This window comes from Novosphingobium sp. UBA1939, from assembly GCF_002336885.1.
In the GTDB taxonomy this organism is placed as follows: Bacteria; Pseudomonadota; Alphaproteobacteria; order Sphingomonadales; family Sphingomonadaceae; genus Novosphingobium.
This window is the reverse complement of record NZ_DDFB01000156.1, coordinates 1-43,725: the sequence shown is the minus strand read 5'-3', so window position 1 is coordinate 43,725 and position 43,725 is coordinate 1. Positions and strand designations below refer to the sequence as shown.

Annotated in this window: 40 protein-coding genes, 1 tRNA gene and 2 rRNA genes; 28 read left to right on the top strand and 15 right to left on the bottom strand. The window is 66.2% G+C overall.

Going from position 1 to position 43,725, the window contains the following annotated elements; genetic code table 11:
- Positions 1-413 (bottom strand): P-loop NTPase (locus tag B3547_RS21100; protein WP_292966779.1); only part of this gene is annotated, 413 nt, incomplete at its 3' end.
- A 303-nt stretch (positions 414-716) separates the two neighbouring features.
- Here B3547_RS21100 and hflK point away from each other — a divergent pair.
- From hflK to B3547_RS21085, 3 genes are all read left to right on the top strand, one after another.
- Positions 717-1,907 (top strand): protease modulator HflK, encoded by a 1,191-nt coding sequence (gene hflK, locus B3547_RS21095; RefSeq protein ID WP_292966777.1) that lies wholly within the window; start codon positions 717-719, stop codon positions 1,905-1,907.
- Position 1,908: 1 nt separating this feature from the next.
- Positions 1,909-2,763: a protease modulator HflC gene (gene hflC / locus B3547_RS21090; protein WP_292966775.1), complete on the top strand. Its 855-nt coding sequence runs from the start codon at positions 1,909-1,911 to the stop codon at positions 2,761-2,763.
- Between the two features lie 108 nt (positions 2,764-2,871).
- Positions 2,872-4,413, top strand: coding sequence for a Do family serine endopeptidase (locus B3547_RS21085; protein WP_190287280.1), 1,542 nt, complete (start codon positions 2,872-2,874; stop codon positions 4,411-4,413).
- A 262-nt stretch (positions 4,414-4,675) separates the two neighbouring features.
- Here the strand turns inward: B3547_RS21085 and B3547_RS21080 are convergent, their stop codons facing one another.
- From B3547_RS21080 to B3547_RS21055, 6 genes are all read right to left on the bottom strand, one after another.
- Positions 4,676-6,901 carry a transglycosylase domain-containing protein gene (locus B3547_RS21080; protein WP_292966770.1) on the bottom strand — a complete coding sequence of 742 codons (2,226 nt, stop codon included), beginning with the start codon at positions 6,899-6,901 and terminating at the stop codon, positions 4,676-4,678.
- 205 nt (positions 6,902-7,106) lie between these two features.
- Positions 7,107-7,505 (bottom strand): peptide-methionine (R)-S-oxide reductase MsrB, encoded by a 399-nt coding sequence (msrB, locus tag B3547_RS21075; RefSeq protein ID WP_124810016.1) that lies wholly within the window; start codon positions 7,503-7,505, stop codon positions 7,107-7,109.
- Positions 7,506-7,533: 28 nt separating this feature from the next.
- Complete coding sequence (locus B3547_RS21070; protein ID WP_292966767.1) at positions 7,534-7,974, bottom strand: NfeD family protein; 441 nt, start codon at positions 7,972-7,974, stop codon at positions 7,534-7,536.
- Positions 7,967-8,932 carry an SPFH domain-containing protein gene (locus B3547_RS21065; RefSeq protein WP_292966765.1) on the bottom strand — a complete coding sequence of 322 codons (966 nt, stop codon included), beginning with the start codon at positions 8,930-8,932 and terminating at the stop codon, positions 7,967-7,969. Before B3547_RS21065 ends, B3547_RS21070 begins: the two co-directional genes overlap by 8 nt.
- A 94-nt stretch (positions 8,933-9,026) precedes the next feature.
- The gene (locus B3547_RS21060) at positions 9,027-9,746 is read right to left on the bottom strand and encodes a hypothetical protein (RefSeq protein WP_292966763.1); all 720 of its coding nucleotides are present in this window, start codon (positions 9,744-9,746) and stop codon (positions 9,027-9,029) included.
- 166 nt (positions 9,747-9,912) lie between these two features.
- Positions 9,913-10,257 (bottom strand): CC_3452 family protein, encoded by a 345-nt coding sequence (locus tag B3547_RS21055; RefSeq protein ID WP_233497360.1) that lies wholly within the window; start codon positions 10,255-10,257, stop codon positions 9,913-9,915.
- Between the two features lie 146 nt (positions 10,258-10,403).
- Between B3547_RS21055 and B3547_RS21050 the strand changes: the two genes are divergently transcribed.
- The gene (locus B3547_RS21050; protein ID WP_292966760.1) at positions 10,404-10,916 is read left to right on the top strand and encodes a winged helix-turn-helix transcriptional regulator; all 513 of its coding nucleotides are present in this window, start codon (positions 10,404-10,406) and stop codon (positions 10,914-10,916) included.
- A 69-nt stretch (positions 10,917-10,985) separates the two neighbouring features.
- On the opposite strand, the gene B3547_RS21045 is transcribed toward B3547_RS21050, so the two are convergent.
- Positions 10,986-11,288 carry a UrcA family protein gene (locus tag B3547_RS21045; protein WP_158453910.1) on the bottom strand — a complete coding sequence of 101 codons (303 nt, stop codon included), beginning with the start codon at positions 11,286-11,288 and terminating at the stop codon, positions 10,986-10,988.
- A gap of 267 nt (positions 11,289-11,555) precedes the next feature.
- Here B3547_RS21045 and B3547_RS21040 point away from each other — a divergent pair, with 267 nt between their 5' ends.
- From B3547_RS21040 to gltX, 4 genes are read left to right on the top strand one after another with little or no spacing between them, the layout of a single operon-like run.
- Positions 11,556-11,822: a hypothetical protein gene (locus B3547_RS21040; protein ID WP_125953906.1), complete on the top strand. Its 267-nt coding sequence runs from the start codon at positions 11,556-11,558 to the stop codon at positions 11,820-11,822.
- A gap of 43 nt (positions 11,823-11,865) precedes the next feature.
- Positions 11,866-12,720, top strand: coding sequence for a diacylglycerol kinase family protein (locus B3547_RS21035; RefSeq protein ID WP_292966756.1), 855 nt, complete (start codon positions 11,866-11,868; stop codon positions 12,718-12,720).
- Positions 12,713-13,576, top strand: coding sequence for a metallophosphoesterase family protein (locus tag B3547_RS21030; RefSeq protein ID WP_292966754.1), 864 nt, complete (start codon positions 12,713-12,715; stop codon positions 13,574-13,576). Before B3547_RS21035 ends, B3547_RS21030 begins: the two co-directional genes overlap by 8 nt.
- A gap of 30 nt (positions 13,577-13,606) precedes the next feature.
- Positions 13,607-14,959 carry a glutamate--tRNA ligase gene (gltX, locus tag B3547_RS21025; protein ID WP_292966752.1) on the top strand — a complete coding sequence of 451 codons (1,353 nt, stop codon included), beginning with the start codon at positions 13,607-13,609 and terminating at the stop codon, positions 14,957-14,959.
- A 12-nt stretch (positions 14,960-14,971) separates the two neighbouring features.
- Here gltX and B3547_RS21020 read toward each other — a convergent pair whose 3' ends face one another.
- On the bottom strand, positions 14,972-15,532 hold the full coding sequence (locus tag B3547_RS21020) for a YqgE/AlgH family protein (protein WP_124810007.1): 561 nt from the start codon (positions 15,530-15,532) through the stop codon (positions 14,972-14,974).
- Between the two features lie 207 nt (positions 15,533-15,739).
- Here B3547_RS21020 and B3547_RS21015 point away from each other — a divergent pair, with 207 nt between their 5' ends.
- Entirely contained in the window at positions 15,740-15,928 is a 189-nt protein-coding gene (locus tag B3547_RS21015) for a hypothetical protein (protein ID WP_124810006.1), read from the top strand.
- A gap of 17 nt (positions 15,929-15,945) precedes the next feature.
- Here the strand turns inward: B3547_RS21015 and B3547_RS21010 are convergent, their stop codons facing one another.
- Together B3547_RS21010 and B3547_RS21005 are read right to left on the bottom strand one after the other, a co-directional pair.
- Positions 15,946-18,690 carry a [protein-PII] uridylyltransferase gene (locus B3547_RS21010; protein ID WP_124810005.1) on the bottom strand — a complete coding sequence of 915 codons (2,745 nt, stop codon included), beginning with the start codon at positions 18,688-18,690 and terminating at the stop codon, positions 15,946-15,948.
- Between the two features lie 87 nt (positions 18,691-18,777).
- The gene (locus B3547_RS21005; RefSeq protein WP_292966746.1) at positions 18,778-20,487 is read right to left on the bottom strand and encodes a class I adenylate-forming enzyme family protein; all 1,710 of its coding nucleotides are present in this window, start codon (positions 20,485-20,487) and stop codon (positions 18,778-18,780) included.
- A gap of 203 nt (positions 20,488-20,690) precedes the next feature.
- Here B3547_RS21005 and lgt point away from each other — a divergent pair, with 203 nt between their 5' ends.
- The 6 genes from lgt (at position 20,691) to B3547_RS20975 (ending at position 26,335) form a co-directional block, all read left to right on the top strand.
- Positions 20,691-21,554 carry a prolipoprotein diacylglyceryl transferase gene (gene lgt, locus B3547_RS21000; protein WP_124810057.1) on the top strand — a complete coding sequence of 288 codons (864 nt, stop codon included), beginning with the start codon at positions 20,691-20,693 and terminating at the stop codon, positions 21,552-21,554.
- Positions 21,551-22,657 (top strand): class I SAM-dependent methyltransferase, encoded by a 1,107-nt coding sequence (locus B3547_RS20995; RefSeq protein ID WP_292966743.1) that lies wholly within the window; start codon positions 21,551-21,553, stop codon positions 22,655-22,657. Before lgt ends, B3547_RS20995 begins: the two co-directional genes overlap by 4 nt.
- 284 nt (positions 22,658-22,941) lie before the next feature.
- Entirely contained in the window at positions 22,942-23,508 is a 567-nt protein-coding gene (gene petA / locus B3547_RS20990) for a ubiquinol-cytochrome c reductase iron-sulfur subunit (protein WP_124810003.1), read from the top strand.
- Positions 23,509-23,520: 12 nt separating this feature from the next.
- Positions 23,521-24,807 carry a cytochrome b gene (locus B3547_RS20985; protein WP_292966740.1) on the top strand — a complete coding sequence of 429 codons (1,287 nt, stop codon included), beginning with the start codon at positions 23,521-23,523 and terminating at the stop codon, positions 24,805-24,807.
- A 33-nt stretch (positions 24,808-24,840) separates the two neighbouring features.
- Complete coding sequence (locus B3547_RS20980; protein ID WP_125953911.1) at positions 24,841-25,662, top strand: cytochrome c1; 822 nt, start codon at positions 24,841-24,843, stop codon at positions 25,660-25,662.
- A gap of 136 nt (positions 25,663-25,798) precedes the next feature.
- Positions 25,799-26,335 carry an adenine phosphoribosyltransferase gene (locus B3547_RS20975; RefSeq protein ID WP_292966735.1) on the top strand — a complete coding sequence of 179 codons (537 nt, stop codon included), beginning with the start codon at positions 25,799-25,801 and terminating at the stop codon, positions 26,333-26,335.
- 63 nt (positions 26,336-26,398) lie between these two features.
- Here the strand turns inward: B3547_RS20975 and B3547_RS20970 are convergent, their stop codons facing one another.
- Both B3547_RS20970 and B3547_RS20965 read right to left on the bottom strand, forming a co-directional pair.
- Positions 26,399-28,516, bottom strand: coding sequence for an acetate--CoA ligase family protein (locus tag B3547_RS20970; RefSeq protein ID WP_292966732.1), 2,118 nt, complete (start codon positions 28,514-28,516; stop codon positions 26,399-26,401).
- A 60-nt stretch (positions 28,517-28,576) separates the two neighbouring features.
- Complete coding sequence (locus B3547_RS20965) at positions 28,577-28,864, bottom strand: DUF2218 domain-containing protein (RefSeq protein ID WP_125953913.1); 288 nt, start codon at positions 28,862-28,864, stop codon at positions 28,577-28,579.
- 184 nt (positions 28,865-29,048) lie between these two features.
- On the opposite strand from B3547_RS20965, the gene B3547_RS20960 reads away from it, so the two are divergent.
- The 13 genes from B3547_RS20960 (at position 29,049) to B3547_RS20900 (ending at position 42,524) form a co-directional block, all read left to right on the top strand.
- Positions 29,049-29,122: transfer RNA gene (locus tag B3547_RS20960), tRNA-Gly, on the top strand.
- 189 nt (positions 29,123-29,311) lie between these two features.
- Positions 29,312-30,550, top strand: coding sequence for a tyrosine-type recombinase/integrase (locus B3547_RS20955; protein WP_292966727.1), 1,239 nt, complete (start codon positions 29,312-29,314; stop codon positions 30,548-30,550).
- Entirely contained in the window at positions 30,547-30,870 is a 324-nt protein-coding gene (locus tag B3547_RS20950) for a hypothetical protein (RefSeq protein ID WP_292966724.1), read from the top strand. Before B3547_RS20955 ends, B3547_RS20950 begins: the two co-directional genes overlap by 4 nt.
- Before the next feature lie 9 nt (positions 30,871-30,879).
- A complete protein-coding gene (locus B3547_RS20945) occupies positions 30,880-31,209 on the top strand; it encodes a hypothetical protein (protein WP_292966721.1) in 330 nt (109 codons plus the stop codon).
- 612 nt (positions 31,210-31,821) lie between these two features.
- On the top strand, positions 31,822-32,403 hold the full coding sequence (locus B3547_RS20940; protein WP_292966718.1) for a hypothetical protein: 582 nt from the start codon (positions 31,822-31,824) through the stop codon (positions 32,401-32,403).
- A 75-nt stretch (positions 32,404-32,478) separates the two neighbouring features.
- Positions 32,479-32,664 carry a helix-turn-helix domain-containing protein gene (locus tag B3547_RS20935; protein ID WP_292966715.1) on the top strand — a complete coding sequence of 62 codons (186 nt, stop codon included), beginning with the start codon at positions 32,479-32,481 and terminating at the stop codon, positions 32,662-32,664.
- Positions 32,661-32,990, top strand: a complete 330-nt coding sequence (locus B3547_RS20930; RefSeq protein ID WP_292966712.1) for a hypothetical protein — start codon at positions 32,661-32,663, stop codon at positions 32,988-32,990. The genes B3547_RS20935 and B3547_RS20930 overlap by 4 nt, the downstream gene beginning before the upstream one ends.
- On the top strand, positions 32,987-35,632 hold the full coding sequence (locus B3547_RS20925; RefSeq protein ID WP_292966709.1) for a DUF927 domain-containing protein: 2,646 nt from the start codon (positions 32,987-32,989) through the stop codon (positions 35,630-35,632). The genes B3547_RS20930 and B3547_RS20925 overlap by 4 nt, the downstream gene beginning before the upstream one ends.
- A complete protein-coding gene (locus tag B3547_RS20920) occupies positions 35,632-36,012 on the top strand; it encodes a hypothetical protein (protein ID WP_292966706.1) in 381 nt (126 codons plus the stop codon). The genes B3547_RS20925 and B3547_RS20920 overlap by 1 nt, the downstream gene beginning before the upstream one ends.
- A gap of 120 nt (positions 36,013-36,132) precedes the next feature.
- The gene (locus B3547_RS20915; RefSeq protein WP_292966703.1) at positions 36,133-38,496 is read left to right on the top strand and encodes an AAA family ATPase; all 2,364 of its coding nucleotides are present in this window, start codon (positions 36,133-36,135) and stop codon (positions 38,494-38,496) included.
- Between the two features lie 881 nt (positions 38,497-39,377).
- Positions 39,378-39,866, top strand: coding sequence for a hypothetical protein (locus B3547_RS20910; protein WP_292966701.1), 489 nt, complete (start codon positions 39,378-39,380; stop codon positions 39,864-39,866).
- Between the two features lie 55 nt (positions 39,867-39,921).
- A complete protein-coding gene (locus B3547_RS20905; protein ID WP_292966699.1) occupies positions 39,922-40,833 on the top strand; it encodes an NAD(P)-dependent oxidoreductase in 912 nt (303 codons plus the stop codon).
- The gene (locus B3547_RS20900; protein WP_292966697.1) at positions 40,830-42,524 is read left to right on the top strand and encodes an amidohydrolase; all 1,695 of its coding nucleotides are present in this window, start codon (positions 40,830-40,832) and stop codon (positions 42,522-42,524) included. Before B3547_RS20905 ends, B3547_RS20900 begins: the two co-directional genes overlap by 4 nt.
- Before the next feature lie 299 nt (positions 42,525-42,823).
- Here B3547_RS20900 and rrf read toward each other — a convergent pair.
- Positions 42,824-42,938 (bottom strand): 5S ribosomal RNA (gene rrf, locus B3547_RS20895).
- Positions 42,939-43,078: 140 nt separating this feature from the next.
- A 23S ribosomal RNA gene (locus B3547_RS20890) occupies positions 43,079-43,725 on the bottom strand; the annotation flags it as partial.

The following is a 43,725-nucleotide window of genomic DNA, read 5'->3' as shown; positions in this document are numbered from 1 at the left end:
TGCTTCTGGATCATGGTGAGCTGCACGTCGCCGGTGCCGGGCGGCAGATCGACCACGATGATCTCGGCATCGCCCCAGTGCGCGTCGATCAGCTGGCCCAGCGCGTTGCCCGCCATCGGCCCACGCCAGGCGATCGCCTGCCCGGGCTGGACAAGGTGCCCCATGGAGAGCATCGGCACGCCGAACGGACTAGGCACCGGGATCATCTTGTTGCCTTCGGCCTCCGGGCGGCGGCCCTCGGTCGCCAGCAGGCGCGGCTGCGAAGGGCCGTAGATATCGGCATCGACCAGCCCCACCTTGCGCCCCAGCCGCGCCATGGCGACCGCGAGATTGGCCGAGAGCGTCGACTTGCCCACGCCGCCCTTGCCCGAACCAACCGCGATGATGCGGCGCTGGCGCTTCTCCGCCGTCATCGCCAGCCGCACGTCCTGCGCGCCCGCCTTGCGCGCGGCGTCGCGCACCGCCATTTCCAGCCGGTCCCGCTCCATGCGGTCCATCCCGCCGACGTCCAGCACGATCGTGGCGATGCCATCCGCGCCGCGCAGCGATTGCAGCCGCGCGCCGGCCAGTTCCTCAAGGGCGCTTCGCAGCGCGTCTTCGTTCAGACTCACGTGATTTCCTGTTCTTCCGGGCCTTCCAACTCGCGCGCGTCCTAGCAGATGAATTTTGGGGAGGAGACACTGTTTTTCCGCGAAACCCGTTCCTATAACGACCTCATGAGCAGTTTTGGCGAGCGGATGACGCGCATCGGCCTGGCGATGGCCGGCAAGAAAAGCCCATGGGGCGATCCTGACAGCGCCGACGGCAGCGAGCCGGGCGGCGCCGCGCCTTCGGCCACGGGTGGCAAGGACGCCGATGCGCCGGACGGACCGGCGGGCGAAAAGCCGCAGGAGCCGAAGCAACCGAACGGCCCTCGCAATCCCTGGCTGCCGCCTTCGTCGGGCGAAGGTCGGCGCTCCGCCAGCATCGAGGACATCTTCCGCGCGCGCACCGGGCGCGGCCGTCCCGGTGGAGGCGATGGCGGCGGCGGCAAGGGGCCGACGCTGCCGCGCCTGCCGCAGCGGCCGGACGGCAAGTCGTGGCTGCCGATCGGCATCGCGCTGGTCGCGGCCGTTTGGCTGGGCGCTTCCATGGTCCATCGCATCTCGCCGCAGGAAAAGGGCGTGGTCACCACGTTCGGCAAGTATTCGCGGATGCTGGACCCCGGCATGGCGCTGACGCTGCCCTGGCCGATCCAGTCGGTCGCGACGCAGGACGTCACCTCGATCCGCCGGGAATCGATTCCGGAAGGCGATGGCGAGAAGCTGATGCTCACGGGCGATCAGAACCTTGTCGACCTGTCGTACCTCGTGCGCTGGAACATCAAGAACCTGAAGCTCTATTCGTTCCAGCTGGCCGATCCGGACCAGACGGTGCGCGAGGTGGCCGAAGCGGCGATGCGCCAGTCGATCGCCGAAGTCACGCTGAACGACGCCATGGGCGCAGGCCGCGCCTCGATCGAACAAAGCGCGCGCGACCGGATGCAGAAGGTGCTCGACGCCTACCGTTCGGGCATCCTGATCCAGGGCGTGGACATCAAGAAGGTGGACCCGCCCGCCAAGGTGGTGGACGCTTTCAAGGAAGTGCTGGCCGCACAGCAGGACGCGCAGAGCGACGTCAACCGCGCGCAGGCCTGGGCGCAGCAAACCACCGCGCGCGCGCAGGGCGATGCAACCGCGTTCGACAAGGTCTATGAACAATACAAGCTGGCCCCGGAAGTGACGCGGCGCCGGATGTACTATGAAACGATGGAACGCGTGCTGAGCCAGACCGACAAGGTGATCGTCGAAACGCCGGGCGTCACGCCCTATCTGCCGTTGCCGCAACTCATGCAGCAACCCAAGCCCGCACCGACGGAGGGCCGCTGACATGGGCGGCTTCTTCGAGAACCTGTGGCGCGAACAGAAGGTGCTGCTCGGCGTGCTGGCCGCGGCGCTGTTGCTTGCGATCAGTTCGCTGATCGTCGTCGATGAAAAGGAACAGGTGCTGATCGTCCGGCTGGGCGATCCCGTGCGCGTGATCAACCGTTTCCGGCCCAACACCGACTACGGCCAGACCGGAGCGGGCCTGAGCTGGCGGATTCCGTTCTTCGAACAGGCCGTGCGCATCGACAAGCGCGTGCTGGACGTCGACCTGGAACGCCAGCAGGTGACCTCGGCCGACCAGCGCCGGCTGGAGGTGGACGCCTATGCCCGGTACCGCGTGATCGATCCGGTCAAGATGTACCAGACCGCCGGCACGGTGGACCGCGTTTCCGAACAGCTCCAGCCAATCCTCAATTCGGCGCTGCGCCAGGAACTGGGCAACCGCACCTTCGCCTCGCTGCTGACCGCCGAACGGGGGCAGGCCATGGCCAACATCCGCGCCGGGCTGGACAGCGAAGCGCGCGAATACGGCGCGCAAGTGATCGACGTGCGGATCAAGCGGGCGGATCTGCCCGACGGCACCCCGCTGGACAGCGCCTTCACCCGGATGAGCACCGCGCGCCAGCAGGAGGCGGCAACGATCCGCGCGCAGGGCTCGAAGAACGCGCAGATCATCCGCGCCGAAGCGTCCGCTTCCGCCGCGAAGACCTATGCCGACAGCTTCGGCAAGGACCCGGCGTTCTACGACTTCTACCGCGCGATGCAGAGCTATGACGCGACCTTCGCGCAGAAGGGCAGCAGCACCTCGATCGTGCTGTCGCCGGACAACGAATATCTGAAGCAGTTCAGGGGAAAGTAGGAACCGCGTCATTCAAATCCCGTTCATGCAACAAAGCGTGAAAAACGGGGCGGGATCTCACGCGGCGGCACTCCGCCCCAATCGAACAGACAAGAAGGAAATGGCCACGTGCGATATGCTTATGGTGTGACTACGGCCCTGCTCCTCGCCGGCAGCGCTCTGACGCTGGTCACCGGATTTCCCGCCGGGGCGCAGGTCGCGCAGAACGACAGCGCACAGATGCAGGCGGTCGTCCCCCGCGCCGGCGCGCCGGCCAGCTTCGCCGACCTGACCCAGCAGCTTCAGCCGGCAGTGGTGAACATCTCCACCCGCCAGCGGGTGAAGGTGCAGAACAACAATCCGTTCGCCGGCACGCCCTTCGGCGATCTGTTCGGCGGCGGCCAGGGCGGCGGCGGCACCACCACGCGCGAGGCGCAGTCGCTGGGATCGGGCTTCGTCATTTCCGCCGACGGCTATGTGGTGACCAACAACCACGTCATCACCGCCGACGGCCAGGGTGAGGTCGAATCGATCACCGTGACGATGACCGACGGCACCGATTATCCCGCCAAGCTGATCGGCCGCGATGCCGCATCCGACCTCGCGGTGCTGAAGATCAGCAGTTCCAAGCCCTTCCCGTTCGTGAAGTTCGGGGATTCGCGCAAGGCGCGCGTGGGCGACTGGGTGATCGCGATCGGCAACCCGTTCGGCCTGGGCGGCACCGTCACGCAGGGCATCATCTCGGCGGTCTATCGCAACACCGGTTCGGGTTCGGCCTATGACCGCTATCTGCAGACCGACGCATCGATCAACCGGGGCAACTCCGGCGGCCCGATGTTCGACATGCAGGGCAACGTGATCGGCATCAACAACGCGATCTTTTCGCCCACCGGCGGCAGCGTGGGGATCGGGTTCGCCATTCCCGCCGAAACCGCCGCGCCGATCGTGGACAAGCTGATCAAGGGCCAGGCGATCGAACGCGGCTATCTGGGCGTGCGCATCCAGCCGCTGTCGGACGATCTGGCCGCTTCGCTGGGTCTGGCCAAGAAGCGCGGCGAATTCATCCAGTCGGTGGAGCCGGGCCATGGCGCGGCCAAGGCCGGCATCCAGGCGGGCGACGTGGTCGTCTCCGTGGCGGGCAAGGAAGTGACGCCGGAACAGACGCTGTCGTTCATCGTCGCCAACACCGCGCCTGGCACGCGCATCCCGATCGAACTGGTCCGCAACGGCCAGCGCCTGACCGTGAACGCGGTGGTGGACAAGCGCCCGACCGAAGAGGAACTGGCCAAGCAGAGCTTCGATCCCGACGCGCAGGATCAGGACGACAGCTTCGGTGGCAAGAGCCAGAGCCAGAAGCAGAACGGCACCGTGATCCAGCAGTCGCTGGGCCTGGCCGCCATTCCGCTGACCACCCAGATCGCCCGCCAGCTTGGCGCCAGCGACGATACGCGCGGCGTGGTGGTCACGGCGGTCGACGATTCGTCGGACGCCGGCTCGAAGGGGCTGCAGCGCGGCGACATCATCCTGTCGGCCAATTACCGCGCGCTGACCAGCATCGCCGATCTCGAAGCCGTGGTGCGCGCCGCCAAGGCGGAAAACCGCGAAGCCGTGCTGCTGCGCGTCCAGCGCCGCGGCCAGCCGGCGATCTACGTGCCGGTGCGCCTGCGCTGACCGCACGGGCGCGATAGCGGAACACGAAGAAGGAGGGCCTTACCGCCCTCCTTTTTTGTTGGCGGTTGGAAGGTGGGTGGCTGCCCACCCCCGGCCCCTCCCGCAAGCGGGAGGGGAGAAGAAGGGGCGGCCCCTCCCGCCAGCGGGAGGGGAGCGAGACTTGCGTCGCCGCAGGCGGCGCTAGTCGCAGCGGGGTGGGCTTTCCGCGCTCCGCGTTTGCATCTGATGGAACCGGCCTTCCCGACCGAACGCAAGCAAACGATCAAGGGTTGCCCTGCCCTCCGCCAACGGTGGCGCGGGTGCCGCCGGTCGGTCGGGCGCGCGGTGCGGCCTGGCCGTTGGCGTCGTTCCGGCCCCGCCCGATCGCGCGGTCGAGGAAATCGTCGTTCGCGGCCGCCGGGCCGCTGCCATCGGCGCCGTTGCCATCGCGGTAGGTCGGCTGGCGTTCGCGCTGCGCCCCGGAGGGCGTGTTGCTGCCGATACCCGGCGCGCCGCCTGCTGGACCGTTCCCCGGCCCACCCGGTGCGCCGCCTGCCGGAGCCTGCCCGCCCTGGTCGACCAGATTGCCGTTCTCATCCACGTAGAAGTAGTTGTCGGAATTGTTGAGCAGGGCCTCGTCGTCGGGCTCGAGCTGCCATTGCGGCAGCTTGAGTTCGGTATCGAACTTCTCCGCCGGGCGCTTGGCGGTGGCGACTTTCATGTAGGCCGCGAACGCGCGCGCCGGCGCGGTGCCGCCCTGCAATCCCGGCACCGCGTGGGCATCGTCGCGCCCCATCCATACGCCGGTGGTGATGCCGCTGGAAAAGCCGAGGAACCAGCCATCCTTGTTCGAGCTGGTCGTTCCGGTCTTGCCTGCCACCGGCCGGCCGATCTGCGCGGCGCGGCCCGTGCCGATGCTGACTGCCGTCTGCAGCAGATCGGTGATACCGGCCGCGACATACGTGGGCACAAGCTGCTGCGACGCATCAGGGCGGTGGCTATAGACCACCTCGCCGTCCGTGGTGGTGATCTTGCGAATGCCATAGGGCGTGACCGACGCGCCCTTGTTCTGCACCGCGGCGAAGGCGCGCACCATGTCGATCACGCGCACGTCGGACGTGCCCAGCACCATCGAGGGCAACGTGTTGATCGGCGTGGTGATGCCGAAGCGGCGGGCCATGTTGGCCACCGCGCCGAAGCCTACCTCGTTGCCGAGCTGCGCGGCCACGGTGTTCTTGGAATAGGCGAAGGCGGTGCGCACGTCGATTTCGCCGGCGTAAGTGCCGCCCGAATTGCGCGGCGACCACCCGTCGATCGTGACCGGCGCATCGACCACGCGCGAATCCGGCGTGTAGCCAGCCTCGAGCGCGGCGAGATAGACGAACAGCTTCCATGCCGAGCCGGGCTGGCGCACGGCGTTGGTGGCGCGGTTGTAGTTGGACGTCACGTAATCCGTGCCGCCCACCATCGCCAGCACCGCGCCATCGCGGTCCACGCTGACCATCGCGCCTTGTGCGCCCTTGGGAGCATAGCCCTGGATCGCGCTGGTCGCGGCGCGCTGCATGACGGGGTCAAGCGTGGTCCAGACCTCGATCGGCTGGTCGTTTTCCGGCAGGATCAGGTCCAGCTGCGGCAGAACCCAGTCCGTGAAGTAGCGCGCCGAGTTCTGGCCCTCCTCGCCCGCCAGCTTCACGTCCTTGAAATTGACCGCCGCGGCTTCGGCAGGTGTGATCGTGCCGTTGCGCTGCATCACGTCGAGCACGACCTTGGCGCGCCCGACGGCGGCCTCGGCATCGGCGGTCGGCGAATAGTGCGAAGGCGCTTTCACCAGCCCGGCGATGATCGATGCCTCGGCCAGCGACAGGCGCTCGCCCGAATGGCCGAAGAACTTGCGCGCGGCGGAATCGACGCCATAGGCACCGCCACCGAAATAGACCTTGTTGAGATAGAGTTCGAGGATCTGGTCCTTGGAGAACTTCTGCTCCAGCGCCAGCGCCAGCACCGCCTCGCGCAGCTTGCGGTCGAAGGTGCGGCTGTTGTTGAGGAAGATGTTGCGGGCAAGCTGCTGCGTGATCGTGGAGCCGCCCTGCCGCCAGCGCCCGCTTTCGACGCGGACCATCAGCGAACGGGCAATGCCCAGCGGGTCCACGCCCCAGTGTTCGCGATAACGCCGGTCTTCCACCGAAACCATCGCATCGCGCATCACGCGCGGGATGCGATCGTAGGGAATCCACCGGCCGTAGCTTGGCCCCAGGGTGACGATTTCCGACCCGTCGTTGGCGCGTACCACGATCATCTGGCCGGCCTGGCTGGACTTCAGCTTCTCGTAGCTCGGCAGCGAACGCGCGGTGACGAACACCGCCACCGCCGCACCGATCACCGCGAGGAGCGCAAGGCCGCCGCCCCAGACGAAAATGCGCCGTATCCAACGGCGGAAGGCCGATGGCTTCTTCGGCGCGCGGGAAGAGCCGCCCGAATCCGGGCTGCGTGGAATATCCCGTCTGGCCATCAGTCTTCTACCGGACCTTTCCGTCTACTGCGAACCATGCTGGCGGGAGCAACACGGCATCCGGCATGGATGGCCCCCAACGCGAACCGCCCTTTGCATAGGCTATTTGTAACGCAGGGTTAATCGGAAGTTTTCCCGCGCGGGGAAAAGGCCACGTCCGGCCGGCCCGAAGGCGGACCAGGCGTGCGATCAGACGTCAGGGCGATCAGTCCTCGGGCGAAAAATCCAGCGAGGCGCTGTTGATGCAATAGCGCAGGCCGGTGGGCGCGGGGCCATCGGGGAACACGTGGCCCAAGTGCCCGTCGCAGCGCGCGCAGCGCACTTCGGTGCGGACCATGCCGTGCGTGACATCGCGGTGTTCGTCCACCGCCTCGGCCTCCATCGGCGCATAGAAGCTCGGCCAGCCGGAGCCGCTGTCATACTTGGTGGCGGCATCGAACAGCGGCGCGCCGCAGCCGGCGCAGACATAGTCGCCCGCCGCCTTGTTCTTTTCGTACTTGCCCGTGAAGGCGCGCTCGGTGCCCGCCTGCCGCAGGATCGCGTACTGTTCCGGCGTCAGCCTTTCGCGCCATTCGGCTTCGGTGAGGTTCAGCTTGTCGGCCATGGGGATCTCCTTTGCCGCGCATATGGGGTCAGTCGGGAAACTCTACAATGAGCACCGCGCCATCGTGCCCGGCCACGCGCATCCGCGTGCCGACCGGGGCATCCGGACCGCGCACCAGCCATTCGGTATCACCCTGGCGCACGCGTCCGCCGCCGCCGTCGATCGCCTGCACGACGGTGACGCTCTGGCCGATCAGCCGCCCGCCGCGATCGTTGAGCAAGGGGTCGGCCGAAACCACCGGATTACGGGCCAGCCAGCGCCGCGCCGCAAACAGCACGCAGCCCGCCAGCACGGCGAACAGCACCACCTGCGCGGCCAGCGCCACCGGCAGCGCCGCCGCCACGAAGCCCGTGAGCAGGGCCGCCGCTGCCAGCCAGATCAGGAAATACCCCGGGGCGACGAGTTCCGCGATGGCCAGCGCGACTCCCAGCGCCAGCCAGCCCCAGTGCGGCGCCAGCGCGTCAAGCACGGCCCATCCCCGATTTGTCCGCCCCCGCCTTGTCCGCCGGTGCGGGGTTGGCCGGAGGCTTGATCGCGTCACCGATCAGTTCCCCGATCCCGCCCAGCGAGCCAATCAGTTGCGTCGCCTCCACGGGGAACAGGATGGTCTTGGCGTTGGGCGAAACCGCGAACTGCTGCACCGCCTCCACATATTTCTGCGCCACGAAATAGTTGAGCGCCTGCGTGCCCGAAGACGCGATCGCCTCGGACACGACCTGCGTGGCCCGTGCCTCGGCCTCGGCCGCGCGTTCGCGCGCCTCGGCATCGCGATAGGCCGCTTCGCGCCGCCCTTCGGCTTCGAGGATCTGCGCCTGCTTCTGCCCTTCGGCGCGCAGGATTTCCGCGCTTTTCAGCCCCTCGGCCTCGAGAATCTGCGCGCGCTTCTCGCGCTCGGCCTTCATCTGGCGCGCCATGGCGTTGGAAATGTCCGCCGGCGGGCGGATGTCCTTGATCTCCACGCGGGTGATCTTGAGGCCCCAGGGCGAGGTGGCGTGATCGACCACGGCCAGCAGGCGGGCGTTGATCTCGTCCCGCTTGGACAGCGTCTCGTCCAGGTCCATCGACCCCATCACCGTGCGCAAGTTGGTGGTGGTGAGTTGCATGATCGCGACGAAGAGGTCCGATACCTCGTAGGCCGCCTTGCCCGCGTCCAGCACCTGGAAGAACACGATGGCGTCCACGCCGACCATGGCGTTGTCGCGGGTGATGATCTCCTGGCCGGGGATGTCCAGCACCTGTTCCATCATGTTGACCTTGCGCCCGACGCGATCGACGAACGGCATGATGAAATGCAGGCCGGGCGTAGCCGCCAGCGTGAACTTGCCCAGCCGCTCGATGGTGTAGACGTACCCTTGGCGCACCACGCGGACGCCGGTGATGAAATAGACGGCGACCAGCACCGCCAGCAGAATAACCACGCCTTCCATCGCCACCCCCATCAATCGGATACCGGAGTCTAGCGCACGGCGCATTCCAGCCAAGCACAAACCGCTCCGGCCACCCAAGCGCGATGGAAGCTGGTCAATAGTGCGATTTCTGATCCGGCTTCGCGAGGTCGTAACAATGGGCGATGTCGTACTTTTCGACGCCCCCGCCCTCGTCGAACGCTTCCTTGAGCATGGCGTCGTGCGCCTCGGCGATCGCCTGGTCGGCCTGGTCGCCGCTCCTGCCCGCGGCGATCAGCGCCTCACGCTCGCGCGCGGTCAGCACCGAGGTCAGCGTCTTCATGTCCTGCGCCGCCGGCGTCATGCCCTCGCGCCCGTGAATTTCCTCGAAGGCGAGCGAGAGGATCGCGGTGCATTGCAGAAGGTCAGGCGCCCGCAGCGGCGGAACGGTCTTGTCCAGCAGCGGAAGACAGGCGCGCATCTGCGCAGCCAACGCGGCATCCGCGGGATCGGCACTGGCGCCCTTCTGCAAGGTGCCGACATCGGCCACGATCAGATCGCGCACCTGTTCGCGCGTCAGGCCGGCTTCGGCGACGACCCGCGTGCTCACCTCGACGAAATAGCGCTTTCCCCGCACGGCCAGCGGCGGGAACGCGAGCGCGGCAGGTGCCCCGTTGGCCTGCTCGGACGCAACGATCGCGAAGACGGCGGCGCATTGCAGCGCGGCGCGGTGTTCCGGGGTCAGGCTGTAGGCTGTAATCGCATCGGCGGCCGCATCCGCCGCCACGGCCGGGGATGCCGGCAGGGCAGATGGAACAAGCAACGAAAGCGCGCCAAGCGCGGCGGGAATGCGCATGGTCAGGCTATAGGCGCGGCGTGCGCAAAAAAGAAGCCGCGAGCATGACGCTCGCGGCCCTGGCAGGTTTGGCGTGTCCGGCAGGGTAGCGGGAGGACACGCGCTGGAGAAAAGATCGGATCGGCCGGGCGCTTGTTAAGGCCCGGATCGATCCTTCAGGCCAGAATCAGGCCTTCCCGCCGTTGCAACGGGCAAGTTCCTCGGCGGAAAGCTCGCCGTCCGGCGTGGCGAAGCGGGCGATCGTGCCAACCTTCTGGGAAATGCGCGCGCAGACCATTGCGGGGCGCGAGGTGTCGCGCGCGCCCGAGCATTCCGATCCGGTGCAGGACCAGGCAACGCCGTGTTCGATCAGGCGCTTGGGCGCATCGAGAGCGGTTGCCAGGGTAACGGAATAGTAGCCGCCCGCTGCGTGCGAAGGCGTGGCGGTTGCAGTGAAACCGGCGACCGTTCCGACCAGCGCGAGAACGGCAGGCGCAAGCTGGCGCAACGCGCCATGGCGAAGTGCAGTCATGATTCTTCCCCTTTTTCATGGCAAGGAAATCATGGGGTCCTTGGAGAGGGTCGATTTCCGTTGCGAATCGTTTCCTATATCGATAGGTTTTAAGTTGCAACTAAAAACTTAAATAGGCCGACGATATGGGGTACAAGCGCGACGACATGCACAAACTTCACGAACCCCTTGCCGAGATCGGACAGTGTGGCCTTCCCGTGGCGCTGGAAGCCATGGGCGAGCGCTGGTCGTTCATGATCCTGCGCGCCGCCCTGAACGGCGTCCGGCACTTCGAGGATTTCCTCGACGAGCTTGGGATCGCCCGGAACATCCTTTCGAACCGCCTGTCAAGGCTGGTCGAAGCGGGCATTCTCAAGCGCGAGCATTGCGCCGACGATCGCCGCCGCATCGAATACCGGTTGACGGAAAAGGGATTCGATCTGTTGCCGGCCATGCTGGCATTGCGCCAGTGGGGCGAGAAATGGCAACTCGGCGTCGCCGCCAATCCGGTGCTGTGCGACGCGCGCGATGGCAGGCCCATCGCGCCGATCACAATCCGCGCGCACGACGATCGACAGCTGAAGCACAGCGACCTCACCTGGCGTGATCTGGCGGATGTGGAAGCGGAAGAAGCGGGCGGCGCTGCTGCCGGAATATCTCCGGTCCGCATCGTCGGGTAGCAAGCCCCGCAGACTATCTGCAAAAAGAACCCGGGAGCGGGGGGCTGAGGTCCGCCCCCGGGGTGCAGATTACCGGCTGTGGACCGGTCCGCGCTTGATCGAGGCGAATTTCGCCCGCGCATTGTTCAGCGCGCTGTTATAGCAAGTCCGTTCGGACACCTGCTCGTTCAGAGAAGCGCGATCGGTGCCGATGCCGCAGACGCCGCGGGCCGCGCTGCGCAGACGGGCGTCGAACGCGGACTGTCCGTGCGGCGTGGAAAGGTCGAGATCGGCATAGTCCACCGCGCGGGTTTCCTGGGCAAAGGCGGGCTGCGCGGCGATGGTCAGGCCGAAAAGGGCAGTGGCGAAAGCGGTCTTGGTGAGAGCGGTCATGGTCTGGTCCTCAATCTGGTGTCCGGAACCGTTTGGCGGTCGATCCCGGAAGGGGGGCTGCGACGGCAGATCGGGGTATGGGGGGCAACGCCGTCGCTGAAGTTGTCCTACGCCGCCCCGCCCCGTCGCGCCCGCCGTCATCGACAAGGCAGGAAGTCCCGCCGACGAGAAGCGACCGCGTCCGACGAACGACCGTCCTGATCCGGTGAACCGCATGGGCCGCATGTTGCTGACAACCGGGAAGAAGAGTTCTATCGTTACGCAACAATGGCCATTCTCGTCACATTCCTGCTCGGCATCGGCAATTTCGCTCTGCACCGGGCAGTCCTGGACAGCGGCCATCCGCTGCTGGGCAAAATGCCTTGGTTCTATCACGGCCTCCACCGGCGCTTCAGCTTCGCGGTGGAATTCCTGATGCTGTTTGCCGGGCTGCTGCTGACCGCGCAGGGCATTGCGTGGGGGCCGGTCGCCTACCTCGGCTATACCGCGCTCAACGGCCTATCCGCGTGGCTGATCCTGAGCGACCGTATCTGAACCGGCCCGGGAACCACGCGCGCCCAGCCGCATTGCCCGAACGATGGACCGAACCCCGCCAATCTGGCTGGTCGCCAACGCGGCCAGCGGCAGCAACAGCGACGACGCGCTCGACGACCTGATGGCCAGACTGGCCGCCACCGGGAGAGAACCGGCGCGCGTCGTGCGCTTTCCTGACGATGCCCTGCCGGCGCGCGCCGATCTCGACCGCGAAGGCATCGGCATGCTTGCGGTGTTCACCGGGGACGGCACCGTCAACGCGCAGTGCACGCGGCTTTATGGATGGGACGGCGCCGTGCTCGTCTTGCCGGGCGGCACGCAGAACCTCATGGCCAAGGCGCTGCATGGCGAAGACGTGTCTGTCGAAGGCGTGGTTGCGGCGCTGGAACAGGGCAGCCTCTCATCCACACGCCGCCGCCTGATCCGCTGCGCGCAAGGTGACGCCCTGTGCGAGATCGTGGCCGGCCCCGGCGCGGTATGGGCCGACGTGCGCGAGGAAATCCGCGACGGCGATCTGGGCGGCGTCGCGACATCGCTGGGCGAAGCGATTCGCCGCAGCGCCTCGGACCCCGGCGTGACGATCGTCGAGCCGGCAACGGGGCGCGAGGAAGGCTACCCCGCCATACGCCTTCACCCCGGCGCTGCGGGCATGGCTGTCGATGCCTATGGCCCGCAGGACATCGCCGGCATCGCACAGCAAGCGGGCGCGATCCTGCGGCGGGATTTCCGCACTGGCCCGCACGACAAGCTGGGCGAACACGATCGCGTGCGCTGCCGCTCCGAGGAACCGATCGAACTGATGATCGACGGCGAACGCCGCACCGGAGCGCGCGAAGAGACGTTCGAAATCATGGACTGCGACGTGAATTTCCTGTCTAGCATCCGGCAGCATGAGTAGCTCTGCCCCGATCCGGATCTTCCATCTCAGCGACATCCATTTCGGGCTGGAGGACCGCGAGGCGCTGGCCTGGGCGCGCGAAAGCATCGCGCGCGAACGGCCCGACGCGGTGGCCATCACCGGCGACCTGACGATGCGCGCGCGCCACCGCGAATTCGCCGCCGCGTGCGACTGGATTCTTTCGCTCGATGCCGCCGTGACGGTGGAGGTGGGCAATCACGACCTGCCCTATTTCAACCTCTTCGAACGCTTCACCGATCCCTATCGCCGTTTCCGCCGGATCGAGGCGCTGGTCGAGCGCGCGATTCCGGTCAACGGCATCGCGATCATCCCGCTCAAGACCACGGCACGCGCGCAGCCGCGCCTCAACTGGTCGAAAGGCTGTGTGACCCGGCGCGCGCTGGCGCAGACGCTGGCGGCGATCGACGCGCTTCCCGTGGGCGTCCGCGCCATCGTTACCGCACATCACCCGCTGGTGGAGGCCGGCACGCGCGGCAAGGCGCTGACGCGGGGAGGATCGCGCGCGCTGGCGGAACTGGCGAAGCGCGATGTGCTGGCCGTGCTTTCCGGCCACGTCCACGATCCGTTCGACCTGATCCACCCCACCCCAAACGGCCCGGTCCGCATGATCGGCGCGGGCACGCTTTCGCAGCGGATCCGCTCGACTCCGGTCAGCTTCAACGAACTGACGATCGCGGACGGCCGGATCGACGTGCGCGTGCGAAATATGGAGCGTGTGCCAACGCGCGCCATGCAGATCGACGACATCCCCGAAGACGCCCTGCCCCCGCGGGAGACCGGCGCGCCGGTGGCCCTGATCGGCGCCGTGCCCGACGTCGATCCGCCGGTGCATTGAGCGCGGCGCGACACGCGCTATAGGGCACCCATGTCCGCAAACCTTTCCACGCCCGTCGTCACGCGCTTCGCGCCATCGCCCACCGGGCGGCTCCATGTCGGCAATATTCGCACGGCGCTGCACAACTGGCTGCTCGCCAAGCGCCACGGCGGTCGCTTCCTGCTGCGCATCGACGATACCGATGCCGAGCGCAGCCGCGAGGAGCATGTCGAAGCGATCCGCGCCGATCTGGCGTGGCTGGGCCTCCATCCCGAAGGCGAGGAGCGCCAATCGGCGCGCTTCGCGATCTACGAGGCGGCGTTCGACCGGCTGGTCGCGGCGGGGCGTCTCTATCGCTGCTACGAAACCGCGCAGGAACTCGATCTCAAGCGCAAGGTCCTGCTCGGGCGCGGTCTGCCGCCGATCTACGATCGCGCCGCGCTGCGCCTGACCGAGGCCGATCACGCGGCCAGGGCGGCGGCGGGCGAAAAGCCGCACTGGCGCTTCCTGCTGGACCACGACACGCCGATCGCATGGCACGACGGCATCCGCGGCCCGCAACACTTCGATCCGCGCCAGATGTCCGACCCGGTGGTACGCCGCGCCGACGGATCGTGGCTCTACATGCTGCCCAGCGCGATCGACGATGCCGCCATGGGGATCAGCGACGTGTTGCGCGGCGAGGACCACGTTTCCAACACCGCCACGCAGATCCAGATGTTCGGCGCGCTGGGGGCGGAGCCGCCGCGCTTCGCCCACGCCGCGCTGCTGACCGGCACCGAAGGCAAGCTCTCCAAGCGGCTGGGCTCGCTGGGGGTCGCCGATCTGCGCGAAGCAGGCATCGAGCCGGAAGCCCTGATCGCCATGCTGGCGCGCCTGGGAACGTCGGACCCGATCGATCCCGCGCTGGATGCGGATGCCCTGGCCGCCGCGTTCGACCTTTCCCGGTTCGGCCGCGCGCCGGCGCGGTTCGACGATGCCGAGCTGCACCGCATCAACGCCGCCGTGGTCCATCGCCTGCCCTTCGCGCGCGTGGCCCATCTCCTGCCCGAAGGCATGACCGAGGTCGCCTGGGAAGCGATCCGCCCCAACCTGGCCCATATCGGCGAAGCGGCCGACTGGTGGCTCGTGGTGACCGGGCCGATCACTGCCCCCGAGGCCGACCCCGAGACGCGGGCCTTCCTCGATCAGGCCGCGACGGTCGCCGCCGGGATCGACTGGGCGTCCGACCCCTGGAGCGCATTGACGGCGACGCTCAAGGACGCGACCGGGCGCAAGGGCAAGGCCCTGTTTCTGCCGCTGCGGCAGGCACTCACGGGCATGGACCACGGGCCGGACATGAAGGCGCTGCTGCCGCTGATCGGCAAGGCCGAAGCAATCGGACGGCTCAGCCCCGCGCCCTGACGCCGAAGCGGGTCAGGCGCTGCCCGTTTCGCTCGCCAGCAAGGCGGGATCGATGCCGTGGATACGCCAGGTCGCGGCCCAGCGCGCGCCGACCGGCGTATCGAACAGGATGTCCGAACTGCCGTCCGCCGCGAACCAGCCGTGCCGCCGCATCTCGCCTTCGAGTTGGCCAGGCGCCCAGCCGGCATAGCCCAGCGCGATCAGCCAGTGCCGTGGCCCGCGCCCCTCCGCGATGGCCCGAAGGATGTCGAGCGAAGCGGAAAGCCCGCACAGCGGATGCACGTCGATCGTGCCCGCCCCGCCCCAGTCCCGCGAATGGAGGACGAACCCGCGCGATGGTTCTACCGGACCGCCATGGAGCACCGGCCCATCGGGCGCGACACCGGGATCGATGCCCACGTCTTCCAGAAGGCCGTGCAGGGTCACGCCATCACGGGGCTGGCCGATGCCGATGCCCATTGCACCGTTTTCGTCGTGCACGCACATCGCGATCACCGCGTGGTCGAAACGCGGATCGCCCATGCCCGGCATGGCCAGCAGGATCCGGCCGGCGAGGTACTGCGCTTCAGGCATGTGAAACCGTATCCTTTCGAGCCTCCCGCACCCCATCATGACGCAGCTGGACGACCGGCACAACGGGACGAATCGTCGGGCATTTGATACCGGTCAACCCATATTAGGCAAAACTGATTAATCCGAGTCGCGATCCCTTTTGAACGCAATGGCCCGGTTCGGCGGAATGCCGGCCAAGGGGCCGTTCGGACCAGGAAGGAACGCGCCGTGCTGCGCCTGATGCTTGTGCTTCACGCTGTCATCGCCACCACCCTGATGGGGGCTGGAATCACCGCCGCGCTGGCGGCAGGTTATGTTGCCAAGGGGCCGATCCTAGCCGCCGCGCTGGGCGGCTTCGTTCTGGCGTTCCCGGCAAGCTGGCTGATCGCCCGCCAGATCGTGGCGCGCGCGGGCTGAAACCCGCCCGCATCCCGTCAGGCTGCGACCGCCTTCATCTCGTGTTCGCCGGCCGCTTCCAGCAGGCGCTTCTCCACCGTTTTCAGCCTGTTTTCGGCGGCCACCTTCTCACCCAGCACATCGGTGACGTAGAACGTATCGACCGCGCGCTCGCCATAGGTAGCGATATGCGCGGAATGGACGACCAGCCGCGCCTCGAATAGCGCGCGCGCCAGGCGGTTAAGCAGGGCGGGCCGATCGCGCGCGCCCACCTCGATCACGGTGAAGCGGTTGGACGCCTTGTTGTCGAAGATCACGATCGGCTGGACCTCGAACGCGTCGGCGCGCGGGCGGGCCAGCGGGCGCGCCGCCAGTTGCGGCACCAGCTTGACCCGGTTCGCCAGAGCATCGCCGATCATGGCCTTGAGCCGCCCGATCTGCGCCTCTTCGCTGAACGGACGCCCAAGCGGGTCCTGCACCAGGAAGTTGTCGACCGCCGTACCGTTGCGCGCGGTGTGGATGCGCGCGTCGATGATGTTGCCGCCGGCCAGATGGATTCCGCCGGCTATGCGGTAGAACAGCCCCGGATGGTCCGCCGCCATCACCGTGACCAGCGTCGCCCCGCGCGCCGGGTAGTATTGCGCCTCGACCGATAGCGGCTGCCCGTGCGCGCGGTCGAGCTGCTGGAGGTTGAGCGCGATGATGTCCTCCGGCTCGGCGATCCAGTAGGCTTCGCCCAGCTGGCGGCCGGCGGTGCCGATCAGGTTGTCCCGCTCGCGCAGGATCTCGCCCACCGCCTTCTTCTTCGCCGCGATCCGTTCGGCGCGCCCGTGCTGCTTGTGGCCCAGCCGCAGCATTTCCTCCGTCGCCAGGAACAAGTCGCCCAGCAGCTGCCGCTTCCAGCCGTTCCAGATGCCAGGGCCGACGGCGCGAATGTCCACGATCGTCAGGACCAGCAACAGGCGCAGCCGCTCGACGCTTTGAACCGTGCCGGCGAAATCGGCGATGGTCTTGTAGTCCGCCAGATCGCGCTTGAACGCGGTGGCGCTCATCAGAAGGTGCTGGCGAACCAGCCAGGCGACCAGTTCGGTTTCCGCCGCCGACAGCCCGAGCCGCGGGCACAGCTTCATCGCCACTTCCGCGCCAAGGATCGAATGGTCCCCGCGCCGCCCCTTGGCGATATCGTGGAGCAGCGTGGCGACATACAGCACGCGGCGCGACGCGACCTTGGCGATCACGTCGCTGGCCAGCGGATGATCGTCGCGCGCCTCACCCTTCTCGATCCGCGCCAGCAGGCCGATCGCGCGGATCGTATGCTCGTCCACCGTGTAGTGGTGGTACATGTCGAACTGCATCTGCGCCACGACACGGCCGAAATCGGGCACGAAGCGGCCGAACACACCCGCCTCGTTCATCCAGCGCAGCACGGTTTCGGGATCGTTGCGACTGGTCAGGATGTCGAGGAACAGCGCATTGGCGCGCGGGTCCTTGCGCACGCGGGCATCGATCAACCCGGCATCGCGCTGGGCCAGCCGCATCGCTTCCGGATGGATTTCCATCGCCTCGCGATCGGCGAGCGCGAACATCTCCAGCAGCCGCACCGGCTCCTTGCGGAAGAAATCGTCGCCAGTCACGGTGATGCGCCCGGCGTCGATGGTGAACACGCCCACCTTTTTCTTCCGCCGCCGGAATGCCGCGAAGAACCCGCGCTTCTGGCGGGCAAACTGTTCGTCAAGCTGCGCCAGGAACACGCCAGTCAGCGACCCCACTTGCTTGGCCTGCAGGAAGAAGAACTGCATGAACCGTTCGACCGCGCTCTTGCCCGGCCGGTCGGCGAAGTTCATGTGCATGGCGACCTCACGCTGGAGATCGAAGGTCAGCCGGTCCTCGGCCCGGTTCGTCAGCGCGTGGAGATGGCAGCGCACCGCCCAGAAGAAGTTCTCGGCGCGCCGGAACTGGCGGTATTCGTCGGCGGTCAGCAGCCCCACGTCGACCAGTTCGCTGGGATCGCGCACCTTGTGGATGTATTTGCCGATCCAGTAGAGCGTGTGAAGATCGCGCAGCCCGCCCTTGCCTTCCTTCACGTTCGGCTCGACCACGTAGCGGCTGTCACCCAGCCGCTTGTGCCGCTCGTTGCGCTCGGCCAGCTTTTCGGAAACGAACTGCCGTTCGGTGCCAGTAACGACCTCGGCCCAGAAGCGGCGCGAACCTTCCTCGAACAGTTCGCGATCGCCCCACACGTAGCGCCCTTCGAGCAGCGCGGTGCGGATGGTCAGATCGCTGCGCGCCATGCGCACAAGTTCGTCCAGCGAACGGCTGGAATGGCCAACCTTCAGCCCCAGATCCCACAGGAAATAGAGCATCGCCTCGATCACCTGTTCGCACCACGCCGTCGGCTTGATCGGCGTGAGAAAGGCGATGTCGACATCGGAATGCGGCGCCATTTCGCCCCGGCCGTATCCGCCCACCGCCAGCACGGCGATCCGTTCGCCCGTGCTGCGGTTGCTGGCGCGATAGACGTCGCCGACGACGTGATCGTAAATCACGCGGACCAGCTGGTCGATCAGGAAGGCGTGCCCCTGCGCGCATTCATAACCGGCGGACGGCTTTTCCGACAGCCGCCGCATCAGCTCCGACCGCCCGCGCGACAGCGCATCGCGCAGCAGTTCGACCACGACGGGCCGTGCCTTGTCGCGATGCTCGGCCACGGCGGCGGCCACCGCGTCGGTCAGGGTACGCCGATCAACGATCGCGCGCTGGTGCGGAAGGCGGGGAAGCGTCATGGCGGCTCTATAGAAGGAGCGGGGTTGACGGGAAACCACGAAGTCCTCCGTGGTTCCCGCAATGCCGCGCTACGTTATTCCAGCCGGTCAACCAGCCTTGACCGTCCACAGCTTCGCATAAGTCTCGCGCAGCGACCGCTTGTCGACCTTTTCCGTGCCCAGGCGCGGAAGCGGCTCGTGAACCTGCCAGAAACGCACTGGAATCTTGAACGGCGCGATGTGTTCGGCCAGGAAAACGCGCAGTTCCTCCTCGCTGGCCGAGCAACCGTCCTTGGCCAGATAGACCGCCACCGGCACTTCGCCATAGAGTTCGTCGGGCAGGCCAAACACGCTGGCCTCGGCGACGCAGGGATGCGCGTAAATCGCCCCTTCCACCTCGATGCACGAGATGTTCTCGCCACCGCGAATGATGATGTCCTTCTTGCGATCGACGATGAACAGATAGCCTTCGGGATCGAGATAGCCGAGGTCGCCGGTGCGGAAATAGCCGTCGGGCATGATCGCCTCGGCGGTCGCCTTGGGATTGTCCCAGTACCCCAGGAAATTGCAGACGCTGCGAATCGAGACTTCGCCGATTTCGCCCTGCGGCCGCGGCTTGCCCGCGTCATCGAGGATGGCCAGATCAACCAGCGGGCGCGAGGCCGTGCCGGTGCTGTCGGGCTTGGCGAGATAGTTCTCGTTGAGATTGCCGCAGCCGACGCCATTGGTTTCGGTCAGGCCATAGCCGATGATCGGAAAGCCCTGCGGCAGCGCCTTGCGGATGCGTTCGACGTGCTCCACCGGGCGCGGCGCGCCGCCGGCGGCGAAGGTCACGCAGCTCGACAGGTCGTACTTGTCGCGATCGGGATGCGTGGCGATCTCGAAGCTCATCAGCGGCACGCCGACGAAATAGGTCACCTTCTCGCGCTCGATCAGGCGCATCGCCTCGGTCGCGTCCCACTTGGGCATCAGCACCAGCTTGCGGCCGAGCGCGAAGCTCTGGAGGAACACCGGAACCTCGCCCGTGACATGGAACAGCGGCACGTTGACCAGCGTTACCGGCTGCGCGCCCAGCGGAGGTGCCTCGCCCCGTTCGGTCATCCGGCCCAGCGCCATCACGCTCTGCGCCAGATAGTTCATCGTGCCCTGCACCACCCCGCGATGATCGGAATAGGCGCCCTTGGCATTGCCGGTGGAGCCGGAGGTGAACAGCACCGTCGCCAGATCGTCACCGCCCAGATCCGGCAAAGGCGTTTCGGCGCCGCCGCCCTGCGCCGTCAGCGCGGCCAGCCCTTGCAGCGGCGGGCAGTCGTGCTCCATCGGCAGCAGCGTCGCTCCGTGGTCCAGCCCCTCGAGCCGCGCCGCGCGGCCAGCGTCGGCGATGACCAGACGGCACCCCACCAGCCGGATGCCGTGCGCCAGTTCCTCACCGCTCCACCAGCCGTTGAGCAGCGTGACGCAGCCCCCCGCCATCACCACCGCCATGTAGGCCACGACCCAGCTTGCCGAATTGCGCGCGACGATGCCGATCCGCTCGCCTTTCTGCACGCCATGGCCTTCCACCAACCCGCCGGCCACCACGCGCGCGGCAGCATATATCTGCGCGAATGTCAGCCGCTGTCCGCCATCGATGATGAATTCGCGATCGCCCTGCTGCGCGCAGAACAGCGCGAAATAGGCCGCGAGGCTGGGCGGGGCGGCGGCGATCATCGGCACCGTCCAGCCCGCGCGCTGGAAGGGAACCGTGGCAAACATGCCGCCTTCGGCGGTCAGGGCATCCATGATCCGGGACAGATCCCGATCGAGCTGGCTCAGCATTGCTTTCGTTACTCTCCCAAGTGCGCGTGCCGCACGGCGCGGCCTTTTCATGTTTGTCAGGCATTCGCTGCCGTGCCAAAAGCCGGCGGCGAACCTGCCGGCGAAGACACAGACAGGTCCCTTTCTGCAACTTGTACGGAGTTCACTCCTTGCTGTCACTATCGGCGCTGTTACAGTCGGTTCCGCTGCTTGCGTCGGGTGCGATGGCCCTGCCCCACCAGCCGCTGCACTGGGAAGACCTGGGCCTTTCCCCGATCGCCGTCGACCTCGGCTTCTTCACGATCAAGTGGTATTCGCTGGCCTATCTGGCGGGCATCCTGCTCGCCTACTGGCACCTTCTGCGCATGATCCGTTCGCCCGGCGCGCCGCTGGCGCAGCGCCATGCAGACGATCTGTTCTTCTACGCCACGCTGGGCGTGATCCTGGGCGGGCGTCTGGGCTATGCCACGTTCTACGCGCCGCGCATGTTCGCAGATCCGGGCGAACTGGTGAAGCTGTGGGAAGGCGGCATGAGCTTCCACGGCGGCATGATCGGCACGGTGCTGGCGATCGCGTGGGTTTCGTGGCGCAACAAGCTCAATTTCGTGCGGGTGTGCGATTACATCGCCGTCTGCGTGCCTTTCGGTCTGCTGTTCGGCCGCCTGGCCAACTTCGTGAACGGCGAGTTGTGGGGCCGCGTGACCACCTCCACGGTGCCCTGGGTCATGATCTTTCCCGGCGCCGGCCCCCAGCCGCGCCATCCCAGCCAGCTCTACGAGGCGCTGCTCGAAGGCCTGGTGCTGGCCGTGCTGCTGATCACGCTGTTCTGGAAGACCCGCGCGCGCTGGCGGCCGGGCCTGCTGGTCGGGCTGTTCACGCTGGGCTACGGCCTGTCGCGCTTCACCGTGGAATACTTCCGCGAACCGGACGCGCAGCTTGAGGAATTCGCCCGCAGCACCGGCTTCTCGATGGGCCAGTGGCTGACCATGCCGATGATGGCGGTGGGCCTGTTCTTCTTCATTCGCGCGCTGGTTCGCCCTCCGCTTTCGGCCCCGAAGCCGGCAACCGCGCCGGCCGCCACCGCGTGACCGGGGGGGCCACGACGGCCCGGGACGATCGTTCGCTCACCGCGACGTTCGCCCGCCTGATCGCCGCCACCGGGCCACTGAGCATCGCGCATTTCATGGCCGAATCGAACGCGCGCTATTACGATTCGCGCGACCCGCTGGGCCTGACGGGAGACTTCATCACCGCCCCGGAAGTCAGCCAGATGTTCGGCGAACTGATCGGGTTGTGGCTGACGGACATCTGGACGCGCGCCGGCGCGCCATATCCCGTCCACTACGTCGAACTCGGCCCGGGCCGCGGCACGCTGGCGCGCGACGCGCTGCGCGTGATGCGACGACAGGGCATGGCACCCGCCGTGCATTTCGTGGAAGGCAGCACGGCGCTGCGCGCGATCCAGCGCGAACACCATCCCGATGCCAACTGGCACGACGATCTCTCCACCTTGCCCGCGGACGCGCCGCTGCTGATCGTCGCCAACGAGTTCCTCGACGCGCTGCCGGTGCATCAACTGGTGAAGACCGCCGCCGGCTGGCGCGAACGCCTGGTGGGAATGCACGAAGGCAGGCTGGCCCCGGTCGTGGGCGCGCGCCCCATGGATGCGGCGGTGGCGATGGGTGGCACCGTCTCCGCCGCGCTTGCCGCGCTGATCGCGGACGCGCCCGACGGCGCGATCCTCGAAAGCAGTCCCGCGTCTGCGGCGGCTGTGCGCGCGGTCGCGGAACGGCTGGCCGCGCAGGGCGGCGCGGCGCTGTTCATCGACTATGGCCACACCGCGCCGCGCCTTGGCAGCACGCTGCAGGCGGTGCGCGCGCACCGCAAGGTCGATGCTTTCGCCATGCCCGGCGAGGCTGACCTCACCGCGCACGTCGATTTCGCGGCGATGGCGGAAACCGCCGAAGCCGGCGGCGCGCGGTGGATGGGCACGGCGGAACAGGGCCCCTGGCTCCACGCGCTCGGCATCGGCGCACGCGCGCAGGCGTTGGCGCACTCGGCGCCGGCACAGGTCGCGACCCTCAACGCGGCGCTCGACCGACTGACCGGGGAATCGCAGATGGGCGCGCTTTTCAAGGTTATGGGGCTGGCGAACCCCGGCTGGCCTGCGGGCGCCGGTTTCCCGCGTTAGGCCGCGAATCCCCCTTCCGGGGTTCTTCCGGCGAAACCCTGCTCACCCCCCTGCCCAAACCCTTGTGAATCCGCGCTTCCCGCAGGACCAAAATGCCTGTTGGCAAACTATCGCCTTTGCGTCTATCAGGCCCCCCAAGTGGGGGTTTGGTGCGCGCTGTTCGCGTGCGCCCGGCCCCTGTGCAAGGGGGATAAACCGGACGGTCCTTTCCCCGGGCACGTTCAAAGGGGCAAGTTGGACCGCGCCCGGTCCGCGGGCGCGGCGGCAGCAGGCAGGGAATTTCAATGGCTGATGAGGCGAGCATCGACACTCCGGCTGATGGTACCGGAGAAGGTGTGCGGCGGCGCGATTTCATCAATATCGCGGCCGTAAGTTTTGCGGGAGTGGGCGGCCTTGCCGCCGTCTGGCCGCTGGTGCGGCAGATGAGTCCGTCGGCGGACGTCCTGGCGGAAAGCTCCACGGAGATCGACATCTCGGCGATCCAGCCGGGACAGGCGATCAAGGCCGTGTTCCGCAAGCAGCCGGTGTTCCTCCGCAACCTGACCCCGAAGGAAATCTCGGAAGCGGACGCGGTCGACGCCTCGACGCTGCGCGATCCGCAAACGCTCGAGCAGCGCACCAAGGAAGGCCACAAGAACTGGCTGATCACCATGGGTGTCTGCACCCACCTGGGCTGCGTGCCGCTGGGCGCCGGCGAAGGCGAGGTGAAGGGCGAGTTCGGCGGTTACTTCTGCCCCTGCCACGGTTCGGTCTACGATACCGCGGCGCGCATCCGCAAAGGCCCGGCACCGAAGAATCTCGAAGTGCCTCCCTACGAATTCACTTCCGACACTGTCGTGAAGATCGGCTGAGGATAAGACCCGATGAGCTTTCCCTGGGCGAACCATTACAAGCCTAGCCACCCCTTCATGCAGTGGCTGGACGAGAAGCTGCCTTTGCCGCGCTTCGTCTACAACGCCGTCGGCGCCGGTTATCCGGTGCCGCGCAACCTGAACTATTTCTGGAACTTCGGCATCCTGGCAGGCGTCTGCCTGATGCTCCAGATCGTCACCGGCGTGATCCTGGCGATGCACTATGCCGCCAACACGGGCGTGGCGTTCGATTCCACCGAACACATCATGCGTGACGTGAACTGGGGCTGGATGCTGCGCTACGCGCACGCCAACGGTGCCTCGGCGTTCTTCGTCGTGGTCTATGTCCACATCTTCCGCGGGTTCTTCTTCAGCTCGTACAAGGCCCCGCGCGAGATGATCTGGCTGCTGGGCGTGGTGATCTTCCTGCTGATGATGGCCACCGCCTTCATGGGCTACGTGCTTCCCTGGGGCCAGATGAGCTTCTGGGGCGCCAAGGTCATCACCGGCCTGTTCGGCGCGATCCCGCTGGTGGGCGAACCGCTGCAGCAGTGGCTGCTCGGCGGCTTCTCGCCCGATCAGGCGGCGCTGAACCGCTTCTTCTCGCTGCACTTCCTGCTGCCCTTCGTGATCCTGGGCGTGGTGATCCTGCACGTGTGGGCGCTGCACATCCCCGGTTCGTCGAACCCGACGGGCGTGGAAGTGAAGAGCGAGAGCGATACCGTTCCCTTCCACCCGTACTACACGGCGAAGGACGGCTTCGGCCTGGGCGTGTTCCTGCTGCTCTACTGCGCGGTGCTGTTCTTCGCGCCGAACGCGCTGGGCCACCCGGACAACTACATTCCGGCCAACCCGATGAGCACCCCGGCGCACATCGTGCCCGAATGGTACTTCTGGCCGTTCTACGCGATCCTGCGCGCCTTCACGTCGGACTTCTTCTTCATGCCGGCCAAGCTGATGGGCGTGCTCGCCATGTTCAGCGCGATCCTGGTGTGGTTCTTCCTGCCCTGGCTGGATACCTCGCCGGTCCGTTCGGGCTTGTACCGTCCGCTGTTCCGCAAGTTCTTCTACGTCCTGCTCGTGGACGTGCTGATCCTGGGATACTGCGGCGGCGCGCCGGCTGCGGAACCCTACGTGATGATCTCGCAGATCGCCGCGACGTACTACTTCCTGCACTTCCTCGTCATTCTCCCGCTCGTTTCGTCGATCGAGAAGCCCGAACCGCTTCCCTATTCGATTACCGAAGCCGTGCTGGGCAAGGATGACGGCGCCGTGCTGTCCGCCAACCCCGCTGCCTGAGCCAGCCGAACCGGAAAGAACGAGAGAACCCCTATGGTCCGTCTTTTTGGCCCCTTCGTCGGCCTTTTCTTCGCCGTCGCGCTGCTCTGGTCGTTCGGTAATGGCGCCTATGTCGCCATTACCGAGCCGGCGGCCCCGACAGCCGAGCACGAGTTCCACAAGCACCCCAAGGAAGTGCACTTCGCTTCCGACGGCGCGTTCGGCCGCTTCGACAAGGAACAGCTGCAGCGCGGCTTCCTGGTTTACAAGGAAGTGTGCTCGGCCTGCCACTCGCTCAAGCACGTCGCGTTCCGCGATCTCCAGCAGCTCGGCTATTCGGAAGCCGAAGTGAAGGCGATCGCCAAGCAGTGGGGCACCAAGCAGCCCACCTTCGACCCGAAGACCGGTGACCGTGGCGAGCGTGACAACCTGCCCGCCGATCACTTCCCGATGGTCTACTACGCCGGCCAGGGCAGCCCGCCCGACCTGTCGCTGATCACCAAGGCGCGTCACGAAGGCCCGGCCTATGTGTACTCGCTGCTGACCGGCTATCAGGACCAGCCCGCGGAACTCCTCAAGAAGTTCCCGGACGCCAAGACGCCGGAAGGGCTGCACTACAACCCGTACTTCGCCAACCTGAACCTGGCGATGCCCGCGCCGCTGACCGGCGATGGCCAGGTGACCTACAGCGATGGCACGCCGGCGACGGTCGACCAGATGTCCAAGGACGTAGCGGCGTTCCTGATCTGGACGGCCGAACCCAAGCTGGACAAGCGCAAGCAGACCGGCTGGGCCGTGCTGGGCTTCCTGCTGGCGGCCACCGTGCTGGCCTATCTGTCCAAGAAGCAGGTTTGGAGCAACGTGGGCGGACATTGATCGCCCGCCGATTGCCAGACACGAGAAGGCCACCGGGAACGGTGGCCTTTTTCGTTGGCGCACGGCCGCCGCAACGCCATGGTGCGCCGCACCCATCGCGCCGAAATCCCCGCAACCTCTCCTCGAAAGTTTCCCGATGACGCCCGACGATCTCAAGATGCTTGTCCGGTCGGTTCCCGATTTCCCCTCCCCCGGCATCCTGTTTCGCGACATCACCACGCTGATTGCCCATGGCGAAGGGCTTAGCGCCTGCGTGGATCACCTGGCCGAACGCGCCCGCGCGGCAGACGCGGAACTGATTGCCGGCATGGAAGCGCGCGGCTTCATCTTCGGCGCGGCGGTGGCGGCGCGCATGGGCGTGGGCTTCCTGCCGGTACGCAAGCCGGGCAAGCTGCCGGTCAAGACGATCGGCATCGACTATGCGCTGGAATACGGGCGCGACCGGCTGGAAATCGATCCCACGGTCATCCGCGAAGGCCAGCGCGTGGTCATCGTGGACGATCTGATCGCCACCGGCGGCACGGCGCTGGCAGCCGCCGAACTGCTGCGCCAGGCAGGCGCGGCGGTGCGGCACGCGCTGTTCGTGATCGACCTGCCCGATCTCCACGGCGCTGAACGGCTGCGCGGTGCCGGCGTGACCGTGGATGCCCTGATGGATTTTCCCGGGCACTGAAACGCGAAAGCCCCGCTCTCCGGCGAGAGCGGGGCCTTTGTGCCTTACCGCCTATTCCGGCGGTCAGTCGACCAGCATCAGCGCGTCGAGCGCCACGACGCCTTCGCCCACCGGGTGCAGGATCACCGGATTGAGGTCGATCTCGCGGATCGCGGGCTCGGCGCGCAGCACCTGCCCCACGGTAACGATCAGGCGCGCGAGCGCCGCCACGTCCAGCGCGGGCGATCCGCGATAGCCCTGGAGCAGCGCCGCGCTCTTCAGCTTCAGCAACTCTGCCACGACCGCTTCCTCGGTCAGATCGGCGGTCAGCAGGCGCACGTCCTGCAGGATCTCCGCCGTCACGCCGCCGAAGCCGGCCAGCACCACCGGCCCCCATTCGGGATCGTTCTTGGCGCCGACGATCATTTCCAGCCCGCGCTTGCCCATCGCCTCGATCAGCACGCCGTCCAGCCGGATCGCCGCCGAATAGGCCGCGACGTTATCGTGGATGCGCTCCCACGCCGCGCGCACCGCGGCGCCGTCGGCCAGGTTGAGCAGCACGCCGCCGGCGTCGCTCTTGTGCCCCAGCGCGGCGGCCTGCGCCTTCATCGCCACCGGATAGCCGACCGCGTCGGCGGCCGCGACCGCCTCGTCCGCGCTCGCCGCGAAGCGACCGGCCGGGAACGGCAGGCCCAGCGGCCCCAGCAGTTCCTTGGCCTTGTATTCCGGCACCACGCCCGAAACCGCGTCCAGCCCCGGCAGCGGCAGGGCCGGCTTGTCCGTGGCCGAGAGATCGCGCGCGGACCAGTGGGTCAGGCGGGCGATGGCGCGCAGGGCGCGTTCGGTGGTCGGGAACCAGGGGATGCCCGCGGCCCGCAACGCGGCGATGCGCTCGGCCGGCACATCCGCCCCTTCGTCCAGCCCGGCGAAGACTAGCGGCTTGGTCAGCGTCTTGCCGTCCACCGCCGCCAGGATCGGCGGGTACTTGATCGCGCAGGTGATTGGCTCGGCCTGGATGATCCCGGCCAGCACGGTGCCGACGCGGTCGTCCTCCAGCAGCGCTTCCAGCGTGCGGGTATAGATCGACGGTTCGGACAGCCCCTGCGCGGTGATGTCGAGCGGGTTGCTCACCGGCACGAAGGGCGGCAGCGCGGCGCGCAGGGCGGGCGAATCCGCGTCATGCAGATCGGCCAGCGGCAGTTCCAGTTCCTCGGCCAGATCGAGCGTCAGCGCCTTGAACGCGCCCGATTCGCCCAGCACCGCCGTGTTGCCGGAGGGTGGCACGGGGCAGCGCACGGCAATCTCGGCAATGTCACCCAGTTCTTCCAGCGTTTCGGCGAAGATCACGCCGGCGCGCGAGACCATCGCCCGCATCAGCTTGTAGTCGCCCGCCATCGCGCCGGTATGCGTGGCGGCGGATTCGCGCGCCGCGCTCGACTTGCCGGGGTGCAGCAGGACGATCGGCTTGCCCGCCGCCCGCGCCCGCCGCGCCGCCGCCAGGAAGCGCTGCGGCTTGCGGAATTGTTCGACGATCATCGCGATCACATGGGTATCGGGCTGATCGACCATCCAGTCGACATAGTCCTCCACGCCGCTCGCCGCCTCGTTGCCGGTCGATACCGAATAGGACACGCCGGCATCGCGCGCGAGCAGCATGGTCCCCAGCACCGCCGCCATCGCACCGGACTGCGAGACGATGCCGATCGCGCGGCGATCGCCCGGCGGCACGGCGTTGGTTTCCACGAAGGTCAGCGGCACGCGATCGACATAGTTGACGAGGCCCAGGCAGTTCGGCCCTTCGACCACCAGCCCCGCCTCCTGCGCGATCCGGGCGATCTCGTGCTGTTCGGCCAGCCCTTCCTCACCCCCTTCGGCGAATCCGGCGGAGAAGATCACCACGCCCCCCGCCTTGCGCGCCGCCAGCCCGCGCACCGCGTCCAGCACCCCGGCGCGCGGAATGGCGAGCACCGCCACGTCCACACCCTCCGGCAGTGCATCGACCGACGGATAACAGCGCAAGCCCATGATCTCTTCGCGCTTCGGGTTCACCGGATAGATCGCGCCGGAATAGCCGTTGTTCGCCAGGTTGGTGAGCAGCGTGGCGCCCAGCGCGCCCGGCTTGTCGGACGCCCCCACCACCGCAACCGAACGCGGGCGCAGGAAACGGTCAAGGGCGGCGTGCGAGAGATTCGCGTCAGTCATGACATCCTCCGAAATTAGCTATGTTCTATAACAATATTCGGAGGCGCGTAAAGGCGGAACTCAGGCCGGATGCCAGTCGAACACCAGTTCGCCTTCACGGAAGGCGAAGCGGTTCAGGTGATCGGCAACCACCTTCTGCATCCGCGCCACGTCGCCGCCCTCGGCAACGGTGCAGGTCACGGTAAGCGCCGTCTCGTCCGCGACAAGATCGACGGGGCCGAGCGGCAGCGGCACGCGCCCCTGATGCGCATCGAAGGTAACGTCGAACTTGTGGCTCCAGTGCTTGCACAACTGCTGGAGATAGCGGCTGGCGCTGGCGGTGGGCACGATGGCGCGGGTTACGGACATGAAGAAAGCCTCGCTTGTTAAGATGGCTCAAAGATATATCTTTATCGCCAGGATACAAGGGGGCCGGCGCTTCGCCCAGTTTGCCAATACGCCGGTTGACGCCGCCGCCCCGCCGTGGCAATCGGCCCGTATCAGGGCGGCGACAACGGTCGCTGCCGCGATCAAGAGCACGATGCTTGATTGCGCGGGTATAGCACAATGGTAGTGCAGCAGCCTTCCAAGCTGAATACGCGGGTTCGATTCCCGCTACCCGCTCCAATTTCCTGTCCAGCCGCGTCCGTATCAGTCTGGACATACCCCTGAAATCCACGGTATTTAGCGGCATATCAGGCCGCATTCGTTCACCCGCGTCCATATCTAGCCACCTGCCGATGGGGGTATGATTGGGGGAAGCCGGAACAGGCAAGGGGTATGATGTGCGGCGCTGGGGGTATGCGAGGGCAGGCCATGGCGCTGACAGACATTGCAATTCGACAGGCGAAACCGGCGGCGAAGCAATACAAGCTCGCTGACGGGGCGGGCCTCTATCTGCTGGTGACGCCAGCGGGCGGAAAGCTTTGGCGGCTGAAATACCGCATGGCTGGCAAGGAAAAGCTGGCGGCCTTCGGTGCCTATCCCGAAGTGAGCCTGGCCGACGCCCGCAAGCGCCGGGATGAGGCGCGAGAGCAAATCGCCGCCAGCAAAGACCCGTCGCGGGAGAAGCGGCGGGCCAAGGTCCGCCAGCGGGCAGAGGCGATGAACACCTTTGCCATTATCTCTGCCGAGTATTGCGCCAAGCGGAAAAAGGACGGGCAGGACGGCTGGGCACCTGCCACGGCCAAGCGGAGCGAATACCTGCTGTCCCGCTTGAATGCGGCCCTAGGCAGCCTGCCGATTGGCGAGATTGAGCCAGCCGACATTCTGGCCGCCGTCCGCAAGATCGAAGGCAAGGGGACGCTGGAAAGCGCGCGCCGGACGTTGCAGCTTGCGGGTATGGTGTTTCGCTATGCGGTAGCGACTGCGCGGCTGGCGTCCGATCCTACCCGCGATCTGCGCGGGGCGCTGGCCACGCCCAAGGTCACACACTACGCGGCCATCCTTGAGCCGGTAAAGGTTGGCGAGCTGCTGCGCGCCATAGACGGCTATGAAAGCCTTGGGCTTACCCGGCTGGCGCTGCAACTAGCTCCCCATGTATTTGTGCGGCCCGGTGAGCTGCGCCATGCCCGTTGGGATGAAATCGACCTGGACGGGGCGCTTTGGACCATCCCAGCCGAAAAAACCAAGATGCGGAAGGAACACCGCGTTCCTCTGTCCCGGCAGGCCGTGGTGATCCTGCGAGAGATTCACGCCCTCACCGGCCCGGCTGGCTATGTCTTTCCGTCCGTCCGCACCCGTGCCCGCCCCATGAGCGAGAACACGTTGAACGCCGGGCTGCGGCGGCTGGGCTACGCCAGCGACGAAATGACCGCCCACGGGTTCCGGGCGATGGCTGCAACGCTGCTGAATGAAAGCGGCAAGTGGCACCCGGATGCCATCGAGCGGGCGCTGGCCCATGGCGACGCCGACAAGGTGCGGGCCGCATATACGCGGGGCGCTTACTGGCAAGAGCGGGTGGAAATGGCCCAATGGTGGAGCGACCATCTCGATACGCTGCGCAAGGGCGCGGATGTTGTGCCGATCAATCGTGCGAAGGAGAAAGGGAAATGAGCAAGTGGGATGCTGCGCAGGTAGCCTTTGAAATCGCCCGCGAAACGGAAGATAGCCACCATCGGTCCGCCTGGCTGCCACGCTACGAATCAGCCGAGCGCGGTGGCCCGCCGATCCCGGATGCCATCGAGGCGGAAGCCGAACGGCTTACCGAAGTGCGCTGCGCGGCGGAGGATGTGCTGATCGCCACACCTGCGCCCGATCTGCCAGCCGCGATCTGGAAAATCGAATACGCCCGCAAGCGTTGGGAGGATTTCGACGATTGGCCAGCGACCTGGTGGACGGCAGTCATGGGCGATCTGCGCCGCCTTGCGGCTTGATCGGCGGCCATGCGCACCCCGTCATTACGCGAGCTGCGGCGGGCCTGCCCGGCGAACGTGGCCATTCTGCCGACCGCTGCGACGCGGCAAGTCCAGCAACATTCGGGGCGAGCTGCGGAACGTCGCGCCCACATGCAGGCAAAGCGAGAGCTGATCGAAAGTCAGCCCGTAGCCTTCCCCTTCAAGTTTCCGGGGGAACGGGAAAGGGAACGACAGGCGCAATCGCTGGAGCTGCGGGCCGATGTGCCGCCGTTCGATCCCGGCAACCCGCGACACCTTCGCGCATGGGAAGCGATATGGGATTTCGGCAAGCGGTCGTGGCCATCGGACGGGGAATGAACAGGCCGCGAAGCGGTGATGGCGCGCGGCGGTGAGGGGATGGGGGAGCCACACGCGCGCGGCATTCCATGGCGGTTCCGCCTCGCTGCTGGCCAGCCGCACCCGGTGCAGACGGGGGGTGGTCAAAAGTCCAGAGCCGCACTTGGCGTAGGACCGCAGTCCCTCTCATCGGCAGGTTTTTTTCTTGCTGCTCCGCATTTCCGGACGACCGGCCGGAGGATCGCAAACAGGCGGGCAGAGAGAGGCGAGCCGGGTGGCTGGGGCCTTCGCCCGGCCAAACGCTGCGCAGCCTCGCCTCCACGGCCTTGCCAGCCCGATCCGGGCGCTATCGCGGGCCGGGTTTCCCATCACGCGCAGAGGGCTGATTTCCAGCGGATTATTTTCCCATTTTCCGGACGGCTTTCGGGAAGCGATGATTTACAAGGGAACAATGGGAACATGGGAACAAGCTATGTCAGACAGGCAGAAAGCCGCGCCTCTTGAGTGTGTGAGCCTGTTCCCAAGCCATCGGGCGGATTTGGGAACATGGGAACAGAAATGGGCGATCCCGATGCAGGAAAATCCGCGCGCGTGTGGCTACCCCCTGCCCCCTCCAGCCGGTGAGCGGGATTGATGGCGGACGATTCCCGGCCTGATCCCAGCCGCTGGGACGGTCCTATTCCGCGTGATCCCGACCCTGAAATAATCGGGCCTGCACTGACGGCTTGGTACGCCTTGCACGATTCGCTGGCAGGCGATCCAGCGGAGACGCTTGCATGGGCGGCGGAATTGATAGCCACGAGGCTGGGGGCCTTCGGGCCGGGGGTAGTAAACCCGCTGCCGCCTAGCCAAGTGTCCGCTGCCATCGAGGATGCCAAGTTGCTCCTGGGCATGGTCGCGGAGATTTTCGGGCGTAGCGAGTTGCCAGCCGATGACGAGGCGGCGCTAGCGTTCAAAGCGGAATTGTCGCTGCGCCGTCGCGGAAGGCCCGGCAAGAGCGGTAAGCTCAAGCCCCATTCGCTTGCATGGTGGGGTGTCGCGCGGGAAGTGGAAGCCCTCATTGCGGCTGGGGAAATGCAAAAGGTTGCGGTGGGAAAAGTCGCAAAGCGGCTGGGATTGCGGGACGCTGTGGTCGCGGAATGGTGCCGCGAACGGCGCAAATCCCTGGAGCGATCAAGCTGGCTCTCCGGCGATACGGATAATTCGGCGAATTAGCCGAAGTCGGAATTTGTCGCAGTCCCCATAACTGTGCGTATTGATCCGAACTCCCATGAACAAGGGAGTTCGGAAATGAACGACACACCAACGGGCGCACCTCTCGCCTATTCGATCAAAGAGGCCAGCCGCGCCACGTCGCTGGGGCGGACGCGGCTCTATCAGTTGATTGCCGCCGGGCGGCTGGAAGCCGTCAAGATCGGCAACCGCACGCTGATCCCCGCCCATGCCCTGCACAAGCTGCTGGAGGGCGACCGATGATCGGCGACGGCGGGCACGTGCGATCTGGCAGGATCGATTTCGAGCGGGTCAATCGCCACGCCCTGGCTAATGCTGCCGCAGTTGTGCGGGGCTTGCTGCCAGAAGGGCGGCTGGAAGGGCATGAATACGTTGCTCGCAACCCGCTGCGCCCTGACAGGCGGCTGGGCAGCTTCAAGGTCAATGTCTCCACCGGGCGATGGGCGGATTTCGCCACTGGCGACGGCGGCGGCGACCTGGTGAGCCTCGCCGCCTTCGTTTCGGGCCTGCCCCAGCGCGAAGCCGCCATTCGGCTGGCGGAATCGATGGGGGTTTCCCCATGGGCATGAACGACAAGCCAGATGATCCCTTTGCCAACGTCTCCAAGGCGATTGCCGCTGGGGACGATTTGCCAGCCGGGGACGTGCCGGAGACGAAACGCAAGGCTGCGCCCAAGCCCAAGGGCGAATGGGTGTGCCCGGTGCCCGCCGATGCACCGGACGCGCGGGCCTCGCACAATAGCCACGGCAAGCCCTCTGCATCTTGGGCCTATCGTGACGCGGCGGGCAGGCTGATCCATTGGGTTTGCCGTTTCGACAAGCCGGACGGGGCCAAGGAAATCCTGCCGCAAACGCTCTGGCGCGAAGGCGGGCGGCTGGGCTGGCGCTGGGGTGCGCCGCCCGTTCCTCGCCCGCTCTATGGGCTGGATCGGCTCGCCCTGGCTCCAGCCGCGCCCGTGCTGATCGTGGAGGGCGAAAAGACGGCGGACGCGGCGGCGGGCCTGTTTCCCGGCTTCGCGGTGGCGTCATGGTCCGGCGGATCAAAGGCGGTTGGCAAGGCCGATTGGGCAGCGCTGGCGGGCCGTAGGGTGGCAATCCTGCCCGATGGCGACACACCGGGGCGAGAAGCCGCACAAGCCGTCCACAAGGCCACTCTGGCGGCTGGGGCCGAAGGGGTGGCTATCGTCCAGCTCCCCGCCTCGCTACCAGCCGCATGGGATTGCGCCGATCCGTTTCCGCCGTGCTTCGCCCAATCCGACTTGCTGGGGCTGATCGGCGCAGCGCTGGAGGCCGCCAGCACCGGGCGGCTGGAAATGCCGCCGGGCTACACGCTTGATGACGATGGCCTCTATTGGCTGGAGCCGGGCAAGGATGGCGCGGAAGCGCGGGCGGTGCGGCTGTCCGATCCATTCGACATCATGGGCGAGGCGCGAGACGGCGAAGGCGGCGATTGGGGCTTGCTGATCCGGTTCCGGGACCGCGACGGGGTGGAAAAGCGCAAGACTGTCAAGCGGGCGGCGCTGGCGTCCGATGCTGGCGCAGTGCGGGCCGAGCTGGCGGGCGCGGGGATGCTGATCCTCTCCGCGACGGGCCAGAGCGATCGGTTCATTCGCTTCCTGCGAGCGGTGACGCATAGTGCCCGCCTCACCTTGGCCGAAAGGACCGGCTGGGTTGATACCAGCCGCTTTGTCCTGCCCCATGCCGTGATCGCGCCGCCGGGCGCAGAGCCGGTGCATTTCGACGGGGCGGCCTCTGCGCTACACTATCGGGAAAAGGGTAGTCTGGACGGCTGGCGGCGTGCACTGGCTGCGTTGGCACCCGGCAACAATTTGCTGACATTCGCCATATCGCTGGCCTTTGTCGGGCCAATCATGCGCTGGCTCGATATGGAGGGCGGCGGCTTCCACTTTCGCGGGGCGTCCAGCACCGGCAAAACGTCGCTGGCCATGGCGGCTGGCAGCGTGTGGGGCGGGGGCGGTGCGCTGGGCTTCGCGTCGAGCTGGCGGGCAACCGGGAACGCCCTGGAGGGCGTTGCCCACGGCCATACCGAAACGCTGCTGATCCTTGACGAGCTGGCGCTTGTTGATCCGCAAGAGGCGGGCAATGCGGCCTATGCGCTCGCCAGCGGTCAAGGGAAGGCACGGGCCGGACAGACCGGGGCATTGCGCCGCCGGGCAGAATGGCGGGTGATGGTATGCAGCACCGGGGAAATCGGCCTTGCCGACCATATGCGCGCTGCCAAGCGAAGCGAGCGGACAATGGCCGGGCAAGAGCTGCGCTTGCTTGATCTGCCAGCCGATGCCGGGGCGGGATTCGGGGCTTGGGAAGCCCTGCACAACATGGCCAGTCCAGCCGCCTTTTCCGATGCGATCAAGGCGGCCTGCGCCGCCCACTATGGCCATGCCGGGCCTGCCTTCGTGCGCGGCCTTGTCGCCGATCCTGCCCATTGGGAGGGCGAGGCCAAACGGTTGGCCAAGGCTTTTGCCGGGAAGGCCAAGCAAGGCGGGGATAGTGGGCAGGTGCATCGCGGGGCCTTGCGCTTCGCTGCGGTCGCGGCGGCTGGGGAGATGGCCACGGCGCTTGGTGTTGTGCCGTGGCGAGCTGGGGAGGCAGAGACGGCGGCATTGGCCTGCTTCAATGCGTGGGCGGCTGGGTTCGGACGCACCGGCCTACGAGAGCATCGGCAGATTCTGGAGCGGGTGCGGAACGCCATACAAGCCGGGCAGTCCCGTTTCGGTCGCGTTCCCCATGGTAAGGTGCAATCGTTCTATGGGGACGATGCAGGCGATAGTGGAGGCGGAGCCAGCAACCGCGAAGGCGAGGCCCGCTCGCTATCCACGCTGGGCTATTTGCACGACATTGAGCCGGGAAAGCCCTGCTACCTGTTCCACGATAGCGGCTGGAGCGAGATTCTTGCCGGTTTCGACCTGAAGGAAGCGGCGGCGGTCCTGCAAGAGCAAGGTTTCCTTGTCCCTGGCGACGGTGGGCGGTCCAAGCGCAAGCAACGTGTGGGCGACCAAACACCCCGGTTCTACACGGTGCGCGCGACCATTCTGGAATGGGATGCAAGCGACCTGGCAAAATCCGTCCCTTCGCCTGCCGACGCTCCAGCCGGGCCGGTAGACTGGCCGATGGATAGTCCAGCCGCGCAGGGTGCGGATGAATACGACTACGGCGGCGATCCCTTTGCCGATGATCTGGACGGCTGGTGATGGCCGCCCCTGATAGCCCGCCGCAATTCGATCTGTTCGAGACGCGGCCAGAGCCTTCCCGCCAGCGCGTCGGCAGAAAGCCACACGTTCCTACCCCGGAACAAATGCTGATCGCGAACGAATTGAAGGCGGCTGGGGCGACCTGGTCAACCATCGCACGGGCCTTGGGCGTCTGCGTGAACACCGTCGCAAGGCACTATTTCCCCAGCACCGTGGCCAGCCCGCCTAAAGGACGGCGGCGACACGCACCGACGCCTGCAACACGCAAGATTGTCCGGCGGGCGATCCTTGGGGGAATGCCGGTAGCGAGAGTGGCCAAGCTGATTGGGGTATCGGTTCCCACGCTGCGGCTGCACTACGGTAGCGAGTTGCAGCCGTAGGCGCGGCTGGGTGTGAGCAAGCCGCGCGCAGCAAAGGCAACCATGCCAACTTATGCGGACGTGCCTGAATGTTGATGAACAGCTTTGACTTCGATTCGATTCCGAGTCAGCTGTTCATTCATGTTCAGCAAGTTCGTCATTCGCAATGTAGGGGTGTTGCGTGCGTTTGACACGCCCGGCTCCCCCAAGCTCTCCCAACTGACGCTGTTCTATGGCGCAAACGGGAGGGGCAAGTCGACATTGACCTCAGTTCTCCGTGCTGCGCGTGATGGCTGTTCTAATACTATTCTCGCTCGCCAGTCCTTGGGTAACGGCGGCGCTGCGCCAGAGATTACCCTCATCGCTGAGACCGGCAACATTCGTTTTAACAATGGCAAGTGGAAGTCGAAGAGCGCGCCAATCGAGGTATTCGACACCACGTTCATCACCGACAACATTTATGCGGGAGAGCTGACTGAGCTCGCCCATGATCGTGGCCTCTTCTCGGTCATCATCGGGCACGACGGGGTGCGCCTGGCAACTCACCTTGAGCGCTTCAACGAGATCAACCGGAAGACAGCGGCGGAATTGAAGGCGTCCGAGACCGCCCTTGCCGATGACAAGCCCGCCGACATGGGGTTGGATGAGTTCTTCGCGCTGGCGCCCAACCCCGATTACGACAAGCGCCTCGAGGATGCGGAGCGCGCCGTGAAGGCGGTCCAGCAGGCGGACAAGATCGCTGCCCTCAAGCAGCTCGAGGAGCTTCCCGTCCCCGCTCTCCCGACCGGCATGGCCGCCGTCCTCGCCGGTACCGTCGCTGACATCGACGCCTCAGCTCGGGACCGCTTGCTCGAGCACTTCACCCGCTTCCACCTCGACAAGAAGGCCGAAGAGTGGATCGGCTACGGCTTAGACCATATCCATGATGATTCCTGCCCCTTCTGTGGGCGCGAGGACGTGGATCAGGCCGGCATGGTGACGCTGTACGGGCAAATCTTCGGGGAAACCTACAAGGCCCACCTAGCGGCGGTCCGGGAGCTCGGGGTCGAGGTCGAGGCGGCGTTGGGAGAGGACACCCGCACCGGCCTGACTGCGAAGGTCGAGACCAATGCCGAGGCTGCCCGCAAGTGGGGCGAATACGTCCGGCTGGTTAAGCCACTCCCGGAGATGGCCGAGCTTGGCCCCGTGATCGCGGACACCCACAAGGCGGCCAAGGCGCTATGCGGCAAGAAGCGCGCGTCACCGCTGGACAAGCTCGAAGCCGAGGCGGAGCTCTCCGAAATCGCTGCCAAGCTCACGGCCGCTACCGACCTCATCAACGCTTACAACGAGGCCGTTGTCGCCATCAATGACGCTGCCGCGAAGGTCTCGACCGCCGCACCGACCAACTTGGCGGTCGCCCAGGCGAACCGCGACAATGTGAAGAAGCGGATCGCCCGGCATGATGCGGGGGTCCAGAAGCGGGTCGATGCCTACTTCCGCGCGAAGAAGCGGGACGCGCGGGCGCGCAAGACCCGGACTTACATCCAGAAGAAGCTCAAGGACGTGAATGAGGCCTCGGCCGCGCAGTACCACAACCGTGTAAATCACTACCTCGGGCGTTTCGGCGCCAGCTTCACCATCTCGAAGATCACCAACAGTATGCAGGGCAACTCGGGCCAAGTGGACTACGGGTTGCTCATCAAGGGCGAGACCGTCGCGCGCGGACGGGGGCGGCAGGCGGACGCAATCCCCTCATTCCGCAACACGCTGTCGGCCGGGGACAAGACAACGCTCGCCTTCGCCTTCTTCCTCGCCATGCTCGACAGCGACACGGGCCTCGCCGGGAAGACAGTGGTGGTCGATGACCCGCTAAGCAGCCACGACAGCCATCGCCGGTACATGACGGTCGAGGTCATCAAGGAGCTGTGCGGCCGATGCCGCCAGATGATCGTGCTGTCGCACGACGAGCACTTGCTCCTGGACATCGAGGCCCGTTGCGTGGGCACGCCATGCGCGGCCTTCAAGATCGACTTCGCCACCGGGGGGCAATGGTCGGAGGCCTCTGTCGTGGACTTGGACGCTCTTTGTCGGGCACGGCACATCAAAATGATTGATGAACTGACGGCCTACGTCGATCGGAACGAGGGGGATCACGGCAAAGTCGCCCTAACAGTCCGCCGGGTGTTGGAGACCCACTACAGGCGATACCGAGCGTATTTCGCTGCCGACCAAAACCTCGGCTCGATCGTTGAGACGATCAGGAGAGAGGGCCTTGCCCATCCCTGCCACCGAGATCTTGCACAGCTCGACCGTTGCAACATTGCGACGCGGGATGATCACCACGGCGAGAACGCCAACACAGGACAGGCACGTACGTTGTCGCAGGATGAGGTGCGGGTAGTTGCAACTGATGCGCTTGAGCTGATCGGCGCCCGCCGTCCGGCAGGATCAGCGGCGGCCGCACATGCGGAGGGTGCCGCATCGAACAGGCCTTCTCCGGCCGTATCCCTTCCCATCAGGTGACAACTAATTGGCGGCATGTTCCCACGCAAAAGTGGTGGGGAACAGGCTCGGCAATTCATGGGAACACGATTTGCCTTTGCCTGACAGGTGTTTAGGCGAGTTGTTCCCAATTTCCCGCCGTTCCCGTCATGCGGAGAGCAATCCCACAACGCGAAGCGCCAGCCGCCCGGCTGGGTCGATCCGAGCTGCCGCCAGCCAATCACATTCAAGTCACGACTTCCCCGCTCAAAAGGGCGCGTAAGTGACGAGAATAAAAGGTCATTTTGCGCCGGTGAATTGGAAATGACTTGGAAACTGGCCGCAAGTCAGATTTGACAGGGAAGCTGCCATTTGCTGAGACGCCGGGAAATGCTGGCTTTCCGGGTGCGATTTGTCGCGTACGGTGTGGGGGTCTAATCGGCAATTCTTGGGCCGGTAAACGCGCCCGAATCGAATTGCCGGTTCTGCTCCGCACGGGCCTTGGGAGGGGTAAGCGGGGCGGCCCTCCAGCCGCCCGGAAATGCGCCTAGCCAGCACATTTGGGGGTATGATTGGGGGTATCCTGCGAAATGCTCCGTCCACAAATGGCAAAAATCTAAGCTTTTCTGGCTATTTCGCGGTTCCCGCTACCGATCCATTCCCGCTGCAAACTATGGCGCAGTTCCGCGTTGGACGGCCGCGCGCAACTGCTGTAAGCGGGCGCATCCGTCAGGTTCCGAAAATAGCACTGCCGGCACGATGAAACCTCCCGCTGGCACGTCTGGATCGGAGCAGCCCCATGACCGAACGTTACCGTCGCCATCCATCCGGGTGCCATCTCCTTGCCTGAGTCCCTTTCGCGGAAGGGTTCGCCCACGCGGGTCCAGGCCGATGCAGCCGCGCTTTCCGCAGCGCATCGGGCAATGGTGCGTGGCTGCCGTTTTCTGATCGATCGCGCCGCGCGCGATGCCACCGTGATGCCGGGCTGCGAACGTACCGCGCGCGTGGCGCTGCGGCTGGCGGGCAATTGCCTGAAGGAACTCGACCGCTTCCTGGCCATCCTTATCGACGAGCACGCCCCGCCTTCAGAGGCACCGTCCCGCCACGGCGCCGCAGCGGAGGGTGACACCGATAGCGCGCGCAAGCTGTCGCGGATCAAGGCGATGGAAAGCCGCTTTCCGGTGGACGTCCTGCGCCTGCGCGCGATCGGACGCGTCCGCGCTTTCGCAACGGGCCATTCGCCGGTTTCGCCCGGCACGAGACTGGCCCATGATCTTGCCATCGCCGCGCGCGGGCAAGGGCTTGTCCCCACCCGGCACGGAGCTACACCCGTCATCAGTGACCAGGCACTGGCTGCCATCGCGGAATTCTATCTGTCGCTGACCTCTTGCCTGAAGGCGCAGCACGCCTGACGCCCCGCGCGCTTTGCGACTGGAACCCTCCGCCAAAGCCGTTAAACAGGCGGACATGAGCGAACCTCTCAACGTATCGTTTCTGGGCCTCGGCGTAATGGGCGGCGCGATGGCCCGCCATCTTGGCAAGGCTGGGCACCGCCTCACCATCTACAACCGTACCGCCACCCGCGCGGAGGCATGGCAGGCCGCGAACCCCGGCCTTGCGACGCGTGTCGCCTCGTCGCCGGCTGAAGCGGCGGAAGGAGCCGACGTCGTCATCACCTGCGTTGGCAACGATGATGATCTCGCCGATGTCGTGCTCAGCCCCACGGGCGCATTTTCCACGTTGCGGCGGGGCGCGCTGTTCATCGATCACACCACGGTTTCCGCGCGGATCGCCCGGCAGATCGCGGTGGAAGGACGCGACAAGGAACTGCTCTGCGTCGATGCGCCCGTCACCGGCGGTCAGTCCGGCGCGGAAAACGGCACGCTTTCGATCATGTGCGGCGGCAGCGCGAAAGCGGTGGACGCGGCGCGCGCGATCCTTGCTGCCTATGCCAAGCGGGTGGTCCACGTGGGCAAGTCCGGCGCCGGGCAGACGGCCAAGATGGCCAACCAGATGTGCATCGCGGGTGCCATCGCCGGCCTTTCCGAAGCGATCCGCTTCTGCCAGATCGCCCGCCTCGATCTCGACAAGGTGTTCGAGGCGATTTCGGGCGGCGCGGCGCAAAGCTGGCAGATGGACAACCGCTGGCACACTGCCGCAAAGGACGAGTTCGATTTTGGCTTCGCCATCGACTGGATGCGCAAGGACCTGGGCCTCGCCATCGAGGAAGCCCGCAATCTGGGCGCCAGCGTGCCGACGACGGCGCTGATAGACCAGTTCTATGCCGACGTGCAGGCTTTGGGCGGCGGGCGCGAGGACACCAGCGCGCTGATCCGCCGCCTGCCCAGAAGGGGTAGCGAGAAAGGCTCGCCCGCGTGAGCCACGGGCGCCGGGCCGCCATCGCGGCACTGCTGCTGGCGACAGCCCCTTCGCTCGCGCTGGCCGATACGCTGGTCGATAACGTCAGCGGCGAAACCATCGGCCCCGATGGCCGCGTCCAGACGTTCTCGGCGCTGGTCTTCGACGATGCCGGCGTGATCAAGGCGATCTACCGGCCCGGCGAGAAAAAGCCTCCCAAGGGCATTCAGTACCACGTCGACGGCAAGGGCCGGATCATGCTGCCCGGCCTGATCGACGCGCACGCGCACGTCATGCAGCTCGGCTTTGCCGCGCTCACGCTGGATCTGTCGGACACGAAATCGCTGGCCGAAGCGCTGGGACGGATCAAGAGCTATGCCGCCGAGCATGCCGATCGCCCCTGGATCATCGGGCGCGGCTGGAATCAGGAAAGCTGGGGACTGGGGCGCTTTCCCACAGCGGCGGAACTCGATGCCGTCGTAGCCGACAAGCCGGTCTGGCTCGAACGCGTCGATGGCCATGCTGGCTGGGCCAATGGTGCGGCGCTGAAAGCCGCCGGTGTCACGGCGCAGACCAAAGACCCGGCCGGCGGCCATCTCGAACGCACCGCCGCCGGCGCGCCAGCCGGCGTGCTGGTCGATGCCGCGCAAGCGCTGGTGGCGCGGGTCGTCCCCGCCCCGCGCGCGGCCGACCGCGATGTCGCGCTGGCGACCGCCCAGCGCCTGCTGTTCCGGCGCGGCGTAACCGCCGTGGCCGATATGGGCACGAGCATCGAGGACTGGCAGGCCTATCGCCGCGCCGGTGATCGCAACGAACTCTATATCCGGATCATGGCCTATGCCGCCGGCGTCGATCAGATGGCGCTGATCGCCGGCCCCGGCCCCACCCCGTGGCTCTATCAGGACCGTCTGCGTCTCAACGGCGTAAAGCTCTACATGGACGGCGCGCTGGGATCGCGCGGGGCGTGGCTCAAGGCCCCCTATGCCGATGCGCCCGGCACGCGCGGGCTGCCCCAGTTGTCCGACACGCAGTTGCGAAACCTGATGAGCCGCGCCGCGATGGACGGCTTCCAGATCGCGGTGCACGCCATCGGTGATCAGGCCAATGCCGCCGTGCTGGATGCCATCGAGGATCTGTCGCAGACCTACAAGGGCGATCGTCGCTGGCGCATCGAACACGCGCAGATCGTCGACCCGGCCGATTTCGCGCGGTTCGGGCGCAACGGCATCGTCGCCTCGATGCAGCCGGTGCACCAGACTTCGGACCGCCTGATGGCGGAGGCCCGCTTGGGGCCGCAGCGGCTCACCGGCGCCTATGCCTGGCATTCCCTCCAGGCGGCGGGTGCAACGCTCGCCTTCGGGTCGGACGCGCCGGTGGAACAAGCCGATCCCTTTGCCGGTATCGTGGCGGCGATCAGCCGGGAAGATCCAGCGGGCCAGCCTGTCGGCGGATGGCAGCCGCAGGAACGCGTCGACCGGGCCAGCGCGCTTGCCGGATATAGCAGCGGCGCGGCCTGGGCCGGCTTCGCCGAACAGCGCTTCGGCCGCCTGGCTCCCGGCCAGCGTGCCGATTTCGTGTTTGTCGATACCGATCCGATGTTCGCCAGCGCGGCGGAAATACGCGCCACCAAGGTCCTCGAGACGTGGATTGGCGGCGGCAAGGTCTGGAGCGCCGATCAGGCAGACGCCAGCAGCGCTACCGAAAAGCGCTGAACAATGCCGAACTGTCGTTGATGATGTCCCCGTAACGCCCGGCGCGGTGCAGTTTTCCCGCATCCTCTCCCAAGCCACGCCGGGCGAACGGTGGATGTGGGTGTTCTAGGGCGATTTACGGCGCACGCCAGCAGCGAATGCACGCGGGTGCATTTTCGGCAATCGCCTGATGCTTTGTTGCAACAAAGAGTCCGCTTCGGTTCACGAAACGCGGGCAAACAAAAAGCCCGCCGGAAGGCGGGCTTTTGTCTGATCATCATGAATGGGTTTTTGTGTTGGATTAATCCGTCGGCTTCAATGCCTGGCGGCGACCTACTCTTCCAACGCTTGAGCGTTAGTACCATTGGCGCGGACTGGTTTCACGGCCGAGTTCGAGAAGGGATCGGGTGGTTCACAGACGCTATGGCCACCAGGCAATGGAGCCGACGGATTGTATCGATGCATTGGGTCCATCTTTTTGGGATGGATTTTGCGATGTTGTTAAGTTGGCTGGTATCGTCCGACATCGTTGGACGGGACCTGCAAGGGCAGGCCTGTCATTGATGGCGGGATTCTCAAGCATGAACAGAGTTATTAGGACCGGTTAGCTTCATGCGTTACCGCACTTCCACACCCGGCCTATCAACGTGATGGTCTATCACGACTCGAAGATACCTTATCTTGAGGGAGGCTTCCCGCTTAGATGCTTTCAGCGGTTATCCCGTCCATGCATAGCTACCCTGCTGCACTCCTGGCGGAATGACAGGTACACCAGAGGCATGTTCACCCCGGTCCTCTCGTACTAGGGGCAACTCCTCTCAAGTATCGACGCCCACGGCAGATAGGGACCNNAGGATGTGATGAGCCGACATCGAGGTGCCAAACGATTCCGTCGATATGAGCTCTTGGGAATCATCAGCCTGTTATCCCCGGCGTACCTTTTATCCGTTGAGCGATGGCCCTTCCACGAGGGACCACCGGATCACTATGACCGACTTTCGTCTCTGCTCGATTCGTCAATCTCGCAGTCAGGCAGGCTTATGCCATTGCACTCTAACAGCCGGTTTCCAACCGGCCTGAGCCTACCATCGCGCGCCTCCGTTACTCTTTAGGAGGCGACCGCCCCAGTCAAACTACCCGCCACAGAGGGTCCCCGAACCGGCTAACGGTCCTGGGTTAGACATCAGAAAACAACAGGGTGGTATTTCACCTATGGCTCCAC

Bases quoted from the DNA above. Each gene is read 5' to 3' on its own strand.
- B3547_RS21080 (WP_292966770.1), bottom strand. From the start codon at position 6,901: ATGGCCAGACGGGATATTCCACGCAGCCCGGATTCGGGCGGCTCTTCC.
- B3547_RS20920 (WP_292966706.1), top strand. From the start codon at position 35,632: ATGGCCGCCCCTGATAGCCCGCCGCAATTCGATCTGTTCGAGACGCGG.
- B3547_RS21020 (WP_124810007.1), bottom strand. From the start codon at position 15,532: ATGCCTGAAGCGCAGTACCTCGCCGGCCGGATCCTGCTGGCCATGCCG.
- B3547_RS21005 (WP_292966746.1), bottom strand. From the start codon at position 20,487: ATGCTGAGCCAGCTCGATCGGGATCTGTCCCGGATCATGGATGCCCTG.
- B3547_RS21010 (WP_124810005.1), bottom strand. From the start codon at position 18,690: ATGACGCTTCCCCGCCTTCCGCACCAGCGCGCGATCGTTGATCGGCGT.
- B3547_RS20905 (WP_292966699.1), top strand. From the start codon at position 39,922: ATGAGCGAACCTCTCAACGTATCGTTTCTGGGCCTCGGCGTAATGGGC.
- B3547_RS20910 (WP_292966701.1), top strand. From the start codon at position 39,378: ATGGTGCGTGGCTGCCGTTTTCTGATCGATCGCGCCGCGCGCGATGCC.
- B3547_RS21050 (WP_292966760.1), top strand. From the start codon at position 10,404: ATGCACAAACTTCACGAACCCCTTGCCGAGATCGGACAGTGTGGCCTT.
- B3547_RS20930 (WP_292966712.1), top strand. From the start codon at position 32,661: ATGATCGGCGACGGCGGGCACGTGCGATCTGGCAGGATCGATTTCGAG.
- B3547_RS20985 (WP_292966740.1), top strand. From the start codon at position 23,521: ATGAGCTTTCCCTGGGCGAACCATTACAAGCCTAGCCACCCCTTCATG.
- B3547_RS20925 (WP_292966709.1), top strand. From the start codon at position 32,987: ATGAACGACAAGCCAGATGATCCCTTTGCCAACGTCTCCAAGGCGATT.
- B3547_RS20970 (WP_292966732.1), bottom strand. From the start codon at position 28,516: ATGACTGACGCGAATCTCTCGCACGCCGCCCTTGACCGTTTCCTGCGC.
- B3547_RS21060 (WP_292966763.1), bottom strand. From the start codon at position 9,746: ATGCGCATTCCCGCCGCGCTTGGCGCGCTTTCGTTGCTTGTTCCATCT.
- B3547_RS21030 (WP_292966754.1), top strand. From the start codon at position 12,713: ATGAGTAGCTCTGCCCCGATCCGGATCTTCCATCTCAGCGACATCCAT.
- msrB (WP_124810016.1), bottom strand. From the start codon at position 7,505: ATGGCCGACAAGCTGAACCTCACCGAAGCCGAATGGCGCGAAAGGCTG.
- B3547_RS21065 (WP_292966765.1), bottom strand. From the start codon at position 8,932: ATGGAAGGCGTGGTTATTCTGCTGGCGGTGCTGGTCGCCGTCTATTTC.
- B3547_RS21040 (WP_125953906.1), top strand. From the start codon at position 11,556: ATGGCCATTCTCGTCACATTCCTGCTCGGCATCGGCAATTTCGCTCTG.
- B3547_RS20915 (WP_292966703.1), top strand. From the start codon at position 36,133: ATGTTCAGCAAGTTCGTCATTCGCAATGTAGGGGTGTTGCGTGCGTTT.
- B3547_RS20965 (WP_125953913.1), bottom strand. From the start codon at position 28,864: ATGTCCGTAACCCGCGCCATCGTGCCCACCGCCAGCGCCAGCCGCTAT.
- B3547_RS21055 (WP_233497360.1), bottom strand. From the start codon at position 10,257: ATGACTGCACTTCGCCATGGCGCGTTGCGCCAGCTTGCGCCTGCCGTT.
- B3547_RS20975 (WP_292966735.1), top strand. From the start codon at position 25,799: ATGACGCCCGACGATCTCAAGATGCTTGTCCGGTCGGTTCCCGATTTC.
- gltX (WP_292966752.1), top strand. From the start codon at position 13,607: ATGTCCGCAAACCTTTCCACGCCCGTCGTCACGCGCTTCGCGCCATCG.
- B3547_RS20940 (WP_292966718.1), top strand. From the start codon at position 31,822: ATGGCGGACGATTCCCGGCCTGATCCCAGCCGCTGGGACGGTCCTATT.
- hflC (WP_292966775.1), top strand. From the start codon at position 1,909: ATGGGCGGCTTCTTCGAGAACCTGTGGCGCGAACAGAAGGTGCTGCTC.
- B3547_RS20955 (WP_292966727.1), top strand. From the start codon at position 29,312: ATGGCGCTGACAGACATTGCAATTCGACAGGCGAAACCGGCGGCGAAG.
- hflK (WP_292966777.1), top strand. From the start codon at position 717: ATGAGCAGTTTTGGCGAGCGGATGACGCGCATCGGCCTGGCGATGGCC.
- B3547_RS20945 (WP_292966721.1), top strand. From the start codon at position 30,880: ATGCGCACCCCGTCATTACGCGAGCTGCGGCGGGCCTGCCCGGCGAAC.
- B3547_RS21035 (WP_292966756.1), top strand. From the start codon at position 11,866: ATGGACCGAACCCCGCCAATCTGGCTGGTCGCCAACGCGGCCAGCGGC.
- petA (WP_124810003.1), top strand. From the start codon at position 22,942: ATGGCTGATGAGGCGAGCATCGACACTCCGGCTGATGGTACCGGAGAA.
- B3547_RS20935 (WP_292966715.1), top strand. From the start codon at position 32,479: ATGAACGACACACCAACGGGCGCACCTCTCGCCTATTCGATCAAAGAG.
- lgt (WP_124810057.1), top strand. From the start codon at position 20,691: ATGGCCCTGCCCCACCAGCCGCTGCACTGGGAAGACCTGGGCCTTTCC.
- B3547_RS20950 (WP_292966724.1), top strand. From the start codon at position 30,547: ATGAGCAAGTGGGATGCTGCGCAGGTAGCCTTTGAAATCGCCCGCGAA.
- B3547_RS21045 (WP_158453910.1), bottom strand. From the start codon at position 11,288: ATGACCGCTCTCACCAAGACCGCTTTCGCCACTGCCCTTTTCGGCCTG.
- B3547_RS20980 (WP_125953911.1), top strand. From the start codon at position 24,841: ATGGTCCGTCTTTTTGGCCCCTTCGTCGGCCTTTTCTTCGCCGTCGCG.